The organism is Accumulibacter sp. (genome assembly GCF_023806635.1).
Classification (GTDB): domain Bacteria; phylum Pseudomonadota; class Gammaproteobacteria; order Burkholderiales; family Rhodocyclaceae; genus Accumulibacter.
On sequence record NZ_JAMTDQ010000078.1, the window covers coordinates 1 to 57,211 of the forward strand.

Sequence of the window (57,211 nt, forward strand, 5' to 3'; positions counted from 1 at the left end):
CCGACAGGTCGCGCAGCGACTCGGGCGTGCCGCCCAGCCGCTCGACGAGCTGGCGACTGAGCGCCAGGCTTTCGCGGTACACCGCCTCGGCCTGCGTCCAGTCGCCCTGCGCCTGTGCGACGCGGCCGAGATTGTTGAGCGACACCGACAGGTCGCGCAGCGACTCCGGCGTGCCGCCCAGCCGCTCGACGAGCTGGCGACTGAGCGCCAGGCTTTCGCGGTACACCGCCTCGGCCTGCGTCCAGTCGCCCTGCGCCTGTGCGACGCGGCCGAGATTGTTGAGCGACACCGACAGGTCGCGCAGCGACTCCGGCGTGCCGCCCAATCGCTCGACGAGCTGGCGACTGAGCGCCAGGCTTTCGCGGTACACCGCCTCGGCCTGCGTCCAGTCGCCCTGCGCCTGTGCGACGCGGCCGAGGTTGTCGAGCGACACCGACAGGTCGCGCAGCGACTCCGGCGTGCCGCCCAGCCGCTCGACGAGCTGGCGTCTGAGCGCCAGGCTTTCGCGGTACACCGCCTCGGCCTGCGTCCAGTCGCCCTGCGCCTCTGCGACGCGGCCGAGGTTGTCGAGCGACACCGACAGGTCGCGCAGCGACTCGGGCGTGCCGCCCAGCCGCTCGACGAGCTGGCGACTGAGCGCCAGGCTTTCGCGGTACACCGCCTCGGCCTGCGTCCAGTCGCCCTGCGCCTGTGCGACGCGGCCGAGGTTGTCGAGCGACACCGACAGGTCGCGCAGCGACTCGGGCGTGCCGCCCAGCCGCTCGACGAGCTGGCGACTGAGCGCCAGGCTTTCGCGGTACACCGCCTCGGCCTGCGTCCAGTCGCCCTGCGCCTCTGCGACGCGACCGAGGTTGTTGAGCGACACCGACAGGTCGCGCAGCGACTCCGGCGCGCCGCCCAGCCGCTCGACGAGCTGGCGACTGAGCGCCAGGCTTTCGCGGTACACCGCCTCGGCCTGCGTCCAGTCGCCCTGCGCCTCTGCGACGCGACCGAGGTTGTCGAGCGACACCGACAGGTCGCGGTCGCTCGAACCATCGGGTTTCGCCTGGGCACGGCGCCTGGCCAGCGCCAGTGCGCCGCGGGCAACATGCTCGGCGTCGCCGGGCCGTCCGGCGGCGAGCAGTTCCTGGCTGGCTGTCCAGGCAGTCGGCAGGAAGGCCTGCTCGGCTGCCGATGCGGTCGCCATCCGTTGCCATTCGGCAAATGCCGGCAGCGAAACGTCCGCTGCCAGCGGCGTTGCCAACGGCTCCACGCCAACCGCTACGGGCGTCGGCACGGCGTCGGGCAGCCAGCGCAGCTCCTCGCTGAGGTCCCGCTTGTGCCAGATGTCCGGGGCCATGGCGCGCGTCTCGGCACGGAAACGCGCCGGCAGGACCAGCACCAGCGGCCGCTTCAGGTCGCGCTCGAGGAGGAAGCGGCGTTCGTTGAGGCGCGCGAGGAACAGCGTGCGGGCGCGGTTCCACTGCGCGTCACCGGGATGGCGCTGCATCGCGTACCACACACCGCCCGGCTGCGCCGACAGTTCGGCAAGATGGCCGACCAGCACGTCGACCGCCGCCTCCGGGTCCCGCACGAAGCTGTCTTTCGCTTCCTGCCGATGCAGCGCCCGGCCCTGCATCGCCAGCCGCTGATCCAGCCAGTCGGCGAGTTGCAGCGAGGGGCCGACGTCGGCGAACACGAAGACCAGCGAGAAGCCATCGTGCTGCCACTCCAGGTGACGCAGCAGACTGACGGCAACGCGTTCGGTCGGCGCGTCAAGCGCCAGTGCGGGCGACATGGGCGTCGACCAGCTCGCGCAACAGCGGATGCACGTCGTACCAGTCACTGCCATTGCGGTAGTTGAGCACCAGGCGGTTGTCGAGGAAGTGCGCCAGTGTCGGCAACTCGCTGTCCTTCTCGAGACAGGTGTCGTGGGTCCTGGCGATGCGCTGCAACCAGAGCAGGTGCTCGCCCGGGATCGGCAGCATCTCGCTGCGCGCCGCATTCTCGGCCGCCTTGACGGCACTGGGCGACAGCGGCAGTTGCGACTCGTCGCGGACCGCCGGTAGACAGAGCCGGATCAGGCGGAAGAATTCGCGCAGGTCACCGCCGGAGCTGATCGCCAACTGGTCGAGAGCCGTCTGCTGGAACAGCCGTGACCAGTCGGGATGGCGCTTTGCGACGACGGTGCGCAGCACGGCCAGCCCGTCGGGATCGGGTTCGCGGCTGCGGTCCCTGAAGACGTGCGTGCTGACCAGCCGGCGCGGCACCGCACCGCCCATCAGAGCGCCGGCGCCGGGGCCGAGTACCGACAGGTATGGTGGAATCGTATAGACGATGTGCAGCAAGGGCACGCGCAAGAGTTCGGCGTGGCCGAAGAAGAGATTGCGGACGCTCTCGTAGACGGCCATGGCCTCGCTGCCGACACCGCGAATCCGCTCGACCGAATCGATCAGCAGGACCACCTTGCGCGCCGGGTCAGACTCTCTCTCGCGAACGAAAAGCACCGCCTCGGCAAGGAAATCGTGCGCCTCGCGCGCCAGTTGCGCCACATGACCGCGAGCTGCTTCCTGCACGCGCTGCTTGAAATCCGGATCGCTCTTCAGGGCTGCCTTGATGTCCACCCCCGGCAATCGGGCGGCGAATTCCCTGATCTCGACTTTGCTCTGCATGAACTGACGGAAGCGGTCCCAGTAGCTGCGATTCCCCGGCGACGCACCGTACACCGCCTGCACCCTCTCCGACATCGCGCCTGCCACCGAAACCAGGAAATCGCTGATCTCGACCTCCTTGGTGAGCAACAGGAACTCCGACAGGTCGGCGTAGAAGACCACCGTGCCGCCATCCTCGAGGCGCTTCTTGAGGCGCTTGAGCTCGGTGCTCTTGCCGGTACCGCGCTGGCCGGTAAACAGGCACACGCCACCGCCATCCTGCCATTCGATCTCGGTGGCGATCTCCTCGACCGCATCGCTGAAGCCCTGGCAGTTGACCTGCGCCACATAGACCGGATCACCGGGCTCGAGCACACGATCGGCCAGTGCGTTGTACAGCGTCTTGAGTTGTTCGCGGGCTTCGGCGCTAAGGGCCATCGATCAGTCTCCGTGCAGCCCTGCAGCCTGAGCCATCGACCGAGGAGTGCCCTGGGCAAACGCAAGGCACGGGAATTTCGGCAAGGATAGGAAATTCAACCGCCATGGCGCGAGTATCTTCGCTCCACCCGCCGCTCGTCAATCCTGGATTTCCGCCTTGTTCCCCGGCGCCCGCGGAATCTCGCCATCCTCCCCGTGCCTGAGGGCGTTCAGAGGCGTCATTCCCGGACACCGCCATCGACACGATGCCCGCTCACGCACGATGGCCGGCGCGATTCTCCCGCAACGACGGCGCGCCCGCGTCCCGCGACGCGGGCGCGCGACGCCGCTCAGCCGTAGCGCCCCTCGATGTAGTCGGCCGTCTCCGGATGCACCGGGGTGACGAACATCTCCTCGGTGCGCCCGTGCTCGACGACCCGGCCCATCAGCATGAAGACGCACTCCTCGCTGGCGCGCCGCGCCTGCGCCATGTTGTGGGTGACGATCAGGATGGTGTACTGTCCGCGCAGTTCCCAGAGCAGTTCCTCGACCGCTTCGGTTCCCTTGGGGTCGAGCGCCGAGCAGGGTTCGTCCATCAGCAGGACCTTCGGCTTGACCGGCAGCAGGCGGGCGATGCACAGCTTCTGCTGCTCCTCGAGCGACAGTTCGGTCGCCTTGCGCTTCAGGCGGTCCTTCACCTGATCCCAGAGGAGAACCTGCCGCAACGATTGCTCGACGATCTCGTCCGGCGTTCCCTGCGCCACCTCGCCACCGCCCTTGGCGTGCAGCCGGTGGCTGAAGAGGATGTTGTCACGGATCGAGATCGGCAATGGGTTCGGACGCTGGAAGACCATCCCGACCTGCTTGCGTACCTGCACCAGTTCGACCTGCGGATCGTAGATGTTCTCGTTCATGACGTGAATGCTGCCCTCGATGCGCACGTAACCGAGGCGCTCGTTGATGCGGTTGACACTGCGCAGGAACGTGCTCTTGCCGCAGCCCGAAGGGCCGATCATCGAGGTGATCAGTCCTTCCCGGATGCGCAGATCGACGTCGTAGAGCGCCTGGAAGGTACCGTACCAGAGATTGAGCTTCTCGCTGGCGATGGCATGGCGGGGAATCGGCTGCATCAGTGCAGCGGTCTGTTCGTTGTTCATCTTGCGTGGGTTCCGTGTCCTTGGTGGGCTGGCGCCGGCGTCGCGGCGGCGTGCCGGCGCCAGCTGGCTAGCCGAAGCGGCCTTCGACGTAATCGCGCGTTCGCTGGTCCTTCACCTCGCCGGTGAACAGGTCTTCGGTGACGCCGATCTCGACGCACTCGCCGCCGAGAAAGAAGGCCGTGCGGTCGGCGAGACGCCGCGCCTGCTGTACGAGGTTCGTGACGAGGATGATCGTCACTTCCTGGCGCAGTTCCTTCAGCACGTCCTCGATGCGCATCGTCGTCACCGGGTCGACAGCGATCGAGAACTCGTCGAGCATCAGCAGATCAGGCTCCTGCGACAGCGCGCGGGCGATCGTCAGGCGCTGCTGCTGGCCGCCGGAGAGCAGGCTGCCGAGCGCGTTCAGACGGTCCTTGACTTCGTCCCAGAGCGCGGCGCGGGTCAGGCAGCGCTGGACGATGACGTCGAGTTCGGCCTTTTCGTTGATCCCGCGCAGGCGTGGCGACAACGCGACGTTGTCGTACACCGTCATCGGCAGGCCGACCGGCAGCGGGAAGACGACGCCGATGCGGCTGCGCAGCGCATAGACGTTGTTTAGGTGGCGAGTGTCGCGGCCGGCGAAATGGATCTCGCCCTCCACCCGCATGCCGCTGGTGAACACATCCATGCGGTTGATCGCCTTGAGGAACGAGGTCTTGCCGGCGTTCGCCGGGCCGATGATGCCGAAGATCTCGTGCTCGCGAATCGACAGGCTGACGTCGCGCAGCGCCACATCGCTACCGTAGCGGATCGTCAGGTTGCGCACCTCGAGCTTGTTCGGGACGGCGGCGACCGCCTGCTGGCTGGCGTCTGTGGTCGCCGCCCGGGTTGCGAGCTCTACCATTTCTTCTTCCCCCTGAGCCACATGCGGAAGGCGATCGAGACGCTGTTCATGGTCAGCACGAGACCGATCAGAACCAGCGCGACGCCGAAGGGAACGTGCTCCTCGATGCCCGGTACCTGCGTCGCGGTGACGAAGAGGTGCAGCGACAGGGCCATCGTCTGGTCGAAGACGCTCTGCGGCAGGAACGGCGTGAAGAAGACGGCGCCGGTGAACATGATCGGCGCCGTCTCGCCGGCGGTGCGCGAGACTTCGAGAATGACGCCGGTGAGGATGCCGGTCAGAGAGTTCGGCAGGACGACGCGACGGATCGTCTGCCAGCGTGTCGCGCCCATGTTCCAGCACGCCTCGCGGAACGCCTGCGGCACCGCCTGCAGCGACTCGCGCGTGGCGACGATGACCACCGGCATGGTCATCACCGCCAGCGTCAGGCTGGCGGCGAGGATGCTGGTGCCGAACTTGAAGAAGATGACGAAGGCGCCGAGCCCGAACAGTGCATGGACGATCGACGGCACGCCGGCGAGATTGATGATCGCCAGGTTGATGATGCGGGTGAACCAGTTGTCGCCGGCGTACTCGCTGAGATAGATCGCCGCGAAGATGCCGATCGGCACCGACAGCAGCAGGGCGACGGTCACCAGCCAGACGGTGCCGAGCAGCGCCGGAAAGATTCCGCCAGTGCGCATGCCGTCGGTCGGCGCCGAGAACAGGAACTCCCAGGAAATCGCTCCGCCGCCCTTCGCCACCAGCGTGCCGAGGATCAGCAGCACCGGCGTGATCAGGAGCAGGGTCATGAGCCCGAAGAGCAGTCGATAGCGTCGCTGCACGCTCTCGTTGTGCCGGTTCAGGTCGCTCGCCTGAAACAGCGCGGGGTTGGCCGTGTTCATTGTGCTTAACCTTTGCGGATGCCGCGCACGATCAGATCGGCGCTGAGGTTGATGATGAAGGTGATGAGGAAGAGAAAGATGCCGATGGTGAACAGCACCTGGTAGTGCTCGCCGCCGACGACCGCTTCACCGAGTTCGGCGGCGATCGTCGCGGTGAGTGCGCGCACAGAATCGAAGATGCTGCTGGGTATGTTGACCGCATGGCCGGTGGCCATCAGCACCGCCATCGTCTCGCCGAAGCCGCGGCCGACACCGAGCAGGACACCGCCGAGCAGGCCGTTCTTCGCCGCCGGCAGCACCACCTTGTAGATCACCTGCCAGCGCGTCGCGCCCATCGCCTCGGCGGCTTCGCGATAGCGGTCGGGAACGGCCTTCAGGGCGTCCTCGGCGATCGAGGTCATGATCGGTGCCGCCATCAGGCCGAGGATGACGCCGGCGTTGAGCACGGAAAGGCCGACCGGCACGTCGAACCACTTGATGAGCAGCGGATTCATGATCACCAGGCCGATGAATCCCCAGACCACCGACGGGATCGCCGCCAGCAGCTCGACCAGCACCTTCAGCGCCTCGCGCGTCTTGCCAGTGGCAAACTCGGCGATGTAGATCGCGGCGCCAAGCGAGAATGGCACCGCGACCAGCATCGCCAGCCCGGTGACGCTCGCCGTTCCGGCGATCAGTGCCAGGATGCCGTGTTCCGGATCCTCGGCATCGCTCGGCGACCAGTAGGGCGTCAGGAAGAACTCGCGGAAATCCATCTTCTCGAAGACGAAGCCGATTCCCTCCCTGGTGACGAAGAAGAAGATGCCGAGAACGAAGAGGATGGCCGAAATGCCGCAGACGAAGACGAGGCCGGCGATCAGCTTGTCGACGTACCAGTCCGCGTTGCGGCGGTCGAAATTCCCGGCGACTGCTGCAGTGGTGGCGCGATTGCTCAGCGCCTGCGTACCGGTGTTCATCTCAGCTGCCCTCCTCGCCACGCAGGACGCCCATCAGGTTGCTGACGCGCAGGGCGATCTCCCGGCCGAGCGCCCGCAGGTCGGGCGGCGCGCCAGCGGACCGGCCGACGTCCCAGTCGAGCGCCACCGTGTGGAAGGGAATCTGCTCGACGTAGGACTTGACCGCTCCCTGCAGGCTGACGATGATCTGGTAGGTGGCGAGTTCCTGGTGGTGTGCCGGCATCGCCTGCGGCTGGTGGCCGCCGAGATCGATCCCCAGCTCCTGCAGCAAGGCGATCGCCTGCGGATCGGCGACACCGGCAGTCCGGCCGCGGCTGTGGTACTCGCCAACTTCGGGGAAGTTCTTGCGCGCGATCGCCGCGGCAATCGGCCCGAACAGGCTGTTGTCCTCGTCGAGGAAGAGGATGCGGAAGAACTTCGGTCCCTTGGCCTGGCCGGTGACCGCGAAGACCGTGTCCTCACAGATGTTCTTCGCCTGGTCGGAAACCCGCTCGAGCGAGTTGAACACCGTCAGGTAGGCGAACAGGTCCTGGATGTTGAAGTGATCGCCCTCGCCGAGCAGGTCGCTGAACGCCATGTCAAAGGTCCGCTCGACCTGGTCGGCGATGACCATCGTCGCCTTCGCCTTCTCGGCGTTGCCTTCGAGGAAGGCATCGACGGCCTGCTTCAGCATCTGCCGCGACTCGTTCGCCATCAGTTCGATCTCGCGCGCCATCAGCCCCTGCGGGCGACCGAGACGCACCGCCTCGCGGCAGATGGTGACGGCGTAGTCGCCGATCCGCTCGAGCGCGACGTTGGTGTGGACGACGGCCCCCATCAGGCGCAGGTGGCTGCCGGTCGGCAGGTGCACGCCGATGAACGCCATGCGCATGCGATCCAGCTCGTTGCTGACGGCATTGATCCGGTTGTCGGCCAGGATCGTGGCGTAGGCCAGCGGGTCGTCGTCGGCGAGCAGCGCGTGTACGGCGTCGGCGAGTGCCTTCTCGACGAGGCCGGCGAGCAGGGCCAGCTGTTTCTTGATCTGGGACAGGTCTCTTTCGAGACGTTCTTCGTAGTGACTCATCGCGGTCTTCTTCCTCAGGCGCGGGAACACGGGCGCCGGCGGTGCGCCGACAGCGTCGGCGCACCGCCGCCAACGGGACTTACTTGCACTTCACCTTCTTGATCGGCGCGTAGCCTTCCTTCTCGATGATGCACTGGCCGGCGTCGCTCTTGATCCAGTCCATGTACTTCTTCACCTCGCCGGTCGGCGCGCCGTTGGTGTACATGAACAGCGGCCGGGCGATCGGATAGGTGCCGTCGAAGGCCGTCTGCTCGGTCGGCTTGACGCACGGCTTGCCGGCCTCCGGTGCGACGCAGAGCGCCTTCATGTGGTCGGTGACGTAGGCGAGACCGCTGTAGCCGATCGCGCAGGGCGTCTTCTCGACGAGGTCGGCGACGTCCTTGGAACCATGCAGGTCGAGCGTCCCCTGGCGGAACTTGCCCTTCTCGCCGAGCACCGCCTCCTTGAAGTAGGCGTAGGTGCCGGAGTTGTTCTGCCGGCTGACGACGACGATCTCGCCCTTGCAGCCGGGAATGGTGATGCCGAGGTCGGCCCACTTGGTGGCGCCGCCGTCACGACCGTAGATCTTCGCCAGGTCGGTGACGGTGATCGAATCCTTCGGGAAGTTCTTGTGCGCATAGATCGCCAGCGCGTCGTAACCGATGATGTGCTCGACCGGCTGCCGGCCCTTCGCCTGCGCAGCCTGGAGCTCCTTCGCCGACATCTTGCGGCTCGAGTTGGCGATGTCGACGGTACCGTTGATCATCGCCGCGATGCCGGTGCCCGAACCGCCACCGGAGACCGCCACCGCCACGTTCGGATTGATCTTGCCGTACTGTTCGGCGAGCGACTGCGCGGCGTTGACCAGCGTGTCGGAGCCCTTGTTCTGGATTTCGGTCCGGGCGGATGCGCCGGCGGCGGCCGTCACGCCAAGGGTCAGGACGGCAAGCTTGCACCACATCGAGCGAGAGTTCATCTGTCTTTCTCCGGGTATCGTTGGATTGCTGGAATCGTCGCCTGCCGATGACAGGACGGCCCATCATTGCAGGCTTTCGCGCGGCTGAAAATTCGGGCAACGACGTAAGCGATGCTGCCAGCGTCGGCCGCCAGGCGGCGCGCGCAGACCGCCGGCGCAGCGGGCATTCCGGACGCCCGTAAGGGCAACCCGTACGTAGTCTTCCCTATTCCCAAAGTGCCGCGGCGGCGGCAGAATGGGCGCTCGATCAACCCGCGACGGCCCATCATGCCGAAATCGGCGACCCGACGACCCGGTTGGCGTGACGCACTGCTGCTCGTCGGCGGCTACGTTGCCCTCGACTGGGCGAGTCACATCCACCGCCTGCACGGACTCGATGTCACGCCCTGGAGTCCGGCACCGGCGCTTGGCCTGCTCTTCCTCGCCCGTTTCCGCGGCCGCGTCGCGCCGCTGCTGGCGCTCGCGATATTCGTCAGCGACGCCTGGGTGCGCGCACCGCAGCTTCCCTGGCTGCTCGCCTGCGGCCAGGCCTTGCAGCTCACCGCCGGCTACTGGCTGATCGCCGAAGTCCTGCGACGCCGGATCGGCAGCAAGGGAGTCTTCGCCAACCGGCCGGGGCTGATCACCTGGGTGACGATCATCGTCGTCGGCAGCCTGCTCAACAGCGTGCTGCTGATCGGCGGGCTGACCCTCACCGGCCATCTGCCGCAGGCAGCCGTGGGCGAGACGCTGCTGGCGCACTGGCTGGCGGACGTCACCGGCATCCTGATCTCGATGCCGCTGCTCGCGATGCTGCTCGACGAGCGCAGCCGTGGCCGCCTGCGCCAGCTGCTGCTCGGTCGCGAATCGCTGAGCCTGCTGACCACCGGCGGCGTTCTCGTCCTCACCTTCTTCGCCGGCGAAATGAGCGAGCTGCGCTACTTCCCGGCCCTCTTCCTGCCGATCGCCTGGGCAGCCGCCCGCCAGGGGCTCGCCGGCGCCGTGCTGACGATCGGTCTGACGCAGGTCGGCGTCGTCGTCGGCACCTACCTGCTCGGTCTCTCGCCGCTGGCGCTGATCGAACTCGAGGTGCTGATCCTGGTGCTCGCACTGTCTGGCTTCTTCATCGGCGTCGTCGTCGATGAGAAGCAACGGGTGAGTGCCGAGTTGCAACAGACGCTGCGGCTGGCAGCGGCGGGCGAGATGGCCGGGGCGCTGTCACACGAGCTGCATCAGCCGCTGACGGCGCTGCTCGCCTACACGCGCGCCTGCCAGCAACTGCTCGCACAGGGCGAAGCGGGCGACCGGCTGCGCGACGTCATCGATCGCGTCGTCGCCGAATCGCAGCGCGCCGCCGACGTCGTCAGCCGCCTGCGCGATTTCTTCCGCACCGGCACGACGCGGCTCGAGCGCATCTGGCTGCGCGAGCTGCTGTCCTCGGCAGCTGCCCGCTTTGCCACCCAGGCGCGGCAACAGGGCATCGAGCTGTCGCTGCTGCCGGCGCCGCCCTGCGCCCTGTTCGCCGACCGGCTGCAGCTCGAGGTGGTGCTGCGCAACCTGCTCGCCAATGCCTTCGAGGCAGCTGCCGAGAGACCGCCGGCAGAGAGACTGGTGCGCCTGTCGGCAGAGCCGGAAGGCACCGCGCGTGTCTGCATCACCGTCGAGGACAGCGGTCCGGGGATCAACGAGCAGATGGCGGAGCACCTGTTCGAGGCATTCCAGTCGTCGAAGGCCAGCGGCCTCGGACTGGGCCTGGCGATCAGCCGGGCAATCGTCGAGGCGCACGGCGGCGCCCTGTGGGCCGAGGTCGCCGACCGCGGCCTGTTCCGCCTGACGCTGCCGATCGAGGAGGCAACGGGCGATGCCGCATAGAAGCAATACCGTCTTCATCGTCGAGGACGACCCGTCGGTGCGCGACGCGCTGGCGCTCCTGCTCGGCCTGAACGGTCTCTCGGTGGTGCTCTTTGCCGACGCCGAGAGCTTCCTGGCGGCGCGCCGTCCCGACTGGTACGGCTGCCTGCTGGTCGACATCCGCATGCCGGGAATGGACGGTCTGACGCTGCAGAAGCGCCTGCGCGAGAGCGGCTCGTGGCTGCCGGTGATCGTCATGACCGGCCACGGCGACGTCGAATCGGCGCGCCAGGCCTTCCGCAGCGAGGCCGTCGACTTCCTCGAGAAGCCGATCGATCACAGCCGGCTGCTGTCGGCGATCGAGGACGCCTTCGCGCGACAGCATCTGCGGCAGGACGATGCCGAACGCGACGCCGCCGTCGCCAACCTGCTGCAGACGCTGACCCCGCGCGAGCGGGAGGTCATGGCGCAGGTGGTCGCCGGCCGGCACAATCGCGAGATCGCCCGCCAGCTGGCCATCAGTCCGCGCACCGTCGAGGTGCACAAGGCGCGACTGCTGGCCAAGCTGCAGGTCGGCAGCATCGCCGACCTCGTCCGCCTCAGCCTGCGTGCCGAGAATGATCGCCGCTGAATTCCGGCAGCCGCGGCCGTCGCCGCTGCGCAGTCTTCGCCGCGCGCGACTAGTCGTCGATCGCATGCATCCGCTGCACCACCGCCGCGAGGACGGCCGTCGACCAGCCGAACATCAGCATGCCGGTCATCGCCTCGAAGCCACCGAAACCGGCCCAGCCGTCGGGCAGCTTGCGCACGCCGACGCCGAGCGTCGTGTAGTACTCCATCGAGTAGTACATGGCGATCTCGGTCGTCGGCACCAGATCGAGCAGCCGGAAAGCGACGGCCCAGACGACGATGCCGGAGAAATGGGTCAGCACCATGACGCCGACGACGCCGACGGTGAACAGCGTGCGCGCACCACGGTCCCTCTCCCGCTTCAGCAGCGGCTTGCCGAAACGCTCGAAGCTGTTGCGCACCAGGCCCATGCCGACCCCGTGCAGGGCGACGGTCAGCGCCATCGGCCCGAGCGCTGCCAGGATCTGCGTCAGATACTCGAGATCGACCATCCCCGTCCGCGGCCTCCGCTGCAATGCGTGACTGGCGACACCGATGGTGCCCGCCGGCAGCACGCAGTTGCCGGCGGGCCACCGGTCATGGTTCCTCGCGCCCGGCTCAGGTGGCGGACGTTTCCTTGTCCTTCGCTTCCTTCACTGGCTTCGCCGGGCAATAGGTGTCGTACAGGGTCTGCATCCGGCGCAGCTTGAGCACGCCGTGGAAGACCGTCACCAGCATGGCGATCACCAGCAGCGAGACGAAGCTCTTCTCGAGGTCGTATGCCCCCTGCCGATTGGCGACCGTCGCGGCGACGATCAGCGCGACGATGCCGAGGTTGATCGCCCAGTTGAGCGGCCGCGAAACGACGAAGTGCAGGGTGCCGATGCCGGCAAGCTGATAGAGCATGAACGGCAGGATGGCGATGGCCGGGATCAGCTCGGAGGCGCCCAGCGACACATTGACGGCTCCCGGCGCCATGGCGTGCAGCAAGCGGCTGTTCGCCAGCTCGTGGAACAGCGAGGGGATCGCGCAAAGGATCGGCACGACCGAGAGCAGCTCGAGAATCAGCGCGCCGCTCCAGGTGCCGATGCGCGACGAGTGGTCCGACCCCTCCTCGTTCGACTGGGCGCCGATGAACAGCCCGCCGACGATCGCCGCGATGCTCGACAGCATCAGCAGCTCGACCGAAATCCCGAAACCGGCCGGTTCGCCGGTCTTGATCAGCAGCAGGGCAAGGAAGCCGGGGGTGTAGAACATCACGCGCACCAGCCGCGCCCAGACGCGCGCATCGCGCTCCGGCGGCAGGACAGGCAACGCGACGCCGTTGGTGCCGATCGTCGCTCTTTCCTTGGACATGTCGAAGCCTCCTGGCAGAGAACAAGAGAAGGGCGGCAGGATAGCACGAAACCCTGGCCATTTCAGGCCCCGGCATGGCCTTCGAGCCCTCGACGACGAAGCGTGCGACGATGCCGTTACGGCGCGCCGGCCAGTCCCGCAGCACCGCATTGCCGGCGCCGAAAACGCTGCGCCGGAAGGCCAGCGCGAGATCGTCGCGGCCGCAGCTCCGGCCCCGCGAAGAGATGCCAGAGCAGTGCGCATGGGCGTTCGACAAGCCTCCGTCGCTGCGGATATACTGCCGCTCGACGAACCCTTGCCGGCGGCACGGCGGTCACCGCCGGCCAGAGACGGCGTCCTCGCCGACCGTCTCCGACAGCGGCGCAGGGGCCGCAGCGATACCCTTCCTTTTCGCCAGGAGCGCCAGGTGGACAAGCTATCGAGCAGATTGCGGATCGGCGAGAAGATCGGTCTCGGCTTTGCACTCGTCGGCCTGCTGCTCGTCGGTGTCATCTGGCACTACCACCAGACGCTGCGCTCGGTGATCGACGACTACCAGCAGTTGCAGCGGGTCTTCGAGGTCCGCAAGTCGCTCGCCGTCGGCATCGAGATCGAGATGGCGGCCGCGCGTGACGCCGAAAAGAGCTTCCTGCTGCTGCATCAGGAGCGCTTCGCCGCGGACTTCGATCAACACCTGCAGGCGATGCGCGAGAAGGTGAGCGCGTTGGGTACCGTCGATGAGCAATCGCAGCGCACCGCCGGGCAACTGCAGGCGCTGATGGACGTCTACCAGCAGCGTTTCACCGCCGTCGCCGAAGCGTGGCGAGCGATGGGCCTGGACGAGAACTCGGGCATCCAGGGCGCCTTCCGGCAGAAAATCCATCGCCTGCACGAACTGTCGGCGCAGTACAACGTCGACCGCCTGCTCACCACCCTGCTGCAGATTCGCCGCAACGAGAAGGATCTGGCACTGCGCCAGGACGCCGCTTACCGCGACAGTGTGCGCCGGCTGCTGCTCGAGTTCCGCCAGCTGGTGGACACTTCGGAACTGCCCGCGGCGACGCGGCAGAAGCTGCTGGCCGAGTTGGCGGCCTACTCGAAGAGCTTCGACAGCTACGCCGTGAGCGCCCTCAAGCCGGGCTACGACGGCGCCGGCAGGGGGCCGTTCCGGGACGCCGCGCAACGCATCGAGGCGATTCTCCGCGAGCACTATGTACCCAATCTGGAGACCAACATCCTCAAGCTGCGGCGCCGCGAGAAGGACTTCCTGCTGCGCGGCGATGAGTCTTACCCGCCGATGGTGGTGGAAATCGCGCGCGCGATCCGCGCGCAGATCGGCGAGTCCGCCCTCGCCGAAAACGACAAGGCGCAATTGCTGGCCCTGCTGCGCGATTACCAGCGCAGCTTCCTCGTCCTCGTATCGCAACGAGCCAGCATCGCCGCCCTGACCGCCGAGATGAACGCCGCCGCCGACCAGGTGGCGCCACTGATCGAGGCCAACGTCGCGCAGGCCAACGAGACCATGGTCAGACGCGCGCGCGAGATCGACGACGATGCGCAGGCCAGCGTCCGGCTGGGCCTGATCGTCGCCGCGTCGACGCTGCTCCTCGCCGCCCTGCTGGCGCTCGGCATCACCAGCCGCATCGTCCGCCCGGTGCGCCGGATGGCCGGGCTCCTCGACGACCTGGCGTACGGCACGCCGACCGAGCGCGTCCCGACCGTAGCCGGAGGACGCAACGAGATCAATGCCATGGGTGAGTCGCTGAACGCGCTGCTCGATCATCGCGCCACCTTCCTCGGCTGGTGGAAGGCGTCGATGGACGAGCTGATCGCACGTCGCGCGCTGCTCGCCAGCACCGGCGACGAGGAACGCGACGAAACGCTCACCGAGCTGCGCGCCGCCAGCATCGTCAAGGTGCAGAAGCTGAATGCGATCCGCAGCCGCCTGCTGCAGCACGCACACGGCATGGTCGAGGTCGGCCGCCGCCTGTGCGCTGCCGGCAGCCTGCCGACAGGCGACGCCAGGAAGCTCGAACATTCGGCGCAGGCGATGGCGTCGCTGCTCGACGTGCTGGCGGTCGAGGAGGCGACGCCGGGTGCTGCCGCGAACAGCATCGCCGGCAGCACCGACGACCGCAGCCGCGGCGCGTAGAACGCCGGTCAGCCGCCCGGCTGCACCGGCAGATCGCGCCAGCGACCGTCGACGAGCCCTTCGATCGGCCGGAAACCCGCCTTGTAGGCCATCTTGCGGCTGTCGCGAATCCAGTAACCCAGATACAGGTAGGGCAGCTCGTTGGCCGCGCACTGGGCGATCTGCCAGACGATGTTGTAGGTGCCCAGACTCGCCGCCGGCAGCGTCGGGTCGAAGAAGGTGTAAACAGACGACAAGCCGTCGCTGAGCACATCGACGATGCTCACCATGCGCAGAACCCCGGCATCGCTGAATTCGATCAGGCGCGTATCGACCCGGCTCTGCAACAGGAAGTGGGTGTATTGCTCGTGGCTGTCCTGGTCCATGCCGCCACCGGCATGGCGCGCCGACTGATAGCGCAGGTAGAGCTGGTAGTGCTCGTCGCGAAAGGCGAGCGGCAACTCGCGCGCCTGCAGGCCGCCGTGCAATCTGAGGCTGCGGCGCTGGCTGCGCGATGGCGCGAAGCGATCAACCGGCACCCGCACCGGAATGCACGCCTGGCAGTGGTCGCACTTCGGCCGGTAGGTGAAGACGCCACTGCGGCGGAAGCCACCGCGCACGAGTTCCCCATAGACCTCGCTGCTGATCAGGTGGCTCGGCGTCGCCACCTGCGAGCGCGCCGATTTCCCCGGCAGATAGCTGCAGGCATACGGTGCCGTCGAGTAGAACTGCAGCAGAGAGAAAGGCAGATTGGAATCGTTGAGTCGCGACATTCGTCTAGGTCCACGGTTGGCCGGCGGCATCGACCGGCCAGTGGCCGGGCTCCCACGCCTGGCTGACGAGGCTTCGCAGGCGCTCGAGGAAGATCGTCCGCGGCATCTCGCGAGCGCCGAGCGAAGCCAGGTGCGGGGTGCTCATCTGGCAATCTATCATGCCGAATCGCTCCTCTTCAAGGAAGCGGGCGAGGTGGGCGGCGGCCACCTTCGAGGCATCGGCAGCAAGCGAGAACATCGACTCACCGTAGAACATGCGACCGATCGCCAGTCCGTAGAGACCGCCGACCAGCTGGCCGTCGCGCCAGGTCTCGACCGAGTGGGCGATGCCGAGCTGGAACAGCTTCCAGTACGCATCCTGCATCGCCGGCGTGATCCACGTACCGCCCTGACCGGCGCGCGGCACCTCGGCACAGGCGCGGATGACGGCCACGAAATCGCTGTCCAGCCGCACCTGGAAACGCCCCGAGCGGAGGCAGCGGCGCAGCGAGCGCGAGATGCGGAACTCCGTCGGCAGCAGCACCATGCGCGGGTCCGGGCTCCACCAGAGGATGGGCTCGCCGGGTGAGAACCAGGGAAAGATGCCGCGCTGGTAAGCAGTCAGCAGCCGCGTCGGCGACAGGTCGCCGCCGGCACAGAGCAACCCGTTCGGCTCGCGCAATGCCCGTTCCAGCGGCGGAAAGGCCGCGCCCCGCTCGAGCCACGGGATCATCGAGCGAAACGGATCGGCTGCCGGACGTCGGCCACTTGCCGGGCCGGCGTCTTGAAGGCGACGACGTGATCGACGTCGAGGCGGATGCCGATCCGCTCGCCGATCGCGTGGTCGTGATGCGAGGGCACCAGCGACAACACCTCGACGCCGCTGGCAAGACGCAGCGAGTACAGGATCTCGGCACCGCGGAAGGCCTTGTGGCGGACTTCCGCGCGCAGCGCTGCCTGATCGTCGTGAACCACGTCGTCCGGACGCAGCAGGACCTCGACGCCACAACCCTTGCCGCAGGCGGCACATCCCTGGCTGCATTCGAGCGGCAGGCGCGATTCGAGCACTCCGAGTTCGACCCGCACCCGGTTCTGGTCAACGACGACACCCGGCAGAAAGACGCCCTGGCCGACGAAGTCGGCGACGAAGCGGCTGCATGGCTGGTGATAGACGCGATAGGGGGTGTCCCACTGCTCGACCCGGCCTTCGGCCATGACGCCGACCTCATCCGCCATGGCAAAGGCCTCGTGCTGGTCATGCGTCACGAGGACGGCGGTCGTCGCCTCGCGCCTGAGGATCCCACGCACTTCCAGCGACAGGTGCTCGCGCAGATCGACGTCGAGGTTGGAAAACGGCTCGTCGAGCAGGATCAATCGTGGCCGTGGCGCCAGCGCCCGTGCCAGCGCCACGCGCTGCTGCTGACCGCCGGAAAGTTCGTGCGGGTAGCGCCTGCCATGGCCGCTCAGGCCGACCAGATCGAGCAGTTCATCGACCCGCTGCTGCCGCTCCCTGCCGGCAGCAGCAGCGAGACCGAAGCCGACGTTGGCGGCGACCGTCAGATGCGGAAACAGCGCGTACTCCTGGAACACCATGCCGATCCGCCGCCGCTCCGGCGGCAGCCGGTACCCGGCGCGGCTGAGCACCTCACCGTCGACGCGGATCTCGCCGGCAACGATGTCCTCGAAACCGGCAATGCAGCGCAAGAGGGTCGTCTTGCCGCAGCCGGAGGGGCCGAGCAGGCAGGCGATGCTCCCCGACTCGACACGGAAACCGACCGCATCGACCACGGTATGCGATCCGTAGCGCTGGACGACGCCCTGCAGTTCAAGCTGTGCCATCAGAACCCGCTCATCAGTTGACCAACCCTGCGCCGCGCCGGCCGCGCGCCGCCGACGGCGGCAGGGAGCCCGAAACCAGCGGCCCGTCAATTATAATTCTCATTCACCCGCCGAGCCATGACCAGCCGCCACCTCAACCCCCTGCTCCTTGTCGCCGTCGCCATTGCCGCGCTCGTCGGCATGCCCGTCGTCAGCGTCCTGAGCAACGTCCTCAGCGGCGGTACCGGCGACACCTGGTCCCATCTGGCGGCGACGGTGCTGCCGGATTACGTTGCCAACACGCTGCTCCTGTGTGTCACCGTCGGCATCGGCGTCATCGTCGTCGGCGTCAGCAGCGCGTGGCTGACGGCAATGCATGAGTTTCCCGGCCGGCGGGTCTTCGCCTGGGCGCTGGTGCTGCCGATGGCGATGCCGGCGTATGTCCTGGCCTATGTCTACACCGATTTCCTGCAGTTCGTCGGTCCGCTGCAGACCTGGCTGCGCGACACCTTCGCCTGGAACAAGGGAGACTACTGGTTTCCCGAGATTCGCAGTCTCGGGGGAGCGGCGGCGATGTTCGTCTGCGTCCTCTATCCATACGTCTACCTGCTGTCCCGAACGGCATTCATCGAACGCAGCGGCGGCATGCTCGAAGCCGCCCGCACGCTCGGTCTCGGGCCCTGGCAGAGCTTCTTCCGCATCTCGCTGCCGCTCGCACGACCGGCGGTCGCCGCCGGTGCGACGCTGGCCCTGATGGAGACGCTCGCCGACTATGGCACGGTCTCCTATTTCGGCGTCCAGACCTTCACCACCGGCATCTACCGCGCGTGGTTCTCGCTCGGCGATCGCGTCGCGGCGGCACAGCTGTCTGCCGCACTGCTCGCCTTCGTCGTCGTGCTGCTGCTCGTCGAATGGCGCTCGCGCGGCCGTTCGCGCTTCCACAACACGACCGGCCGCCGGCGTCAGCTCGCCGAGCGACGGCTGTCGGGCTGGCGCGCGGGGCTGGCCACTGCCGCCTGCGCGCTACCGCTGGGCATCGGCTTCGTCCTGCCGGCTTGCCTGCTGCTGCGGCTGACGCTGGCCGACAGCGAGATGCCGGTCGGCGCACAGTTCGTCACCCTGGCGCGCAACAGCTTCCTGCTCGCCGGACTGACGGCCTGCGTCGCGCTGGCGCTGGCGGTCCTTCTCGCCTACGGCGCCCGCCTGGCGAAGGGGATCGTGGCGCCGACGCTCAACCGCCTGGTTGGCCTCGGCTACGCCGTCCCCGGATCAGTCATCGCCGTCGGCGTGCTGATTCCGGTCACCAGGCTCGACCACTGGCTGGCGGCAACCTGGCAGAACTGGTCGGGAGAGAATCCCGGGCTGCTGCTCACCGGCGGCATCGCGGCGCTGGTCTACGCCTACCTCGTCCGCTTCCTCGCGGTGGCACTGCAGTCCGTCGGCAGCAGCCTGGGCAAGATCACCCACAGCATGGACGATGCGGCGCGCAGCCTCGGACTGGGACAGACGGCGACACTGCGCCGGGTGCACCTGCCGATCCTGCGCAGCAGCCTGTTCACCGCCGCCCTGCTGGTCTTCGTCGACGTCATGAAGGAACTGCCGGCGACGCTGGTGATGCGCCCCTTCGACTTCGACACCCTGGCGACGCAGGCCTACACGCTGGCGGCCGACGAGAGACTGGCGGAAGCGGCGCCGGTCTCGCTGGCCATCGTCCTCGTTGGCCTGCTGCCGCTGATCGTCCTCTCGCAACAGATCTCGCGTCGCCGCGGCTGACACGGACGGCGCGCCGGCGCCGCCACTGGCTGCCGTCAGCGATGACCCACGCGATCGAAAATCAGTTGTGCCTTGGCGCGGTAGGTTGCCAGCGAACCGACCGGCAACCTGTCGGCCTTGAAGGCGCCGAGCTTCTCGAGTGCCGGATTGCCGACCTTGACCCCGGGCACCACCGGCCATTCGTTGTTGCCATCGGCAAAGTAGCGCTGTGCTTCGTCACTGGCGAGGTACTCGAGGAACTTGACTGCCGCTTCCCGGTGTGGCGCCGTCTTCAGCATGCCACCGCCGGAGACATTGACATGCGTCCCGCTGCCGTTCTGGTCGGGCCAGACGACACCGATCCGCTCGCTGGTCCTGCGGTCCTCCGCCTTGTCGGAGCGCATCAGGCGCGCCAGGTAGTAGGTGTTGGCGAGCGCGACGCCGCATTCACCGGCAGCCACCGCGCGAATCTGGTCGGTGTCGCCGCCCTTGGGTGCGCGCGCGAAATTGGCAACCACCCCGCGCGCCCACTCCTCGGCCTTCGCCTCGCCCTGGTGCGCGATGATCGACGCCAGCAGCGACAGGTTGTAGGGATGCGAGCCGGAGCGTGAACAGAGCTTGCCCCGCAGCCCCGGGTTGGCCAGGTCGGCGTAGTTCTGGACCGTCTGCGGATCGACGACGCCTTTCGCGTAGACGATGACGCGCGCGCGCAGCGAGAAGGCGAACCAGTCGTCGGTGCGCAGGTGCGCCGGGATGCGCGTTTCGAGCAGCTTCGAGCGCACCGGCGCCAGCAGGCCCATCTCGTGCGCCACCGCCAGACGGGCGGCATCGACCGTCAGCAGGACGTCGGCCGGACTGTTCGCGCCCTCGTTGCGAATCCGCTCGAGCAACTCGTCCTCCTTGCCCTCGATGCGTTTGACGGTGATGCCCGTCTGCCGCGTGAAGTTGCTGTACAACGCCTCATCGGTCTGGTAGTGGCGGGCCGAGTAGAGGTTGAGGACTTTCTCCTGCGCCTGTGCGCCAGCCAGCGAGACGGTGGCCAGGGCGACGGCGAGGAAGGAACGCAAGAGCGGGAAGTGCATGGTGCTGCCTCCGGAGTGGGCGATGAGAACATGTTTCCAGGCGCCGATGATAGCAGCGGCCGGCACGCGTGTAAATGCGAATCGTTCTTGTTGGTTCCGAAAAAAAAGCGACGGCCACCGTCGCTTTCGCAACTTCCGGCGCGAGCCGGATCAGCGCGTGAGGAGCCGGCGGGCGCCGTTGTAACGCTGCACCCAGTAACTCTGCCGCATGTCGTCGACGCGGATTGCGGCACCGGTGCGCGGCGCGTGCAGGAAGCGGTTGTCACCGAGATAGATGCCGACATGCGAGAAGGCATGCCGCATGGTATTGAAGAAGACGAGGTCGCCGGCCTTCAGTTCGTCGCGGTCGATCACCGAACCGACTTCGCTCTGCTCGCGCGCGCTGCGCGGCAGCAGGATGCCCATGGCTTCCTTGAAGACGATCTGGACGAAGCCACTGCAGTCGAGCCCGGTATCCGGATTCGTACCGCCGAAGCGGTAGTTGATGCCGATCAGCTCGAAGCCCTTGAGGATCAGATCCTGCGCGCTGTTGCTGTAGCGCTCGAGCAGCGACGGTTCCTCGAGTGCCACCTGCGCTTCGCTGGCGTGGACGGAGCCGAACCCGGCGGTACTCAGCAGGGCGGCGCTCAAGACGGTGCGGAGGAGATGTTTTCTGAGCATGGGACCGGAATTTATGTGAAAAAAGTCACACTGTAAACCCCCTTTGGTCAAATGTCGCTCTCCGGAAGCGCCCCACCGCCGCCACTCAGGAGCACCAATCGAAGGAGAAAAGCAGCCGGCCGCCTGCTCCACGGGAGCATCGTGCGGCATCCGCGCTGGCCGCTTCACTGTCGCTGGCATCGGTCCACGCCACTGTTCTGCCCGCAGGCGGGCAGCCGGCGCCGGCACGAGGCACGCTCAGGCACGCTCGGAAGAGGACCGTACCTACCATGGTTTGTGTTTATAATCGCCGCTCTGCCAGCCCATTGCCGGGATGTCGCAGGCGCAACCGTCGCAACCGATCCACTTCATGGAGTGCGCATGAACCCCTTCAAGGCTTTTCTGATCGAGGACCGCGACGGTCGCACGCACGCTTCTCTGATCCGGATGGATGCGGCGCAGTTCGATGCCGGCGAAGTGACGATCCGCGTCGCCTACTCGAGCGTCAATTACAAGGACGCTCTGGCCGCGACCGGTGCTGGCCGGATCATCCGTCGTTATCCCTGCGTCGGCGGCATCGATCTTTCCGGAACCGTCACCGACAGCAGCGACCCGCGCTTCCGGCCGGGCGACGAGGTGATCGCCACCAGCTTCGACATCGGTGTCGCCCACCACGGTGGTTACGCCGAGTATGCCCGCATCCCTGCCCGCTGGGTCGTGCCGCTGCCGGCCGGGCTGTCCCTGCACGACGCCATGGCCCTCGGCACGGCGGGCTTCACCGCCGCACTCGGCGTGGTACGGATGGAAGAGAATGGCCTGCGGCCCGACAAGGGCCCGGTCGTCGTCAGCGGCGCGAGCGGCGGCGTCGGCAGCCTGGCGATCGACATGCTGGCCGCGCGCGGCTATCAGGTGACCGCACTCACCGGCAAGGAGACCGAGCGCGACTATCTGCTGCGGCTCGGCGCCAGCGAGGTGATGCTGCGCGCGCAACTCGACACGACGCGCATCCGGCCGCTCGACCGGACACTCTGGGCGGGCGCCGTGGACAACCTGGGCGGCGACGTGCTGGCCTGGATGGCAAGCACGATGCGTCAGGGCGGAACGATCGCCAGCATCGGTCTCGCCGCCAGCCACGAACTGAAGACGACCGTGATGCCCTTCATCCTGCGCGGCGCCTGTCTGCTCGGCATCGATTCCGGCTACATCGGCGAGCCGTACCGCAGCGGCGTCTGGCAGCGCCTGGCGAGCGACCTGCGGCCGCAGCACCTGCAGCAGATGACGCGCACCATTGCCTTCGACGACCTGCCACAGGTCTTCGATGACTTCATCCGGGGCCATGCGCATGGCCGCGTCGTTGTCGCCATTGCTGGCAGCTGAGGCGATCAGCAGCGATCGGGACACGTCAGGCGCGATGGAAGATCCAGCCCAGAGCCCGCGCATCCTGATCGTCGACGAATCGCGCATGGCCCGCGCGGCCCTGATCAAGCGTGTCCGCGAACGCTACGGCTTTCGCGAGGAGGTCAATGGCGAGGCTGCCTGGCAGGCCCTCGTGCTCGACCACTCGATCCAGCTGGTGATCTGCTCGCTGACGCTGCAGCTGCTCGAAGGTGACGGGCTGCTGGTCAGGGTACGCGCCTCGCGACTGGCGCGACTGCGGCAGATGCCGGTCCTGGTGATCGCCGGTGACAACCAGGAGGCCAACCAGAGGGCGCGCGAGCTCGGGGCGTCGGATCTCGTCAGCCGCAGTATCGACGGCAACGAGCTGCTGTCGCGCATCGCCACGCTGATCGATCTTGCGCAGGTGGAAAGCGAGCTTGCCCGGCAGGCGACGAACCCGGCGCAGCACCCGCTGACCGGGCTGCCGACGCGGCAGCACATCGAGCTGCAGGCGGCGAGCGCCCTCACCCATGCCCTTCGGCACGACGCTCCGGCGAGTATCCTGGTCATGGGCTTCGACCGCTTCGACGCCCTGCGCATCGAACACGGCGACGACCTGGCCGGCAAGCTGCAGCAGAGGCTGGCCAGCATACTGGCGCAGAAGGTACGCAAGGAAGACACCCTCGGCCACTATTCGGACGGCGAGCTGGCGGTCGTTTCGCCGGGCACTCCGTATCCGGCGTGCGAGGCTTTCGCCAATCGCCTGCGCGAGGCCTTCGCCGTCGCCCACATCGCGGTGCACGGCCAGCGACTGACCCTGTCCGTCAGCGTCGGGGTCGCCAACACGCCGGTCGATCGGGCAGTATCGGCCACGTCGTTGCTCGCGCTGGCGGGCGAGCGACTGAAGACGGCCCGCCAGGCGGGCGGCAACCGGGTCCTGGCCTGCGTCGACCAGGCGCAGACGCGGGCGCCGGTGCCCCGGCTCGGGCACGCGATCGACCTCATCCGCGCCGGGCACGCCGATGCAGTGGTCCCGCATCTGGCGCAGCTCGGCAGGGAAATACTGCCCTTTCTCGAGTTGCTGGAAAGGGAGTGGAAGTTGGGCCTGCCTCTGGCAGGCATTCGTGAACGCATGCTGGAACGGGAGCGCGATTCCGAAGACACCCGGCAGGCATGAAAACCATTGGTGCAGGTGGTACATCTTTTTGGAGAGGGAGTCACATGACGACAGTCAAGGAATTTCACAAGCACTCGATCGACAATCCGGAGGAGTTCTGGGGCGAACAGGCGAAGCTGGTTTCGTGGCACAAGCCGTTCACCAAGGTGCTCGATTTTTCCCGGCCGCCGTTTGCCAAGTGGTTCGTCGGCGGCGAAACCAACCTCTGCTACAACGCCGTCGACCGGCACGCCGAGAAGCGCCCGAACGACCGCGCACTGGTCTTCATCTCGACCGAGACCGACCAGGAAGTCGTCTACAGCTTCGCCGAACTGAAGAAGGAAGTCATGCGCACGGCGGCGATCATGCAGAGCCTCGGCGTCGGCAAGGGCGACCGCGTCCTGATCTACATGCCGATGATCGCCGAAGCGCTGTTCGCCATGCTTGCCTGCACACGCATCGGCGCCATCCACTCGGTCGTCTTCGGTGGTTTTGCCTCCGGCTCGCTGGCGACGCGCATCGACGATGCCGCACCGAAACTGGTGGTCTCATCCGACGCCGGCATGCGCGGCGGCAAGGCGGTACCGTACAAGGACCTGCTCGACGAAGCGATCACGCTCGCCCAGCACAAGCCGGCCAAGGTGCTGATGATCGATCGCGGGCTCGACAAGGACTTCAACAGGGTCGAAGGTCGCGACGTCGACTACGCAACGCTGCGCGCGCAGTTCATGGATGCCGAGGTGCCGGTCACCTGGCTCGAATCCTCCGAGCCGTCGTACATCCTCTACACTTCGGGCACCACAGGAAAACCGAAGGGCGTGCAGCGCGACACCGGTGGTTACGCCGTCGCCCTCGCCTCGTCGATCAAGAACATCTACTGCGGCAACGAAGGCGAGACCTACTTCGCGACCTCCGACATCGGCTGGGTCGTCGGCCACTCGTACATCGTCTACGGCCCGCTGATCGCCGGCATGGCGACGATCATGTACGAGGGAACGCCGCTGCGCCCCGACCCCGGCATCTGGTGGCAGATCGTCGAGAAGTACAAGGTCAGCGTCATGTTCTCGGCGCCGACCGCGGCCCGTGTCCTGAAGAAGCACGACCCGGCGTACATGCACAAGTACGACCTGTCGAGCCTGCGCCACCTGTTCCTCGCCGGCGAGCCGCTCGACCAGCCGACGCACGAATGGATCATGGGCGAACTCGGCCGACCGGTGATCGACAACTACTGGCAGACCGAGACCGGCTGGCCGATCCTGTCGGCGATGCCCGGCGTCGAGAAGACCGAGATCCGCTTCGGCACGCCGAGCTTCCCGGTCTATGGCTACAACCTGAAGATCTTCCGCGAGGACGGCACGGTCTGTGATCCCGACGAGAAAGGCATCGTCGGCATCCTGCCGCCGCTGCCGCCGGGCTGCCTGTCGACGGTCTGGGGTGATGACGCGCGCTTCGTCTCGACCTACTTCACGCTCTTCCGCGAGCCGCAGGTCTACTCCTCGTTCGACTGGGGCATCAAGGACAAGGATGGCTACCACTACATCCTCGGCCGCACCGACGACGTCATCAACGTCGCCGGCCACCGCCTCGGCACGCGCGAGATCGAGGAGGCCATCCAGGGCCACTCCGCGATCGCCGAAGTCGCCGTCGTCGGCGTTGCCGACCAGCTCAAGGGGCAGATGCCGATGGCTTTCGCCGTCGTCAAGAGCGCCGACAGCATCGCCACGCCCGAGTTGGCGGCAGCGCTCGAGAAAGCCGTCATGAAGCAGGTCGACGACAGCCTCGGCGCCATCGCCCGTCCGAGCCGCGTGCACTTCCTGACCGTGCTGCCGAAGACCCGCTCCGGCAAGCTGCTGCGGCGCTCGATCCAGGCGCTCGCCGAAGGCCGCGATCCGGGCGACCTGACGACGATCGAGGACCCGACCGCCCTCGAGCAACTGCAGCGCGCGCTCGGCACGAAGGCCTGAGCCAGCGCAGCGGCGCTGCCGGCGAGTCGCCGGCAAGGCCTGCCCCCGCCAGGGGCAGGCCTTTTTTTGTCGGGCCCGCCAGCGCGTACTCGCCCGACGAGGGCAAGGGCCAGCCGAACGGCAGGCCAGCCATTGGCAGCGGGCGAAGGACCCGATCAGCGTCGCGACGCCTGCCTGGCCGACGTCCGAACGGCAGTGATGGGAAGACTTCCCGGCAAGCCTGTGGAGTTGTAAAATGACGGTCGAAAAGTGCCGATTGATGATCATTTCACAGTTTACCGGCACTTCTTGACCTCTTATAGAAATCCATGACGGCGCACAGTTTCTCAACCCCGAACGAACTCCAGGAACTCCTGGGCGAGCGCCTGAAGCGCTTGCGGCTGAATCGCAATCTGGATCAGCGCAGCACGGCCGAGAAAGCCGGCGTTTCGGAAAAAGCCCTGCGCAACCTGGAGTCGGGCCGGGGCTCGACGGTCGAGACCCTGCTGCGCGTCTTGAAAGCGCTCGACCACCTGCAGGGACTCGACATGCTCGCCCCCGAAATCAGCGTCAACCCGCTCGACCTGCTCCGCAAGCCGAAGGCGCGAATCCGTGCGACGCCGCGCGCCCGGTGGGTCAGCAAGCCGCTCAACGAAGGCTGATCGATGGATACCCCGGTCATCGAAGTCCGCCTCTGGGGCCAACGTGTCGGCGCAGTGGCGCCCGATCCGCGGCTCGGCTGTTACGTTTTCGCCTTCGATCCCGCTTGGCGGAAGACCGGCATCGAACTGGCGCCATTGACCATGCCGCTGCAGGACACCCGCCAGAGCTTTGCCTTTCCGGAGCTTGCCGAACCCAGCTACAGACGCTTGCCGGGGCTCCTTGCCGATGCCCTGCCCGATGCCTTCGGCAATGCCTTGATCGACGCCTGGATGAGTGCCCGGGGTGTCGACAGATCGGCCGTCACCACGCTCGACCGCCTGGCTTACATGGGCAGGCGCGGCATGGGCGCGCTCGAGTTCAGGCCGGCGCGCGGTGCGCATCGCGAGAGCGCCGAGCCGCTGCAGATGAAGAACCTCGTCGAGGCAGCCCGCCGGGTGGTGCACGGCGACCTCACTGGCGATGTGCAGGCGCAGGCTGCCCTGGCCAACATCATCCGGGTTGGCACCTCCGCCGGTGGCGCGCGCGCCAAGTCCGTCGTTGCCTGGAACCCGAAGACGCAGCAGATTCGCAGCGGCCAGTTCGACGCCGCACCCGGTTTCGAGCACTGGCTGCTCAAGTTCGATGGCGTCGGCAACGACCTGGAGCTTGGCGCACCGGCTGGCGGGGCCGCCTACGGCCGCATCGAATATGCCTATCACCTGATGGCGCAAGCCGCCGGCATCCACATGTCCCCCTGCCGCTTGCTGCTCGAAAGCGGCCGTGCCCACTTCATGACCCGCCGCTTCGACCGCGACGTGGTCGACGGCCAGAGCATCAAGCACCACGTCCAGACGCTCTGCGCCATGAGTCACCTCGACTACAAGCAGCGGGCCACGCACGCCTATGCCCAGCTCTTCATCACCATCGCCCGGCTCGACCTGGGCGACGACGCCATCGGCCAGGCTTTCCGTCGCATGGCCTTCAACGTCATGGCGAAGAACTGTGACGACCACAGCAAGAACTTCGCCTTCCGCCTGCAGCAGGGCGGCGCCTGGGAGCTGGCCCCGGCCTACGACGTGACCCACGCCCACAACCCCAGGGGCGAATGGACGTATCAGCACCTGTTGAGCGTCAACGGCCGGTTCGCGGGCATCACGCGTGCCGATCTGCTGGCCGAGGCCGACCGCTTCGGCGTCCGGAGGCCGCAAGACGCGCTCAAGGAGGTTCGCACCGCCCTCGACCACTGGCCGGACTTCGCCAGACAGGCCGGCCTTGGCGAGAAGGCGATCGCCGCAATCCACGGCGACTTCGAGCCAGCATGAACATCGTGGCCTCCCCGGACCACCGCAAGATTCTCGAAACCGGGCGACGAACGCGCGGAATCAGTCCTGTCGAACCAGCGATGGGGATAGCTTCTCCTCGATCCACTCCCACCGCTTGTCCTTGACCATGACGAAGCGACAGCGCCCCTCGGACAGGTTCGCCCACAGGCCGCCGATCAACCGGTCGTCCTCCGCGCCGGCCCAGCGATCCGCGCCCTTGTACTCGACGGCCAGGATCGGGCCGGGCTGGTCTGCGCTACCCGGAAGCTGACACAGGAAGTCCGGGTAGAAGCGCCCGTCGGCCTTCTGCAGGAAGAACGAAGTGCCTGCGCGCCGAACGAGGTTGCGCAGCCAGAAACAGATGCGCCCCTGCTGCGCCTGAACGTCCAGCCAGCAGGCACACTCGAACTCCTCCTTGCTGTCGAAGTCGCCGAGGCGTCCATAGAAGTGCTTGCGGAAGGCGAAGTGCCCGAAACGGCCGTCGTAGTCACGGCTGGGCGCGTAGCCTTGGCGCGGGAACTCGAAGGCGCATTGATCCGTCACCGCGACGCGCGACGCTGCGGCATCACCGAACAGCGCCTGCTGGAACGCCTTGCCCACCGCCTGCCGGCGCAGATCGCGGATGCGCGCTTCCAACAGGTTGCGCAGCAGGAACTTCTGCAGATTGGCACGGGCGAGCGTGAAGCCCTCGCGGCGCAGCAGTTCGCTCAGCCACTTGGCCACGAAGGCTTGCTTGCTGGCGTGGGTGAGTGAAGGCTCCGGCAGGTTCCGGCACAGCCACGTTGCGAGACGCACCTCATCCCAGTGCTGAGGCGGATAGACGAGGCCCAGATCGCGCTGCAGGTCGGGCAGGAAGCGCGAGATGACCTGGCCGCTGGCGTCATCGACATCGATCTCGCCGCCCTCGGAGACCTTGAGGCCCGCGCCCAATGCCGTGATCTCGGCGCCATTCGGCGCGGCGTCGTACGTTGACAAGTCCCACGGATAGTCCAATAGCTCCGGGTCGTCGAACAGTTGCAGCTCACCCTGCACGCGCAAGGCCAGTTGTGGCGCGCGGAAGCGCTCCCCCAGTTCGGCCGCTGTCTGGAAGAAATCAGTGGCCGTGGTACGGCTGATCGCGGCTGCCTCGACAATGGCCGCGGCCGCCGAATCGCTGCTGACCGAGGCCTTGAGCACATCAGCCTCGTCCTCGGTCAGCGGCGTCGTGATGGTCAGCGTGTTGAGCCTTCCATCCCAAGTGACCTTGTCGCGCACCGGCTTGGGCACGCTCTTGAGATCGGGTTTCTCGGTCAATGTGATCGCCAACGGCCGAACGACGACGCGCCCGGCGTGACCATCCAGGTCCAGCCGGCCCTGCCCTGACTTGGCGGCGGCGACGAACTCGGCCACCTCGCGTCGCTCGAACCCTGCGCCTGCCACCAGTCGGTCTCGCAGCGCGCCTGCCGTGTCGGCGAAGTTGTGCGACACCACGAAGGCATAGGATTGATTCAACGCCGTGGCCTGCCGATGACTGGCGCCGGGTTGGCGCAACACGCGCCCGAGCAACTGCTCCACCGCCGTGGCCGACGAGAGCGAGGCCACGCTCACCAGGATGTAGGCGAAGGGGCAGTCCCAGCCCTCGGCCAGCGCCTTCTGGGTGATGACGAAGTTCACCGGGCAGGCCGGGTCGGCAACGCCCAGCTTGTAGTCGGCGTCGATCTGCTGCAGCCCCTTTTCCTCGCCGGTGGCGACGACGATCTCTCTGGCCGGGATGCCGTGGTTGGTCATCAGCTCGTTCTTCACGCGCAGGGTGTGCAGTGTCTCCACCCCCGAGCGTCGTGGCTCCGCCTGAATCAGGACCAGCGGTCGCAGGTAGGAGCTGCCCGCGCGGCGTTCCTCATCGGCCAGCTCGTGCAGGGCGTTGCGCCGGCCAACGGCGTCGGCCAGACACTGCTGCCAGTTCGGCTCGGTCGCCAGCACGACGGGCAGCTTGATCATTTCCTCCGCCTTCAACTCGGCGGCGGAAACGCTGTGCAGGACGTTGCTCGGCGTACGTTCGAGGTCGGGCGTGGCGGTCAGCTCCATGACGCCGCCGGGGCCGAAGCGCGCCAGCATGTCGAAGGCCAGTTCCGTGCGGCTGTTGTGCGCCTCGTCCACCACCACGAAGGGCCGGCGCAGGCGCAGTACGTTGGCCAGCGAGCAGGGAGTCGTGCGCTCGGCGCCCTCACCTTCGCTCAACAGGCCGTCGCGCTGCGTGCGCGACAGGTTGTCGAAGTGGTGCATCAGCGCGCCGCTGCTCTGGTAGACCTTGCGCGACTCCTCGTCCTCCACCTGAAATGCCTGCCGCGTGGCGACGACGATTGCGGTCGAGGTGTCCAGCGTCGCGCGGGTCACGCTCCTGGCCTCGTCGAGGTCCATCACCGTGATGGGCCCGGCTTCGCGCAGCGCCGTGTGATACGGGTGCAGGCGGTCGCGCAAGGAGCGCAGGGTCTGCTCGCGGATGGCTTTGCTCGGCACCAGCCACAGGATCACGCTGTGCTCGCAGCGCAGCAGGTGCATGTTGACGAGCGCCACGCTCCTGGCGGCCAGCCAGGTCTTGCCGCCGCCGGTGGGCACACGCAGGCAGAAGTACGGCATGTCGGGCGGAAAGCCCGACAGCGGGTTGTATGCGCTGCCACGACCCCACAGGCGCTCCGTGGTGGCGGTGAAGGCGATCGCCGGCGACGGCAGCTCGTGGCAGGCCTTGAAATAGGCCTCGACGCTGTCGAGCACCTGCTGCTGGTAGGTCTTGGGGGCGAACGTCGTCATGGCTTGCCCTGATAGGGGGCGGGGAGCTCCTGCACGGCCTCGGCGGGCTGCCATCCCGGCGCCTGCGGCGTGAGTGTCTGCACCACACCCCGGTGGCTGATGACGATGGCGGTGCCGGTCTGCAGCGCAAACGCGCGCGCGCTCTGCGCGGCGCGCTGCAGCGCACTCCCCGACAGGCGCAGGTCGGCATCGCGGGCGGTTTCAATGGGTCGCGGGTTCAAGGCTTCTCGCTCCAGTCGAGCAGCACGGGCTGAGCGCCCGCGTTGTCATACAGCGCCCAGGCGTCGACCAGCGGCGCGTACAGGCGTTCGAAGTGTTCCAGGCCGGCGGCAAAACGTCTTCGGATCGCGATCTCCGGAACGTGGTGTCCGCCCTGCCGCACCCGCTGCGCGACGCGCGCGATGGCCGCCTCGGGGGTGTCGAGTTGCAGGAAGATCAGCTTCACGCGGTAGCCCGCCGCCTGCCAGGCGCGGATGTGGCGCAGGTAGCCGCGCCCGGCGAGCGTGGTCTCGAAGGCAAAACTCTCGTGGGCCGCGAAATGCCGGGCCAACTCCTGCAGCATCAGACGGCCGGCCTGCAGGGCAGCCGTCTCGGGTGCGAACGGCGCCAGTCCAGCCGCGATCAGGTCGGCGTTCACGAACACCGGGCAGCCCGCCTCATTGGGCAGGAATTCGCGGGCGAAGGTGGTCTTTCCCGCGCCATTGGGGCCGGCGATGATGATGACCTTGAGCCCAACGGGCATCGCTACAAGTCCAGCGCGTAAGGGGTTTGCTTGAAGGTGATGCCCTCGCGGGCCGCGCGGCCACCCATGCGGTTGGCAGCGGCGTAGATCACTTTGGGGCCGGCGAACTTCGGCAGCACATCGAACACGGGGCCGGCGAGCACGTTGCCGCCGGCAACCGAACGGTCCATGAGGATGCCGTTGTAGAGCAGGTAGACGGCGCGGCCCTCGTGCACCCCGAGCAGTGGCGAATCGGCGGCGCCCGCGTAGCCGGTGCCGGTCTCGGCAAACCAGACGAACTCTGCCAGTTGAGCGAAGCACACGTCGCGGCGGATCTGGCCGTCGGCGTCGAACAGAGGCTCCGCCGAGAGGCGGCAGAACTGGAAATCGCCGCCGAGACCATCAATCGCCTCACCCTTTGGGCCTTGGAAGCCTTGAGCAACCCGCTTCACTCGTTCCGCAGTAACAGGTGCCGCTATATCGCTGCTCATTTCCACGAGGATGAACCTCCGACAGCCCCCGTCGGCGCTGTTGAGGCGCAGGGATGCGTGACCGGTGGTGCCGGACCCAGCGAAGCTGTCCAATATGAGCGAATCCTCATCCGTGGAGATTTGCAGCAGACGCTGGATGAGCCGAGAAGGCTTGGGCGTGGTGTCGAAGTTGCTGACGCCTCCCAAGATGCCCATGAGTTCCTTGGTTGCCTCGTCTGTATGCCCCACTTCTTCGTGTGTCCACCACGTCCAAGGCACTACCCCTTCGACCTCGCTCAGGTAGCGGATGACGTTTGGTTGTGAGTTTCCGTTCTTCCCGAAGTAGATGCGCCCCTCGGCTCTGAGCCTGTTGAATGTCGCTTCCGCCAGGCCCCAGCAGCGACCGGGACTCGGCTTGAATTTCTTCCCACTCGGGGCTGTGATGACATAAAACTGGTCCTCGGTCGCGTGTCCGGCTTGCGCAGTCATGGGAATGGGTCGCCAACGACCCTTGGGGTCGTTATTCGGGTTGCGGTAGACCTTGGCCTGCTTCTCATCGATGGGAACCTTGTTGCGCGTGTCCTTGAACTTCAAAGGGTTCATCGCGTAAACGAGCAGGTACTCATGCACATCGCCAATGGCTTCTCGGTTCTCACGGGAATAGCGCTTCTGCCAGACGTTGCACGCGATGAACTTTGACGCTCCAAAAACCTCATCCATCAACGCGCGAAGCAGGTGTACCGCTGCATCGTCAATTGACACCCAGATGACACCGTCGTCGCGCAGGAACTGCTTCAGCAACACCAGTCGCGGATACATCATGCAGAGCCAGCGGTCGTGCCGGTCCAGCGTCTCGCCTTCCTTGCCGACCACCACGCCCAGCCACTTGCGGATCTCCGGGCTGTTGACGTTGTCGTTGTAGACCCAGCCCTCGTTGCCGGTGTTGTAGGGCGGGTCGATGTAGATGCACTTCACCTGGCCGGCATAGCGCGGCAGCAGTGCCTTGAGCGCGTGCAGGTTGTCGCCCTGCACGATGAGGTTGCCGCTTCCGCTTTCGCCGCAGGAGAGGTCGGGCACCGGCTCCAGCAGGCGGAAGGGCACTTCCTTGTGATGCCTGACGACGGCTTCCTTGCCGATCCAGTTCAATGTGGGCATGGCGCCTCGCGAGCTTCAGTGCTTGCGGGCGGCGCCGCCGCCCGTGCCTTGTCCAGCATCCGCGCCCCGGCGCGCACCGTGTCGTCCACCTCGGACAGCTTGAACTTCCTCTGCCGCCCGACGCGATGCGCCGGCAACTCCCGGTGCTTGCGCCAGCGGTAGACGGTGTCCTCGGTCACATCGAGATGCCGGGCGACCAGCTCGACGAAAATCCATGGTTCTGTGGTCATGACGTCCGCGCTGCCCAATCGGATGCGTCTCAAGTCGATCAAAAATGGATGCGAGTCTATCAGGTGGAATCGCGTTTCCCAACATGACTCGCGGCAGATCCCGATCCGCCAGGATCGTGCGACATCGAGCCAGGCTGCGCCATCGCCGTCAGGACTCGACGAGCGATCCGACCGGTCTCGTGGTTCGCTCGCGCCTGGTCGCTCGGGATGGCCGAGAAGGCGTTTTCCCAACCTGCAACGGGTTGACCGCGACGCGGCTGGGGTCGAACGGGGCGATGACCCGCCGCCCCGACGGCGAGTCGATCAGGGCATCGCCGGCAGGCCGCCGGCAACAGCCGCCGCCTCCTGCCAGAAAGCCCGGTGCTGCGCGACGCTGCGCCGGCGATCGATCGGCACCTCCAGCAGCGTCGGCCCGCCGCGCTGCAGCGCGCGCCGCAGCGCGCAGGCGAACCCGCCGAGCGATGCACAGCGCTCGCCGGCAACGCCGAAGGCAGCCGCGGCGGCGACGAAATCGAGCTTCTGCGGCGTCAGCCAGGCGCGCTCGAACTCCGGCAGGGTCGCCATCGGCAGGTACTCGAAGATGCCGCCACCGCCATTGTTGATGACGACGACGACGATGTCGCGACCGCCGGCGGCGGCCAGGGCAGCCAGGTCGTGCTGCAGCGTCAGATCGCCGAGCAGCGCGACGCACGGGCCCGTGCTGGCGACGCCGAGGGCGGTCGACAGGTTGCCGTCGATGCCGCTGACGCCGCGATTGCCGAAGAACTGCAGCACTTTCTCGCCGCCGCCCGAGAACGCATCGAGATCGCGGATCGGCAGCGAGTTGCCGCAGAAGACGCGATGACCGGCGGGCAACTCGTCGAGCAACGCCGGAATCAGCGCGCCCTCGAAGTCGTCCCGCGAACGCCAGGCGGCAGCGAGCGCGGCCACCTGCCGCTCGGCGTGCAGGAATGCTCCGCGCCAATCGGGCGCCGCCGCCCGCAGCGGCATCGCCTGCCAGTCGTCAAGGACCGCCAGCGGATCGCCCTGGATCAGCACGGCGGCACAGTGCAGCGGGTCGCGCCAACGGCCGTCGGCGGCGAGGACGATCTGCCGCGCGTCGCGGTTCGCGCGCAGCCATTCCTGCAGCGTCCGCGTGACGGGAAAGCTGCCGCAGCGCAGCAGCCATTCGGGTCGCCTGGCGGCAAGCGGCGATGGCGGGCGCAGGAAGGCGTCGTAATGGACGCAGATACGGCTGCGATCGTGGCCGCCGAAACGCAGGTTGGACAGCGGTTCGGCGAGCAGCGGACAGTCGAGCTGCCGCGCCAGCGCGCAGACCGCTGCGGCGAAAGCAGGCGGGTTGTCGTCACCGCCGCAGACGATGACTCCTGGCCGGCCGCTGATCGCCGCCCCGCTGTCCGCCACCAGTTGCCGGTCGGGCAGCAGGCGTGGCCGGCCCACCGCCAGGACCGCCGGCCCACCCGTGACGTCGCCGGTGGCCAGCGCGCCGGCCGGCAGCAGCGGCTCGCGAAAGGCGAGATTGAGCTGCACCGGGCCGGGCAGCGGCGAGCAGCATTCGCCCAGCACGCGCCTTGCCAGACTGCGCAGGTAGTCGACCGCGAAGTCGGGCGCCGGTGGCCCGGGCGCATGACAGGCGCGCAGGTGGGCGCCGAACAGCCGCTGCTGGTCGATCGTCTGGCTGGCGCCCCAACCGACCAGCTCCGGCGGCCGGTCGGCAGACAGCAGCAGCAGGGGGACCGCGGCGAGGTCGGCCTCGACGACCGCCGGCAACCAGTTCGCCACTGCCGAACCCGATGTCGCAAGCAGCGCCACCGGCCGCCGGGCTGCCTTGGCGATGCCGAGTGCAAGGAAGGCGGCGCTGCGTTCGTCGACCAGGACATGGCTGCTGATCGCTGGCTGGCGCAGGAAAGCCAGCGCCAGTGGGCTCGAGCGCGAGCCGGGCGAGAGGACGAGGTCGCGCAGGCCGGCCGCGCGCAGGCCATCGACCAGAGCCTGCGCGTAACGCAGGTTGAGCAGGCCGTGCGCTTGCGGCTGCGTCACGCGCTGGCCGCCCGTTCGGCAAGCGGCCGGCGGCAGCGTGCGTGCCGCAACGCGTCGGCGATCACCGCCAGCTTGACCTCGGTCTCGGCCAGCTCCTGCGCCGGATCGGAACCGGCAACGATGCCAGCGCCGGCAAAGAGTTCGGCCTGCCGGCCTTTGATCCGCGCGCAGCGCAGCGCGACGACGCTGTCGCCATCCCCGCTGCGATCCAGCCAGCCGATGCCGCCGCTGTACCAGGCGCCGCGCCGTTCGCCGTGCGCCCGCAGCCAGCGGCCGGCGGCGGCCACCGGCCAGCCACCGACGGCCGGCGTCGGATGCAGGGCGGCGAGCAGTTCGAAGAAGGCCACACCCGGCTGCAGGCAACCGCGAACCGTCGTCCGCAGGTGCTGCAGGCCGCCGGAATGCAGCACTTCGGCCGGCTGCGGTGCCGACAGGGCGCTGCACGCGGGCGACAGCGCGGCGCACACGGCGTCGACCACCACCTGCTGCTCGCACCGGTTCTTGGCGTCGAGCAACGATGGCGATGCTGCCCTGCCGCTGCCGCCAGCATGCCAGGCGGTGCCGGCCAGCGCGTCCACCTGCACCGCACCCCGCCGCAGGACCAGCAGGCGCTCGGGAGTGGCGCCGACGAAGCTCTCGCCCGCGTGGGCGATGCCATAGATCGTGCACCCGGGATGCCGGTCACGCAGCGTCGCGAGCAATGGCGCCAGGTCGATCGCGTAGCCGGTGGTCCAGCGCCGGCTGCGCGCCAGAACGACCTTGTCCAGGCGACCCTCGCCGATCGCCCGCAGCGCGGCGGCGACACGGGCCATGAAAGCCTGCTCGGCAAGTGGCCCGAGCGTCTCCGGCAGCAGCAGCGGTGGCGACCGCGACGGCCGCAGCGAACGCAACGGCAGAGCGTCGAGCCACCCCGCGACTGCCGTCTCGCCAGCGGCAGCGACGCAACTGAAGGTCGCCGTACGCCGCCCGCCAGCACTCTGCAGGAGGATCGCCGGCACCACCAGTCGAGCGTTCGGCCAGCCGTCGGCGCCCTCACCGGCGAAGGCGAAACCGAAGTGCGCCAACGGGCTGCTTCCGGTCGACTGCGGGTCGTCGTGCCGCCAGACCGCCTGCAGCCCGGCGAAAGCAGCCTGCAGGGCGGAAAAGCGCGCCTCGCCGGTGCTCCGGAAGTCGATCACCCGACCGATCGCCAGGCGGTACTCGCGGCCGCCGGCGGTGGCCGGCGCAGCCCACCAGTGGCAGGCAGTGCGCGCCAGGTCGACGCCGGGCCAGGCGCCGTCGTCGACACCGAGCCAGTCCTCGTCGCCGCCACCCAGGTCGAGGCTGATGCTCAGTAGGTCGTTGCTGCGCGCACCGACGAGCAAGGCGCGCAGCCGGTGGCCGAGCAAGGCGATCTGCGCCGCGTCGAGCAGCCGGCGTGGCATCAGCCATCCTCCGCAGCCAGGCGACGCAGTGCCGCCCGTTCGAGCTTGCCCATGGCGTTGCGCGGCAGGCGGTCGACGCAGCGGAATCGCCGCGGCCGCCTGGCGGTCGGCAGATGTTGCCGCGACCAGTCGCGCAGCAGTTGCAGGTCGGGCTGTCCGACCACCAGCGCCAGCAGCGAATCGCCCCATTCCGGGTCGCTGGTCGCCGTCACCGCCACGTCACGGACCCCCGGACACGCGGCGAGGCAGTCCTCGACCTCGGCGGGATGGACATTGACACCGCCACTGACCAGCAGCTCGTCGGCGCGGCCGCGGATGCTGAGGCGACCAGCGGCATCGATGTCGCCGAGATCGCCGGTGATCAGCCAGCCGTCGGCCAGGCCGAGGCCCGGGCGCCGCTGCGGATTGAGGTAACCGGCCATCACCTGCGCACCGCGCAGGCAGATGCGCCCGTCGGCAGCGATGCGCACGGCGAGTCCGGGCAGCAACTCGCCAACCAGCCCGGGCCGCCAGCCCAGCCCGGGCTGCAGCAGCGTCGCCGCCTGCGCCGCGCTCTCGCTGAGACCCCAGCTCGGGCGGATCGGCCAGCCAGTCGCCAGCGCCCGCTCGCAGAGTGGCCGGGACAGGGCGCCGCCGCCGATGAGCGCATGTCGCAGGCTCGCCGGCGGCGGTCGGCCGCCGGCAACGTCGAGCAGGCGCGCCAGCATCACCGGCACCAGCGAGATGTGGCTGACCGCCTGTTCGTCGATGTCCCGCCAGACTTCCGGCGCCGAGAAGCGGCTGTGCAGCAGCAGCGTGGCGCCGGCACGCAGGCAGCGGTAGAGCAGCGCGATGCCGCCGACGTGGTGCAGCGGCAGGCAGCCGAGCCAGGTGTCGCCGGCGGTCAGCGGCAGGCGCCGCTGCGACGCGGCGACCGCGGCGGCGAGGTTGCCGGCGGTCAGCATCACCGCCTTCGGCTCGCCTTCGCTGCCGCTGCTGGCGATGACCAGTGCCAGCCCGTCGGCGTCGACGGCGGGTGCCGGCGGTGCCCGATCCGGCGGCCAGTCGCCGGAGGGTGTGCGCAGGCAGTGCAATCGCCCGCCTGCCAGCTCCTGCAGGCGTGGCCAGGCGGCAGCGGCGGTCAGTGGGTCGAGCGGCAGCAGCGCCGCCCCCGCCGCCGAGCAGGCCACGGCAGCCAGCGCCAGATCCGGTGCAGCGGCGGCACAGCCGACGATCCCGCCAGCAGCGATGCCGCTGCGCCGCAGGCAGGCTGCGCCCCGTCCGGCCAGTGCCAGAAGCTCTCCGTACGCCCATTCGCCAGCCGCCGTGCGCAGGGCGCAGGCGTGCGGATGTTCGCCCGCAGCCTCGGCCAGCCAGGAGGCGAGCAGGCTCATTGGCGACCGGAGCTGCGCTCGTTCATGCCGCGCATGTTACGCAACACCCGCGGCCCGCAGCTTTGCTGCCGATCAAGAATCGGCCGCGCCCGCGATTCCCGTCTAGCCGCCGACCCGGATATCGATGGCCGTCGCCGGACCGTCTCCCGGCGGCGTCCTCGGCACCGGCTGGCCCTCGAAATAGAGCCCGATCTGACGCTCGCGACGCAGCTTCAGGCCGCGATGCTCCTTGCCCATGACCAGGGTCCAGCGCCGCAGTTCGGCCGGGACGCGGTCATGCTCGCCAGCATTGATCAGCTTCAGCAGGGTCGAGTTCTGCAGCTTGGTCGCACCGACGTTGTAGGTGAAGTCGCAGAGCGCGGCGTACTGGCCGTCGCTGAGCTGGGTCTTCACCAGGCTCATCACCGCCCGCTGCGCGCGCCGCAGGTTTTCGGCCAACATCGCCTCCGCCTGCGCCTCGCTGATGCCGCGGCGCAGCGCCGCTGGCTCGGCGCCGGAGCAGGCTTCCTGCCGCACCACGTGCCCGTAGCCGATGCTGCAATGGTTGTCGGCGTTGGTGTAGAGGCGGGGCACGAAACCTTCCGACAGCCGCGTCAGGCGCTGGCCCTTCTCCGGGATGCGGCGCAGCCAGGCCCCCTTGGGCAGCGCCAGGTCGATCTCGCCTTCGAGCAGCAGACCCGGCGTCAGCCGCTCGGCGGGCGGCGGCGAACCGGTCGCCGGCGCCAGGCTCGCCACGTCGCAGGTGCCAGCGGGCGCGCACACCAGCAAATAGGAGACCCCGCCCTGCAACGGAGCCGTCCGTGGCAGGCCGGTGAAGCTCCGCGCCGCCAGCTTCTCGATCTGCGTACGGGCTGCCGGCAGCAGGCGCGCGAACGCGTCGTCCGCTGCCGACGCTCCGTCGGGTCCGCTGCCACTCGGCTGCAGGTCGAGTGGCTCCTGACTGAGAAAGGCGGCCAGCAGCGTCACCCCGGCAGGCTTCGCCAACAGCTCCGGCGACTGCGGTGGCTCGCCCGGAATGCGGAATGTTCCTGCAGCCACTCGGTTGTCGGTCTGCTGCCGATTCGGAAAGATCAGCGTCGCGACATCGTCCGGGCCGACACTGACGAGGTTCAGATGACCGGCGCGCGGCACGTCGATGCTCAGCGTCACCGGCTCGCCTTCGCGATAGGTCGCCCTGCCCAACCTCACGGCCAGCCCACCGGCAAGGTTGGCAGCATCCTCGATGCTGCGACGGAAAGGCTGCCGCGGGAGCGGCGCTGCTGCAGCGGCCGCGGTCTCAGCCGCCGCCACCGCCGCAACCGGCGGCGGTTCCTGCGCCCGAGCGGCATCCGCCGACAGCAGCAGAAAGGCGCCGATGGCGCCGGTTAGTGCCTCCCGGCCGACTACTGATCTCATTCTTGACCCCTCCTTGCAGGCATGCAGTTCGCGCGCACCGGCGCAAGTATAGCTACACATGGCGCCATGTGCGGACGTTATGCCCTCGCGACGCCGCACTCGAGCCGGCGACCGTCGCCGTCGTGGCAGCGAGCGCACACGACAGCCGGGACAGTAGCCCCCGTTCCGGCGGTACGTCCGGTTTTGTAGCATAATCGCGCGCACACCCCGGACCTGAGGCCTGCTTGATCCACTTCGTCCCCCCACAGCGCTATGACTCGATGAAGGCAACGGGCAAGTTGCCTTCACCCAAGGGTGTCGCCTTCTCGATCATCAAGCTGCTGCAGCGTGACGATTTTCGCGTCCCCGATCTGGTGCAACTGGTGCAGTCCGACCCGGCGATCGCCGGCCGCCTGCTGAAGTTCGCCAACGCCGCCGCCTTCGGCCGCACGCGACCGATCGTCTCCCTGCAGCGGGCGATCGTTGCCCTCGGCGCGTTCCGCGTGCGCGAGCTGGTGATCAGCCTGTCGGTGATGCATACGCACAGCAGCGGGCAGTGTTCTGCCTTCGACTACGGTGCCTTCTGGGGACACTCGCTGGCAACTGCCATCGCCTGCCAGGAACTCGCCCAGTTTGCCCAGATCTCGAGCGAGGAGCTATTCACCATCGGCTTGCTGGCGCGCGTCGGCGAGCTGGCGATGGCCTCGCTCTACCCGGAAGAATACTCCGTCATCCTGCTCAAGGCGAAAGAAGGCGGCGCCAGTCTCGCCAGCCTCGAACGCGATTGCCTGGAGATGGACCACCAGCAGCTGGGCGCGACGATGCTCGCCGAATGGGGTCTGCCGGACTTGCTGATCCAGGCCGCCTACCATCACGAACAGCCGGACCTCGCAGGCTTTCGCGACGGCTCGCGGGTGCAGACGCTGACCCACTCGCTGCACTTCGCGCGCGCGCTGGCGGAAGTCTGCATGGCCGAAGAGGATGCGCGCTGGAGCCTGCTGCCCGGCCTCCTGACTCGTGCTGCGCGACTCGGCATCAGCGGTGACGCACTGAACGACATGGCTGACCGGACGGTCCGTCGCTGGCGCGAGTGGGGCGCCATGCTGCAGGTGCGCACGCACGAGATGCCCCCTTTCGCCGAGATCCTGGCGGCCAGCCCGCCCAGCCGGCGGGTCAGCCCGGCCACCCAGGAACCGGACGGCAGCCTCGGCGCGCCGCGCCTGCACGTGCAACTGGTCGGCATCCCGGTGGCGGAACTGCCGACGCTGATGCAGCAGATCGAAAGCCTCGGCCACCAGCCTGTGCTGGTCGACAGCCACATCGACGACCTCAAGCAGGTCCTCCGCGAGCCAGCCCAGATCGTCATTGCCGACATGGCCATGCCCGGACTGAAACCGGCGGTCTTCTGCCGCATCCTGCGCCAGACGCCGGCGGGCAAGGAGAGCTACGCACTGCTGCTCGCCTCGCCGGGCAGTGAAGCACACGTCCTCGAAGCCATCGACGCCGGTGCCGACGACGTCCTCGTCAAACCGGTGGGCATCCATACGCTGCGCGTCCGCCTCAACACGGCGACGCGCATGCTGCTGCTGCGCGAAGAAATCCAGCGTGAGCGACGCGGCATCATGCGCTCGACCGACGAATTCGCCGTCACCCACCGCCGCCTGCTGCGGGACGCGCTGACCGACGCCCTGACGCAGCTGCCGAACCGTCGCCACGGCCTCGACTATCTCGCCTCGGAGTGGGCATTCGCCCAGTCCAACGGGCTGCCGATGGCCTGCCTGCTGCTCGACATCGACCACTTCAAGCGCATCAACGATGGCTACGGACATGCCGCCGGCGATGCCGTCCTGCGCCAGCTCGCCGACCTGCTGAAGCGCGCCTCGCGCGTCGAGGACCTGGTCTTCCGCTACGGGGGTGAAGAGTTCGCTGCTGTCCTGCCGAATGCAAGCATCCGCGCTGCGGCGCAGATCGCCGAGCGCATCCGCACCGTGGTCGAGAAGTACGCCTTCATCTGGGAGCAGCAGGCGATTCCCGTCACCCTCAGCATCGGCGTCGCCAACCTGTCGAGCGGCTCCAGGGACAGCCAGGAGCTGATCGAGGCGGCGGATGCCGCACTCTACGAAGCCAAGCGCGGCGGACGCAACCGCGTCGTCGTCGCCGCCTGAGCGCTCGTGAGGAAATCGTCGCGGGCAGGCCGGGATGGCAGGCGCGAGCGAGCGAAGGTCGAGACCCATCAGATGGATCGGCGAGGAGTGAGCGCGTTTCCGTGCTGGCCCGAGACCTTCCCGTCGACCCGTTGCCTTGCGGGCACGCAGGCGGGACCGGCGTGGTCGGTCGACCAGCAGTTCCTCGGTTTCGCGCCGCAACTGCAGCCCGACCAGATGTCCCGGCGAGTCCGCCGGAAGCGCACGCGCGGCGCGACGGGTGACGCCCTGATCGCCCTCGAGGCGACGGACGAGCTGCCGCCGGGCGACCGCCTGCTCGGCGAACTGCAGCTACCGACCGCGACGCGTCTCTGCCATTGCGCCGCCGCCAGCGCGCCGCAGCTTGCCGAGCTGCCGTCGCGCATGGCGAGCTGGGTCAACCGCTCGCAGACGCACGCCGCTGGTGGGCCACGGCAACTGGCGAGCGAGTGTCCGCTCGGCTACCTCGAGCTGATCCGTGCGCTGGCGGCGCGCGACATCGCGCTCGCCAATCGGCCGCTCGGAGTGGCCCGCTACCAGTGGCTCGCCGACCCGAGCGGCGGCACCACCGACCAGGCGCGCAGCGATCTACATGGCGCGGCGACGCAGGCCCTGGCGGCGCTGCCGCCCACCGGCGTCGCGCTCCCGGCGACGACGGGCTGAGCCGGTCGTGAAGTGCCGGCGAACGGCTGGACGGCGATGACGGCTGCCCTCTTCGACCGCAGCGAGCCCGATGCAGCCAACGGCTTCCAGCAGGCAAGCGCACGCCTCATCGTCGCCAGCCATGCACGCCTGTTGCACCGCGAGCTCCTGCCGGGCCGCACGGCGGACGATCTCGGGCGGCGGCTCTACGGCGCGCCCTTCATCGTCCTGGCGCATGATGCAGCGCCCGATCCGCTCTTCTTCTACGCCAACCTCGCCGCGCAGGAACTGTTCGCGATGTCGTGGCGGGAGATCGTCCGCCTGCCGTCGCGACTTTCCGCCGAACCGCTGGCGCGCGAGGAACGGCAGCGGCTGCTCGATCGCGTTGCCCGCGACGGCTTCATCGCCGATTACGGCGGCGAGCGGCGAGCGCTTCCGCATCTCCGGCGCGACGGTCTGGAATCTCGTCACCGACGCGGCGACGTGCGTCGGGCAGGCGGCGACCTTTGCCAGCTGGGAGACCCTGCGCTGATCGCCGGCTGCCGCCTTGGGCGGCTCAGAGGTTGTGAATAAATCTACTGCGCGACCGATCTGCTGCGTTGCCCAGTCGCTCACTCCTCGCCTATCCACTTGATATGTCTCGTCGTTCGCTCCATCGCGCCTTGCATCTCGGCCTGCTCGCGACGATTTCTTCACAACCTCTCAGAACAGGATCACCGAACGGATGCTCTGGCCGGCGGCCATCAGCTCGAAGGCCCGGTTGATGTCCGCCAGACCCATCGTGTGGGTGATGAAGGTGTCGAGAGGAATCTCGCCCCGCTGCGCGCGCTCGACGTAGCCCGGCAACTCGGAGCGGCCGCGCACACCACCGAAGGCCGAGCCCCGCCAGACGCGTCCGGTCACCAGATGGAAGGGCCGCGTCGAGATCTCCTCGCCGGCGCCCGCGACACCGATGATCACCGACTCGCCCCACCCCTTGTGACAGCATTCGAGGGCGGCACGCATGACCGAGACGTTGCCGATGCATTCGAACGAGTAATCGACACCGCCGTCGCTCAGTTCGACGATCACTTCCTGGATCGGCCGTGCGTGTTCGGCCGGATCGATGCAGTCGGTGGCACCGAGCTGTCGGGCGATGGGAAACTTGGCCGGGTTGGTGTCGATGGCGATGATGCGCGCGGCACCGGCCATGACGGCGCCGATGACGACCGACAGGCCGATGCCACCGAGGCCGAAGACGGCCACTGTCGCTCCCGGCTCGACCTTGGCGGTGTTGCGCACGGCGCCGATGCCGGTGGTGACGCCGCAGCCGAGCAGGCAGACCTTCTCCAGCGGGGCATCGCGGGCGATCTTCGCCAGCGAGATCTCCGGCAACACGGTGTACTCGGAGAAGGTCGACGTCCCCATGTAGTGGAAGATCGTCTGGCCGTGCCGCGAAAAGCGGCTGCTGCCATCCGGCATCAGTCCCCTGCCCTGCGTCGCGCGGATCGCCTGACAGAGGTTCGTCTTGCCCGAACGGCAGAACTTGCACTTTCCGCATTCGGGGGTATACAGGGGAATGACATGGTCGCCGACGGCAACCGAGCTGACGCCCGTGCCGATCGCCTCGACGATGCCGCCGCCCTCGTGTCCGAGGATGCTCGGGAAGACGCCTTCCGGGTCGGCCCCGGAGAGCGTGAAGGCATCGGTATGGCAGACGCCCGAGGCGACGATGCGCACCAGCACCTCGCCCTGACGTGGCTCGGCGACATCGACCTCAGTGATTTCCAGGGGCTGCCCGGCAGCCCAGGCAACCGCAGCACGCGACTTGATCATCAGTGACCCTCCCACCAGTTGGCGCCGCCGGCAGGCGGCAATCGGTCCCCGCTGCCGGGCAAGCTCGTGCCGTGCCGCCGGCTGTCCACAGCAGCCGCGGCGCGGCCGTCAGTGCAGATCACCCGCCTTCACCCGCTGCAGACGGAACACCTCGATTCCCTCGTCGAGCAGTTCCTCATATTCCTCGGCAGTGGCGACGCCACGAATCGAACGCTCGGGCGCCTCGACGTAATGAATCCGCCGCGCTTCCGCGGCGAACTCGTCGCCGACATCCTCGCACTGGGCAAGCAGCATCTCCGTCAGATGGCGAAGGGCCGGCAGCGACCCGGCACCGCCACCGACTGCCGGCGCAGCGACCGGCGGTGGACGGCGAGGCGAATCCGCCTGCGTGCCGGAACGTCCGAGATGCACCGTCGACGGCACGCGCCGAATCTCGACCGAGCCACAATGCGGGCAACTGACGAGACCGGCTGCCAGCTGGCTGTCGAAATCCTCGCGTGACTGGAACCAGCCCTCGAACTGATGGTCGTGCCGGCATGCAAGGTCAAAGATGATCATCGGGACCCGGAGCGCGAAGCGCGCAACAAGAGACGTGGACGTGGTACCCGGAGCCGGGGTCGAACCGGCAAGGCCGCAAGGCCGAGGGATTTTAAGTCCCTTGTGTCTACCAATTCCACCACCCGGGCGCCGCAGGCCATTATACCTGCCCCGAAATGGAAGAAGGGAAAGCGCCTGCGGCACTTTCCCTTCGCAATCTGGAGCGGGAAAAGAGTCTCGAACTCTCGACCTATACCTTGGCAAGGTATCGCTCTACCAACTGAGCTATTCCCGCGTACAACGCCTGCCTGCGCCCGGAAAAGGCGCCTCGCCGATGGCCGCACCGCCACCGCCGGACAGGAGCGGCACGGATTATCCACAGGCGGGACAGCGCTGTCAACCCCTCGACACCCCGCGACGGCCCGCCCGCCCTCCCAGTTGGACCGCCGCCGATGCGCGTCTTGCCCTGGCCCGCGATGGCCGCAGCGGCACGCGGCTGGCGTAGCGAAGACGGAGCACGTGCACCAGCCCGATGCGGGCCCCACCACCGGCCGCGGCAACGGGCAGGCGCCCGATCCCGCGGCCGCGGCGTGCAGATGCAAGACGGCGGGTGTTTGGGCATAATGCCGTTCCGGGGGGAAGTTGGCAGCCGTCAGCAGCCCTTGACGTCACCATCAGCGAATCGAAAGGAGAAGTACCGATGCCCTTGCCCAGTCCGCAGCGTTCTGCACGGGTCGCACTTGCCACCACCGCCGGCCTGCTGCTCGCCGGCTGCGCCCAGATGCAGATGGGCTCGCCCGACGCGAAGACGACCGCCACCGGTTCCGCCGCTGGCTCGACCACCGAGAACGCCAGCAGCCAGCTCGAGAAATGTGCCAGTTCGCTCGGCACGGTGGCCGTCTACGAGGACACGAACGCTCCCTGGTACGGCATCCTGACCGGGCAGATGAAACTGGGATCGACAAGCCCGGTGCTCAAGCTGCTGATCCAGCAGTCGAACTGCTTCGTCGTCGTCGACCGCGGCCGGGCGATGAACAACATGATGCAGGAGCGCGCCCTCGAGCAGAGCGGCGAGCTGCGCCGGGGCTCGAAGTTCGGCAAGGGGCAGATGGTCTCGGCCGATTACACGATGAGCCCGACGATCACCTTCAGCAACAACAACGCCGGCGGCATGGGCGGTGGCCTGGGCGGCCTGAGCCGTGGCGCCGGGGTACTCGGCGCGGTCGCCGGCGCGGTGAATGTCAAGGAGGCGAGCACGCTGCTGACCCTGGTCGACAACCGCTCGGGCGTGCAACTGGCGGCAGCCGAGGGCAGCGCGCGCAACATGGATTTCGGCGCCATGGGGGCGCTTTTCGGCGGCGGCTTCGGTGCCGGCGGCGGTGGTTATACGAACACTGCCGAAGGCAAGGTGATCGTTGCCGCCTTCACCGATTCCTACAACAACCTGGTGCGCGCGGTGCGCAACTACAAGGCACAGGAAGTCAAGGGCGGTCTCGGTACCGGCGGCAACCTGGGCGTCCAGGGTGCCCAGGAAGCGCAGGGCGGCAAGGGCAAGAAAACGAAGTAGGCGCGGGCACGGCGACGGCGCTCCAGCCTCCGCGTATCGCGACAGCTGCCTCAAAGACCGGCAGGCCAGTCATGCCAGACGATGCGGCGGGCGGCAGGACCGCATCCCGGCCGCAGCGGCCGGCCGCCCCTGCGGCCGCCGCCGAACACGCGGCCGCAGGGTGCCGGCTGTTCCTTGCCGTCTGGCCGGCGGTCGCCGAAAGGGACGCACTCCTGCACCGGCAACAGCAGTGGTCGTGGCCACCCGGGGCGGCAGCGATCGCCGGCGAGCGCCTGCACCTGACGCTGCACTTCCTCGGTTCGCTGCCACGGCAGCGACTGGCGGAGCTGGGCAACGGCCTGCAGGTCGCCTTCGAGCCATTCGAACTCGTCCTCGACCGCGCCGAGATCTGGCCGAACGGCCTCGTCGTGCTGCGTTCGGGGTCGCCGGCGGCTGCGCTGCAGGCCTTGCACGGCCGCCTCGGCGACGCACTGCGGTCGCTCGGCCTGATCCCCGAGAGGCGCCGCTTCCGGCCGCACGTGACGCTGGCCCGCCGCGCCGCCGGCAGCATCCCGCCTGTCGCCGCCGCCGAAGTGCGCTGGCAGGTGAACAGCTACGCGCTGGTCGAATCGCTGGCCAGCGGCGCCGGCGGCTACCTCGTCCACCGGCGCTACGGCTGCGGCCACCGCGCCGCGCCGGGGGGCGACGATGCCTTCTTGACGAACGGGGAAACACGGCCCAATGCCGAGCTTTCACCACCGCTGCGCGACGCCAGCGGCTGAAGGAGTGCCGATGTCGCACGCTCGTGCGGTCAGCCTGATGATCCTGGTCACCCTGCTCTGGAGCATCGCCGGGGTCGTCGCGCGCCACCTCGACAGCGTCCACAGCTTCGAGGTCACCTTCTGGCGCAGCCTGTTCAACGCCCTCGCCCTCGGCTGCGCGCTGAGCCTGCTGCGCGGCCGGCGATTGTGGCGCAGCCTGGTCGACGGCGGCTGGCCGCTCTGGTGCTCGGGTGTCTGCTGGGCAGTGATGTTCACTGCCTTCATGCTGGCGATCACGCTGACCAGCGTCGCCAATGTCCTCGTGGCGATGGCCATCGGGCCCCTGATCACCGCCCTCTTCGCCCGCCTGTTCCTGCAGCACCGGCTGCCGGCCCGCACCTGGCTGGCGATTGCCGCGGCCGGCGCCGGCATCGCCTGGATGTTCGGCCAGGAAGCCGGCACCGGCCTGTCGCTGACCGGCAGCATCGTCGCGCTGGCGGTGCCCGTTGCGGCGGCGCTCAACTTCACCACCCTGCAGCATGTCGGACATCGCCGCCGCAGCGAAGACGCGGCGGTGCCGCAGGACATGCTGCCGGCGGTCTTCATCGGCGCCGTGCTCTCGGCCGCGTGCACCCTGCCGCTCGCCCATCCGCTGCAGGCAACGCCGCATGATCTGGCGTTGCTGGCGCTGCTTGGCGTCGTCCAGTTGGCGATTCCCTGCCTGCTGGTGGTGCGCCTGTCGCGCGAACTGGCGGCTCCCGAGATTGCCTTGCTCGGACTGCTCGAAGTCGTCTTCGGCGTCACCTGGGCCTGGCTCGGTGCCGGCGAGCAACCGAGCGGCAGCACGCTGACCGGTGGCGCGCTGGTTCTCGCGGCGCTGGTCGGCAACGAAGTGCTGGCGCTGCGCGGCCTTGCCGGCAACGCGCCGCCGCGTTTCGCCGGCGGCTCGCCGGCCGCCCGGCGCGACGGGACCGGAATTCGCTTCCCTGCTGCCGGCGATCGCCACCTGTAAGGCGGCCCGGCTCAGGCAGCCATGTATCGCCCCGGTCGATGGTTGATCGCCAGCGTCAGGTTCAGCGTCGCCGCGCCAAGCAACGAGACGAGGATTCGCTCGAGCGGCAGCATGGCCAATGAAGCAGCGATGATCGCCAGATCGATCGCCAGCTGGAGGTAGCCCGCACGCCAGCCGAAACGCTCCTGCAACCAGTGCACGACGATGTTCAGCCCACCGAGGCTGGCCTGGTGACGGAAAAGGATGATCATCGCCATGCCGGCCAGCAGTCCGCCCATGACCGCGGCGTAGAGCGGGTCGACGCCGGCGAAGCTGACGCAGCGCGGCAGCAGGTCGGTGGCCAGCGACAGCAGGGTGATCGCGCACAGCGTCTTGACGGCAAAGGCGTGGCCGACCCGGAACCAGGCGAGCGCCATGAACGGCAGGTTGATCGCCAGGAACAGGGTGCCCAGACTGATGCCGCTGGCGTAGTGGGCGAGAAAGGCGAGTCCGACCGTGCCGCCGGTGATCAGCCCGGCCTGCTTGAGCAGGCCGAGGCCGAGCGACCCGACGAGGGCTGCCGCCGCCAGCGCCTGGACGTCCTCGAGCAGGCTGTGGCGCGGCGCAGTTTTCATCGGCGGCAGCGGCGCCGGCGGCTGGCGGCTCAACGAGGACGTCGCCGCGACAGGTCGAGCCCGATGCCGCCGGCATCGCTGGCGGGGTAGCTGGCAGCGTAGCGGTAGCGGCGCTGCAGGGCGCTCGACGACCACATCTCGTTGAACTCGCTGCGGTAGTTGAAGTGCAGGCGGACGTCGCCGCCGCCGTCACGCAGCACGCGTGCGATCGCCTCGCCATCGGGATGGCGGAACTGCTTGCCGTTGCTCGACACCAGCCAGTCGCGACAGTGCAGGGCGCGCACCAGTTCGCTGCTGGTGTTGCCACGGCTGCCATGATGCGACAGCTTGCAGGCGTCGACGGCCAGGCGGCCACCGCCGTTGCCGGGCAGCCGCGCCAGCGAAGCGAGCAGCACTTCGGCGAAGGCATCGCCGGTGAGCAGTGCGCGGCGCCCGGCGTACTCGGCCAGCAGGGCGATGCTCGAGCCGTTCGGACGTGCGCGATCGGCCCTGTAGGGCCGCGCCGCGAGTTCCTCCGGATCCGGGTCGCCGAGCAGATCGTCCGCCTCCGGCGTGGCATCGTCCTCATCGAGACGACCGGCGTCGTCGGCAGTGGCGACGCCGGGGACGATTCCCGCCTTGCGACACGCCGCCTCCCAGGCCGGCCGGAGCGCGTCGAGCTGCTCCTGGTACGGCGACAGCAGGGTCAGCCGCATGCCGCCCGGCAGGGTCAGCTGCGGCAGCGGTCCGCTTTTCGGCACCAGCAGCGCGCCACCATGCACGACGGCATTCCAGCGCTGGCGACCGTGGGCGACGATCAGGTCGCTCAACTCCTCGCCCTGCAGCGGCCCGAGCGTGTCGTCTGCGGCAGCCGGGACGACGCCGCCCGGGCTGAGGTGCATGTAGCCGTTGAACCAGATCTCGCCGAAGCTGACGCCGAGGCGGGCACTCTCGCGCAGGAGGGCGAGCGTGCCGCCGATGTGGTCGTTGTCGACGTGCGTCACCAGCAGCAGCTCGAAGTGGCGCTGGCCCTCCGGCAGCGCCAGGATGCGCTCGCGGATGCGCGGGTAGACCGCCGCCGTGCCACAGTCGATCAACAGGCGATTGATCCGCCGCCCTTGACCGTACTCGAGCCAGATCGCGTCGCCGTACTCGGCCGGCAACAGTTCGATGCGATACATGTCGTCACTCCTCGTCGGCGCTCGTGGCGCCGCTTCACAACCGCCAGCCGACGTCGCCATAGGCGGTCAGGCTCAGGGCGAAGCCGTCACCACCGGCAAGCAGGCGCCGCCGCGTGGCGAGAAAGACCTCGCCGAAACTCTCATCGCCGCCAGCCGCCGCCTGCAGCGCCGCCAGCAATTCGGCGACGAAGGTGACGGCGCGCCGGCCGCGGATCGTCGCCAGCGTGCCGATCACCAGGGCGGCGCGCTCGCGCTTGAACGCCTCGACGAAGTTGAGGAAAGGCACCTCGCTGAGTTGCGTGCTGCAGCCGAGCAACAGCACCACCGGCGCCGCCGCGGCCGGCCCGGCAACGTACGAGCTCTCGAGTTCGGGACGGGTCAGCAGCACACCGCCGATCTCCAGCCCGCTGATCCCGGGATGCGCCGGGTCCTCCTGCGAATGCGGCAGCAGCAGGAGCAGCGACGGCGAATCCGCGGCGATCGCCCGCTCCCATTCGGCCCAGTCGCGCACCGTCCGCGCGCTCTTCGCGGACTGGCGGACGGCGTCGAGGAGGCCGCCGGGGTCGCCGAGATCCTGCGCCCGCACCCGCTTGCTGGCGCCGACGAGCACCGAACGCAGGACATCGAGGCGATCGCCACCAGGCCGCGGCAGGCTGATCGTGTAGTCCGCTGCGCTCGTCGCCGCCATTTCCGGCTGCCGCTCGATGACGCAGCTAAGCCCCCAGAAACGCAACGGACAGTGGACGCTGCGATCGTCGCGGTGCGCACACTGCTCATGGCTGCCCTCGCCGAGCAGCGCCGCGCGTGCGTTCGGACAGAGGGTCGCGCCGGCCTGTGGCAGCGGTGCGGCGTAGAGAATCTCGACCGGCAGCCAGGCACCGGCACGCGCCTCGACGATCTGGATGCGCGCCCCCTCGGGCACCCGGCCCTGCAATGGCGCCGGCATCGCCTTCAGGAGCGAACGCCCGTAACGCGCGAGTGCGTCGAAGAGCTGCAGCAAAGCCGGATCGTCGAGCGAGCCGCGCGCGGCCGTGAAGCTCGCCTCGGCGGAAAGCAGCGCCTTGACCTCGTCGACCAGCCGGTCGATGCCGAGCGGCTCGCGGAAGCTGACCTCGCTGCCGACGACGGTGGTGAAGCCCGCCTGGCCACTCGCCGCGTGATTGACGACGATGGCGGCATCGAATGGCGGCGCCGCCGGTGACGGGTCGAAGGACGCCGCCACCCGGTTCTCGACGGTCAACGCCAGTCGTCCGTCGGTTCCGGCGAGCGGCGAGGAAAGGATCAGCGTCTGCAGGATCCGTGTCTCATGGACGATCAGGATGCGAGCCCGGTACTCGTCACGCACCCCATGCGTGCGGAAGCTCAGGCGACAGGCCTGGCTGTCGCCCTCCGCCGGCAGGAACAGGCGCCCCTGCTGCGGCGTGTGCAGGCGGCCGCTGGCGCCGCGTACCAGCGGAACGAAGAAGAGGTCGAGCCAGTGACCGGCGTCCGATGGTGGCAGACGGCCACTCGGAAAGACCTCCGGGGCGCTGAGCACCTGCGCCCGCGGCAGCCCGATGTCGAGATCGATGACGTAGGCCCGGTCAACCGCCAGGCGATCCTCGACGCGCAGCGGCCGGGCCGCGTCGCTGACGTCGATGACACAGCCGTTGAGCCGCCGCTGCTCGCCGACCCCGCTCGCGGCATCGCCGGCGCCGTCGCGGGCCGCCGCCTGCGCCGTCAGTTGTTCCCCGCGCGATCCGCCGAGTCGACCCGCGAGCGCACTGCGCAGGCGAGCCAGTTCGCTGGCTTCACCGGCATCGTCCGCCCACGAGGTGCGTGCCGTACTGGCGGCCAGCGACCGTGCCAGCGCCGCCACCTCGTCGCCGAGCGGCCCGCCGCTGCCGTCCGCCGGCGACCGTGCGCTGGCTCCGCCGACCGGTGACCGGGCTGACGACAGCAGCCGATCGACCTGCTGCGCCAGCCGCTGCGCCACCGCCGACAGGCGAGCTTCGCTTGCCAGCCGGCGCGAGGCGATGAGCAGCGCCGGTTCGCCGCCGGCCTCATCCTGCGCCGCCGGCAGCGCCCGCTGCAGCGCAACGTCGAACGGCAGATCGCGGGCGAGGTGCGCCAGCAGCGATTCGATGGACTCGCCCTGCCGCTCGCGCTCGACCGCGGCAACGCCGACGCCACCCGCCGACACCTCGGCGCACAGGGCAGCGGCGAGCGGCAGGATGCGCTCGCCAACGGTGCCGGCGCCACCGAGCACCAGCACGCTGGCGGCGCGCAATCGTCGCGTCGACTGTAGCACCCGCGCCAGGCCGCGCCGCAGATCCTCCGGCAGCAACAGCAACTGGCAATCCTCGCCGGGCGCGACGATGCGCAGCAGCTCGGGCCAACGGCTGGCCGCCAGCGCGGCCGCCAGATCCGCGGCGCGCGTGTCGCCGACGATGGCGATGCGCAGCGGCCAGTCCCAGCAGATCGCTCGCTGCGGCCCGTCGAGACGCAGGTAGGCCGAACTCGCGAGATCGCCGCCATTGCCGAGGAGCAGTCCGAACAGCCACGGCAGCTCCGGCATCATCGACCAGCGGTCGGCGCCGGATGGCGGCTCGATCTCGAGCCGCAGCAGCGGGCGCCCGCCATTGCCTGCTGCCGGCCGGGACTCGCTGAAGCCCTGCCAGGCAGCGACGAATTCCTCTGCCGGCGGCAGAGCGAGGCCACCGTCGGCGATCGCCGACAACACGGCAGCGAGACGCTCGAGCCGCAACACGGCGATTTCGCCAGCGGCGGCGCCCAGGCTGCGCGCGGCGGCGAGCGGGGGCGCATGCTCGCGCCCGACACCGAGCAGGGCCGCGGCGGCGACGGCACGGGCGAACGACTCCTGCGGCAGAGCGGCACCCCAGGCCCCGAACAGCGATCGGCTCATCGTTCCCTCCCTGCCAGACCTTCGTCATCGCCATGCGGCCGCCAGGGCACCGGCAGCCGCGCTCCCGCCTGCCGCCGGCCCTGGACTGCGCTGTCACCCGGCGGCGGCACGCGGCAGGCCAGATTATGCGGCAAATCGACGATCGTGCGCGCCGGCCACCACCGCCGGCAGCCAGATGTGGCAACGCCAGAAACGAGAAATAGTCCCTGTCGGAGCGGACGCGCTCCCCTATACTCGCCGCGCTCCTCGAAGACCCGGAGCGGCTGTTCTGTTCCTCGCCGGGCTCCTCGCGCTGCCCCGCTGCCTGCGCTGGATCGACCGCCGTTGGACAGTGCCGACGACGGCCGATCGATCGCTGCCGGCCGCGCTCCTCGCCCGCCTGCAGGCGGTCATCGGCGTGCTGCGCGGCATCGGCGAGACCGACCTGCTGCTGGCGCTGCTCCTGTCGATCGCCTTCCAGTTGATCGACATCGTCGTCGTCCAGACCATCGGCCGCGGGCTCGCCATCGACCTCGGCCTGCCGACCCTGCTGGTGACGATGCCGCTGGTCTACCTGGCGACGGTGCTGCCCCTGTCACCGGGCGGTCTCGGTGTACGCGAGGGAACGATGGCGCTCGTCCTCGCCCAGTCCGGCGTCAGCTCCTCGGCCGCCGCCCTGGTGGCACTGACGGTCTTCCTCAATCGCGTCCTCGTCGGCGCCGTCGGCGGCCTCGCCCATCTCGCCGGCGGCAGCAGGCTGGCGGACGCCAGCGGCGGCGGCCAGCGCAATCCGCCTGCCGGCGGACGGCCGGGCGACTGAAGCGACGGCGGCTGCCGGCAACGGCAGCGAGCCATGCGGCGGCGCCGCGTCGTCGTGGGCAAGCGACCGGCGCCAGGCTCCTGCGCCCGCCTGCATCCCGGTCGTCGCAACCGCCCGGAGGACGCGGTCGCGCCATGCCGCTCGCGGCCGCCAGCCGCCAACGGCAACAAATGTTGCAGTGCAGCTTGCCAGACCCGAAATCCGCCTGTATGGTCACGCCTCGCCGTTTATATCGTATACGATATTCGGAGTTTAGCCCCTTGCCGACGCCTTCAGCCCTCGAGTTGGTCGCTGCGCAGAAAGTGCCTCGCCTGAGCGCGTCGGATCATGTCGCTCAGACGCTGAAAAAGGCGATCGTCGATGGCCTGCTGCCGGCCGGAGAACTGCTGCGGCAGGACGAGATCGCCGCCCACTTCCACGTCAGCAAGATTCCCGTTCGCGAAGCGCTGAAACACCTCGAGGCCAAGGGCCTCGTCACCTTCCTGCGCAACCGCGGCGTCGTCGTCGCCTCGCTCTCGGCGGCGGAGATCAACGAATACATGGAGATCCGCGCGCTGCTCGAGGCCCGCGCGGCACGCCTGGCGGCACCGCTGATCAGCCAGCCGACGATCGACGAGGCGCGCCAGCACCTGGAGGAATTCTCCCGCGCCGGTGACGGCCGCCGCTGGGGCGAGCTGAACTGGCTGTTCCACTCGACGCTCTATGCGGCAGCCGCGCGCCCGATCCTGCTCGGCGAGATCCGCTCGCTGTACAACCGGGTCGAGCGCTACGTGCGCGCCCTCCTTTCGGTCACCACCGAAATGCCGAAAACCAGGCAGGAACACGCCGAGATCCTCGACGCGTTCGCCCGCCGGGACCCCGACGCGGCGGCAGAACTCACTCGGGCGCACGTGCTCGATGCGGGTGCGTCACTCGTCACCTATCTCAACGACCACCGTAACCAAGGAGGAAACACATGAAGAAGCACATCCTGGCAGCCAGTCTCGGGCTGCTCTCACTCGCCGCCACCAGCGTCTACGCCGACATCGTGGTCGCCATTGCCGGCCCGATGACCGGCCAGTATGCCTCGGCCGGCGACCAGATCCGCAAGGGCGCGGAAATGGCGATCGCCGACATCAACGCCAAGGGCGGCGTCCTCGGCCAGAAGCTGAAACTCGAGGTCGGCGACGATGCCTGCGACCCGAAGCAGGCGGTCTCGGTGGCCAACACGATGGTCAACAAGAAGATCAGCTTCATGCATGGCCACTGGTGTTCGAGCTCGACGATCCCCGCTTCCGACGTCTACAACGAGGCGCAGATCCCGATGGCGACGGTCTCGACCAACCCGCAGGTGACCGAGCGCGGACTGAAGAACATCTTCCGCATCATGGGCCGCGATGACCAGCAGGGACTGGTCGCCGGCACCTTCCTCGCCGAGAACTTCAAGGGCCAGAAGATCGCCGTTGTCGACGACAAGAGCGCCTACGGCAAGGGCCTCGCCGACGAGATCGCCAAGGCGATGGAAGCCAAGGGCGTCAAGCCGGCACTGCGCGAGTCGATCACCGCCGGCGAGAAGGACTACTCGGGCCTGGTCAGCAAGCTCAAGGCGGCCGGCGTCAGCGTCATGGCGTTCGGTGGCTACCATACCGAAGTCGCCCTGATCCTGCGTCAGGCGCAGCAGGCGGGACTGAAGCTGACGGTCATGGGCGGCGACACGATGACCAATTCGGAACTCGTCACCGCTGCCGGCCCGGCTGCCGACAACGTCATCTTCACCTTCGCGCCCGACCCGCGCAAGAACCAGGCGGCTGCCGGCGTGGTGAAGAAGTTCCGTGACGCCAAGGTCGAGCCCGAGGGCTACGTGATGTATGCCTACGCCGCCATGCAGCTGTTCGCCGAAGCGGCCACCAAGGCCAAGAGCACCAGGTATGCCGACATGGAGAAGGCGCTGCGTGAAGGCAGTTTCGACACCGTCATCGGCAAGCTCAGCTTCGACGGCAAGGGCGACAACAAGCTGCCGGGCTTCATGGTCTACCAGTGGAAGGGCGGCCAGTACGACTACGTCAAGAAGTAAGACCTTGGACCGCCGCCGTGTCGCGCCCGGCCGGGCATCGCACGGCGGCGCCCGCATCGCCCCGCCGCTGCGCCGGCCGCGTCGCAAACAGACCGGCGGCGCGGGCCGCCGGTCAGCAGGCAACGGCGACCACCGGCGGCCGGCGGCACCATGGCCGATCCCGCGCGACGCCCGCTGGCGTCGGCAACCCGACTGGACAGCAGCATGAGCGAAGCCCACACCCCAGCCCGTACCCGACTCCTGCGCCAGCGGCTGCGCGAGTACCACCGCATCGATGAAGCGCGGGTCGTCGATGAACTCGTCGCGCTCGCCCGCTGCAGCAGCTCCGAGCAGCAGGGAATCCACGCCCGGGCGGCACCCTTGGTGCAGACGGTGCGCGACAGCCGTCTCAAGACCGGCGGCATCGACGCCTTCCTCGCCACCTACGACCTCTCTTCACGTGAGGGCGTCGTCCTCATGTGTCTCGCCGAGGCGTTGCTGCGCATCCCCGACGCGGCAACCGTCGATCGCCTGATCCGCGACAAGATCGGCAACACCGAGTGGGAAAAGCGACTCGGCGCCTCGCACAGTACTTTCGTCAACGCCGGCACCTGGGCGCTGATGCTTACCGGCCGCATCGTCAATCTCGACAACCAGGACCGCAATCTCGGCGGCACGCTGAAGCGGCTGGTCGCGCGCGCCGGCGAACCGGTGATCCGGCAGGCGGTGATCACCGCCATGCGCATCCTCGGCCGCCAGTTCGTCATGGGGCGCAACATCCACGAAGCGATCGAACGGGCGCGCGCTGCCGAGAAGGCCGGCTACCGCCATTCCTACGACATGCTTGGCGAGGCGGCGCGCAGCAGCGCCGACGCGCTGCGCTACTTCGAATCCTACAGCGACGCGATCGCCGCCATCGGCGACGCCGCCGCCGGCCGGCCGGCCTTCGAGGCGCCGTCGATCTCGATCAAGCTGTCGGCACTGCACCCGCGCTACGAGGTCGCCAACGAGCGGCGCGTACGCCACGAGTTGCTGCCGGCGGTCAAGGAACTCGCCGTGCGCGCCAGGGCACGCAACATCGGCTTCACGATCGACGCCGAGGAAGCCGATCGCCTCGAGATCTCGCTCGACCTCATCGAGGCGCTGGCGCTGGACTCCGAACTCGCCGGCTGGAACGGCCTCGGGCTCGCCGTCCAGGCGTACCAGAAACGCGCCCTGCCGCTGCTCGACTGGCTGGCCGACCTCGCCCATCGCGGCAGCCGGCGGCTGATGGTGCGCCTGTGCAAGGGCGCCTACTGGGACGCCGAGATCAAGCTGGCGCAGGAGCGCGGGCTCGTCGACTATCCCGTGTTCACCCGCAAGGTGTCGAGCGACCTCTCCTACCTCGCCTGTGCGCGCCGCCTGTTTGCCGATCCGCAGGCCTTCTACCCGGCTTTCGCGACGCACAACGCGCACACGCTGGCGGCCGTCGCCGAACTGGCGATCAGCGCCGGCGGCAGCGACGAATGGGAGTATCAGCGGCTGCACGGCATGGGCGAGGAACTGTACGACCAGATCGTCGGTGAGGACCGATGGGGGCGCGCCTGCCGCGTCTACGCGCCGGTCGGCAGCCATGAGGACCTGCTCGCCTACCTGGTTCGCCGCCTGCTCGAGAACGGCGCCAACTCATCGTTCGTCAATCGCATCGCCGACGCCGATCTGCCGATCGACACGCTGCTCGCCGACCCGGTCGACAAGGCCGCCGCACTGACGGACAAGCGGCAGACACGGATTCCCCTGCCGCGCCACCTCTTCGGTGCCGAGCGCGCCAACAGCGAAGGACTGGACATGAACGACAAGACGACCCTCGAGGACCTGCGGCACGCGATCGAACACAGCACGCGCGTCAGCTACGTCGCCGCGCCGCTGATCGACGGCCGGGCGCGTGCCGGCGCCAGCCGAGCCGTGCGCTCGCCGAGCGACCAGCGCGACATCGTCGGCCTGGTGATCGAGGCCGGCGAGGACGACGCCCGCCAGGCGCTGACGACGGCGCAGCAGGCCTTTCCGGAGTGGGAAGCGAAGCCGGCCGGCGAACGCGCAGCGGCACTGATGCGCGCCGCCGACCTGATGCAGGGACGCCTGCCGGAACTCGTCGCGCTGATTGTCCGCGAAGGCGGCCGGACGCAGGCCGACGCCGTCTCCGAGGTGCGCGAGGCGATCGACTTCTGCCGCTACTACGCCGCGCAGGCGAAGGAAAGGTTCTCCGCGCCGATCCTGCTGCCGGGCCCGACCGGCGAACGCAACAGCCTCTCGCTGCAC

47 protein-coding genes, 2 tRNA genes and 1 pseudogene (1 of these 50 cut by a window edge) are annotated in these 57,211 nt (G+C 68.4%); 19 read left to right on the plus strand and 31 right to left on the minus strand.

The window, feature by feature from the left end:
* The 8 genes from NFW30_RS13500 to NFW30_RS13535 form a co-directional block, all read right to left on the minus strand.
* Positions 1 to 1,777 (minus strand): tetratricopeptide repeat protein (locus tag NFW30_RS13500; RefSeq protein WP_295372283.1); only part of this gene is annotated, 1,777 nt, incomplete at its 3' end.
* Positions 1,755 to 3,068 (minus strand): hypothetical protein, encoded by a 1,314-nt coding sequence (locus NFW30_RS13505; protein WP_295356196.1) that lies wholly within the window; start codon positions 3,066 to 3,068, stop codon positions 1,755 to 1,757. The genes NFW30_RS13505 and NFW30_RS13500, both read right to left, overlap by 23 nt.
* 329 nt (positions 3,069 to 3,397) lie before the next feature.
* Positions 3,398 to 4,204: a phosphate ABC transporter ATP-binding protein gene (locus tag NFW30_RS13510; RefSeq protein ID WP_295356198.1), complete on the minus strand. Its 807-nt coding sequence runs from the start codon at positions 4,202 to 4,204 to the stop codon at positions 3,398 to 3,400.
* Between the two features lie 67 nt (positions 4,205 to 4,271).
* Complete coding sequence (locus NFW30_RS13515; protein ID WP_295356200.1) at positions 4,272 to 5,087, minus strand: phosphate ABC transporter ATP-binding protein; 816 nt, start codon at positions 5,085 to 5,087, stop codon at positions 4,272 to 4,274.
* Positions 5,081 to 5,971, minus strand: a complete 891-nt coding sequence (pstA, locus tag NFW30_RS13520; protein WP_295356203.1) for a phosphate ABC transporter permease PstA — start codon at positions 5,969 to 5,971, stop codon at positions 5,081 to 5,083. The genes NFW30_RS13515 and pstA overlap by 7 nt, the downstream gene beginning before the upstream one ends.
* 5 nt (positions 5,972 to 5,976) lie before the next feature.
* Positions 5,977 to 6,927, minus strand: coding sequence for a phosphate ABC transporter permease subunit PstC (gene pstC, locus NFW30_RS13525; RefSeq protein WP_295356205.1), 951 nt, complete (start codon positions 6,925 to 6,927; stop codon positions 5,977 to 5,979).
* 1 nt (position 6,928) lies between these two features.
* Positions 6,929 to 7,990, minus strand: a complete 1,062-nt coding sequence (locus NFW30_RS13530) for a PhoU domain-containing protein (protein WP_295356207.1) — start codon at positions 7,988 to 7,990, stop codon at positions 6,929 to 6,931.
* Positions 7,991 to 8,069: 79 nt separating this feature from the next.
* On the minus strand, positions 8,070 to 8,945 hold the full coding sequence (locus tag NFW30_RS13535) for a phosphate ABC transporter substrate-binding protein (protein WP_295356209.1): 876 nt from the start codon (positions 8,943 to 8,945) through the stop codon (positions 8,070 to 8,072).
* Positions 8,946 to 9,212: 267 nt separating this feature from the next.
* Between NFW30_RS13535 and NFW30_RS13540 the strand changes: the two genes are divergently transcribed.
* Positions 9,213 to 10,796, plus strand: coding sequence for an ATP-binding protein (locus NFW30_RS13540; RefSeq protein ID WP_295356212.1), 1,584 nt, complete (start codon positions 9,213 to 9,215; stop codon positions 10,794 to 10,796).
* A complete protein-coding gene (locus NFW30_RS13545) occupies positions 10,786 to 11,406 on the plus strand; it encodes a sigma-70 family RNA polymerase sigma factor (RefSeq protein WP_295356214.1) in 621 nt (206 codons plus the stop codon). Before NFW30_RS13540 ends, NFW30_RS13545 begins: the two co-directional genes overlap by 11 nt.
* Positions 11,407 to 11,455: 49 nt before the next feature.
* Here NFW30_RS13545 and NFW30_RS13550 read toward each other — a convergent pair whose 3' ends face one another.
* Positions 11,456 to 11,896 carry a hypothetical protein gene (locus NFW30_RS13550; RefSeq protein WP_295356216.1) on the minus strand — a complete coding sequence of 147 codons (441 nt, stop codon included), beginning with the start codon at positions 11,894 to 11,896 and terminating at the stop codon, positions 11,456 to 11,458.
* Between the two features lie 106 nt (positions 11,897 to 12,002).
* Positions 12,003 to 12,740, minus strand: a complete 738-nt coding sequence (locus NFW30_RS13555) for a hypothetical protein (protein ID WP_295356217.1) — start codon at positions 12,738 to 12,740, stop codon at positions 12,003 to 12,005.
* A gap of 406 nt (positions 12,741 to 13,146) precedes the next feature.
* Between NFW30_RS13555 and NFW30_RS13560 the strand changes: the two genes are divergently transcribed.
* Positions 13,147 to 14,871, plus strand: a complete 1,725-nt coding sequence (locus NFW30_RS13560; protein ID WP_295356218.1) for a hypothetical protein — start codon at positions 13,147 to 13,149, stop codon at positions 14,869 to 14,871.
* A gap of 8 nt (positions 14,872 to 14,879) precedes the next feature.
* Here NFW30_RS13560 and NFW30_RS13565 read toward each other — a convergent pair whose 3' ends face one another.
* From NFW30_RS13565 to NFW30_RS13575, 3 genes are read right to left on the minus strand one after another with little or no spacing between them, the layout of a single operon-like run.
* Positions 14,880 to 15,623 (minus strand): arginyltransferase, encoded by a 744-nt coding sequence (locus NFW30_RS13565; protein ID WP_295356220.1) that lies wholly within the window; start codon positions 15,621 to 15,623, stop codon positions 14,880 to 14,882.
* 4 nt (positions 15,624 to 15,627) lie between these two features.
* On the minus strand, positions 15,628 to 16,335 hold the full coding sequence (aat, locus tag NFW30_RS13570; protein ID WP_295356222.1) for a leucyl/phenylalanyl-tRNA--protein transferase: 708 nt from the start codon (positions 16,333 to 16,335) through the stop codon (positions 15,628 to 15,630).
* Entirely contained in the window at positions 16,332 to 17,441 is a 1,110-nt protein-coding gene (locus NFW30_RS13575) for an ABC transporter ATP-binding protein (RefSeq protein WP_295356224.1), read from the minus strand. Before NFW30_RS13575 ends, aat begins: the two co-directional genes overlap by 4 nt.
* A 117-nt stretch (positions 17,442 to 17,558) precedes the next feature.
* On the opposite strand from NFW30_RS13575, the gene NFW30_RS13580 reads away from it, so the two are divergent.
* Positions 17,559 to 19,193, plus strand: a complete 1,635-nt coding sequence (locus NFW30_RS13580; protein ID WP_295356225.1) for an iron ABC transporter permease — start codon at positions 17,559 to 17,561, stop codon at positions 19,191 to 19,193.
* 35 nt (positions 19,194 to 19,228) lie between these two features.
* On the opposite strand, the gene NFW30_RS13585 is transcribed toward NFW30_RS13580, so the two are convergent.
* Together NFW30_RS13585 and NFW30_RS13590 are read right to left on the minus strand one after the other, a co-directional pair.
* Positions 19,229 to 20,254 (minus strand): Fe(3+) ABC transporter substrate-binding protein, encoded by a 1,026-nt coding sequence (locus NFW30_RS13585; protein WP_295356227.1) that lies wholly within the window; start codon positions 20,252 to 20,254, stop codon positions 19,229 to 19,231.
* 150 nt (positions 20,255 to 20,404) lie between these two features.
* Positions 20,405 to 20,914: a C40 family peptidase gene (locus tag NFW30_RS13590; RefSeq protein ID WP_295356228.1), complete on the minus strand. Its 510-nt coding sequence runs from the start codon at positions 20,912 to 20,914 to the stop codon at positions 20,405 to 20,407.
* Positions 20,915 to 21,274: 360 nt separating this feature from the next.
* Between NFW30_RS13590 and NFW30_RS13595 the strand changes: the two genes are divergently transcribed.
* From NFW30_RS13595 to NFW30_RS13615, 5 genes are all read left to right on the plus strand, one after another.
* Entirely contained in the window at positions 21,275 to 22,270 is a 996-nt protein-coding gene (locus NFW30_RS13595; protein ID WP_295356229.1) for an oxidoreductase, read from the plus strand.
* Positions 22,271 to 22,304: 34 nt separating this feature from the next.
* Entirely contained in the window at positions 22,305 to 23,447 is a 1,143-nt protein-coding gene (locus NFW30_RS13600; protein WP_295356231.1) for a diguanylate cyclase, read from the plus strand.
* Between the two features lie 44 nt (positions 23,448 to 23,491).
* Positions 23,492 to 25,390, plus strand: coding sequence for a propionate--CoA ligase (locus NFW30_RS13605; protein ID WP_295356233.1), 1,899 nt, complete (start codon positions 23,492 to 23,494; stop codon positions 25,388 to 25,390).
* A gap of 308 nt (positions 25,391 to 25,698) precedes the next feature.
* Positions 25,699 to 26,031 (plus strand): helix-turn-helix transcriptional regulator, encoded by a 333-nt coding sequence (locus NFW30_RS13610; RefSeq protein ID WP_295356234.1) that lies wholly within the window; start codon positions 25,699 to 25,701, stop codon positions 26,029 to 26,031.
* A gap of 3 nt (positions 26,032 to 26,034) precedes the next feature.
* The gene (locus NFW30_RS13615; RefSeq protein ID WP_295356235.1) at positions 26,035 to 27,333 is read left to right on the plus strand and encodes a type II toxin-antitoxin system HipA family toxin; all 1,299 of its coding nucleotides are present in this window, start codon (positions 26,035 to 26,037) and stop codon (positions 27,331 to 27,333) included.
* 60 nt (positions 27,334 to 27,393) lie between these two features.
* Here the strand turns inward: NFW30_RS13615 and NFW30_RS13620 are convergent, their stop codons facing one another.
* The 9 genes from NFW30_RS13620 to NFW30_RS13660 form a co-directional block, all read right to left on the minus strand.
* Positions 27,394 to 30,120, minus strand: coding sequence for a DEAD/DEAH box helicase family protein (locus NFW30_RS13620; RefSeq protein ID WP_295356236.1), 2,727 nt, complete (start codon positions 30,118 to 30,120; stop codon positions 27,394 to 27,396).
* Entirely contained in the window at positions 30,117 to 30,341 is a 225-nt protein-coding gene (locus NFW30_RS13625; RefSeq protein ID WP_295356248.1) for a hypothetical protein, read from the minus strand. Before NFW30_RS13625 ends, NFW30_RS13620 begins: the two co-directional genes overlap by 4 nt.
* Entirely contained in the window at positions 30,338 to 30,862 is a 525-nt protein-coding gene (locus NFW30_RS13630) for an AAA family ATPase (protein ID WP_295356250.1), read from the minus strand. The genes NFW30_RS13625 and NFW30_RS13630 overlap by 4 nt, the downstream gene beginning before the upstream one ends.
* A gap of 2 nt (positions 30,863 to 30,864) precedes the next feature.
* The gene (locus tag NFW30_RS13635) at positions 30,865 to 32,466 is read right to left on the minus strand and encodes a site-specific DNA-methyltransferase (protein WP_295356252.1); all 1,602 of its coding nucleotides are present in this window, start codon (positions 32,464 to 32,466) and stop codon (positions 30,865 to 30,867) included.
* A complete protein-coding gene (locus tag NFW30_RS13640) occupies positions 32,454 to 32,696 on the minus strand; it encodes a helix-turn-helix domain-containing protein (RefSeq protein WP_295356254.1) in 243 nt (80 codons plus the stop codon). The genes NFW30_RS13635 and NFW30_RS13640 overlap by 13 nt, the downstream gene beginning before the upstream one ends.
* A 303-nt stretch (positions 32,697 to 32,999) precedes the next feature.
* A complete protein-coding gene (gene menD, locus NFW30_RS13645; protein ID WP_295356256.1) occupies positions 33,000 to 34,736 on the minus strand; it encodes a 2-succinyl-5-enolpyruvyl-6-hydroxy-3-cyclohexene-1-carboxylic-acid synthase in 1,737 nt (578 codons plus the stop codon).
* Positions 34,733 to 36,160: an isochorismate synthase gene (locus NFW30_RS13650; protein WP_295356258.1), complete on the minus strand. Its 1,428-nt coding sequence runs from the start codon at positions 36,158 to 36,160 to the stop codon at positions 34,733 to 34,735. The genes menD and NFW30_RS13650 overlap by 4 nt, the downstream gene beginning before the upstream one ends.
* A complete protein-coding gene (locus NFW30_RS13655) occupies positions 36,160 to 37,533 on the minus strand; it encodes a fatty acid--CoA ligase family protein (RefSeq protein ID WP_295356260.1) in 1,374 nt (457 codons plus the stop codon). The genes NFW30_RS13650 and NFW30_RS13655 overlap by 1 nt, the downstream gene beginning before the upstream one ends.
* A 102-nt stretch (positions 37,534 to 37,635) precedes the next feature.
* The gene (locus tag NFW30_RS13660) at positions 37,636 to 38,928 is read right to left on the minus strand and encodes a DUF4384 domain-containing protein (protein WP_295356262.1); all 1,293 of its coding nucleotides are present in this window, start codon (positions 38,926 to 38,928) and stop codon (positions 37,636 to 37,638) included.
* 224 nt (positions 38,929 to 39,152) lie between these two features.
* Here NFW30_RS13660 and NFW30_RS13665 point away from each other — a divergent pair, with 224 nt between their 5' ends.
* The 3 genes and pseudogenes from NFW30_RS13665 to NFW30_RS13675 all read left to right on the plus strand — a co-directional run bounded on the left by NFW30_RS13665 (position 39,153) and on the right by NFW30_RS13675 (position 42,264).
* Entirely contained in the window at positions 39,153 to 41,072 is a 1,920-nt protein-coding gene (locus NFW30_RS13665) for an HDOD domain-containing protein (protein ID WP_295356264.1), read from the plus strand.
* A gap of 87 nt (positions 41,073 to 41,159) precedes the next feature.
* Positions 41,160 to 41,753 carry a hypothetical protein gene (locus NFW30_RS13670; protein WP_295356266.1) on the plus strand — a complete coding sequence of 198 codons (594 nt, stop codon included), beginning with the start codon at positions 41,160 to 41,162 and terminating at the stop codon, positions 41,751 to 41,753.
* Between the two features lie 36 nt (positions 41,754 to 41,789).
* Positions 41,790 to 42,264: pseudogene (locus NFW30_RS13675) on the plus strand (MEKHLA domain-containing protein).
* Positions 42,265 to 42,434: 170 nt separating this feature from the next.
* Here NFW30_RS13675 and NFW30_RS13680 read toward each other — a convergent pair.
* The 4 genes from NFW30_RS13680 to NFW30_RS13695 all read right to left on the minus strand — a co-directional run bounded on the left by NFW30_RS13680 (position 42,435) and on the right by NFW30_RS13695 (position 44,379).
* The gene (locus NFW30_RS13680) at positions 42,435 to 43,547 is read right to left on the minus strand and encodes an S-(hydroxymethyl)glutathione dehydrogenase/class III alcohol dehydrogenase (protein ID WP_295372287.1); all 1,113 of its coding nucleotides are present in this window, start codon (positions 43,545 to 43,547) and stop codon (positions 42,435 to 42,437) included.
* Between the two features lie 108 nt (positions 43,548 to 43,655).
* The gene (locus NFW30_RS13685; protein ID WP_295356270.1) at positions 43,656 to 44,105 is read right to left on the minus strand and encodes a DUF1178 family protein; all 450 of its coding nucleotides are present in this window, start codon (positions 44,103 to 44,105) and stop codon (positions 43,656 to 43,658) included.
* A gap of 41 nt (positions 44,106 to 44,146) precedes the next feature.
* Positions 44,147 to 44,233 (minus strand) — tRNA-Leu (locus NFW30_RS13690).
* A gap of 70 nt (positions 44,234 to 44,303) precedes the next feature.
* Positions 44,304 to 44,379: transfer RNA gene (locus NFW30_RS13695), tRNA-Gly, on the minus strand.
* A gap of 405 nt (positions 44,380 to 44,784) precedes the next feature.
* On the opposite strand from NFW30_RS13695, the gene NFW30_RS13700 reads away from it, so the two are divergent.
* The 3 genes from NFW30_RS13700 (at position 44,785) to NFW30_RS13710 (ending at position 47,403) form a co-directional block, all read left to right on the plus strand.
* The gene (locus NFW30_RS13700) at positions 44,785 to 45,651 is read left to right on the plus strand and encodes a CsgG/HfaB family protein (protein ID WP_295356272.1); all 867 of its coding nucleotides are present in this window, start codon (positions 44,785 to 44,787) and stop codon (positions 45,649 to 45,651) included.
* A 71-nt stretch (positions 45,652 to 45,722) separates the two neighbouring features.
* Positions 45,723 to 46,412, plus strand: coding sequence for an RNA 2',3'-cyclic phosphodiesterase (gene thpR, locus NFW30_RS13705; RefSeq protein WP_295356274.1), 690 nt, complete (start codon positions 45,723 to 45,725; stop codon positions 46,410 to 46,412).
* A 10-nt stretch (positions 46,413 to 46,422) separates the two neighbouring features.
* Positions 46,423 to 47,403, plus strand: coding sequence for a DMT family transporter (locus NFW30_RS13710; RefSeq protein ID WP_295356276.1), 981 nt, complete (start codon positions 46,423 to 46,425; stop codon positions 47,401 to 47,403).
* Positions 47,404 to 47,414: 11 nt separating this feature from the next.
* Here the strand turns inward: NFW30_RS13710 and NFW30_RS13715 are convergent, their stop codons facing one another.
* The 3 genes from NFW30_RS13715 to NFW30_RS13725 are packed head-to-tail and all read right to left on the minus strand — an operon-like array spanning position 47,415 to position 52,082.
* On the minus strand, positions 47,415 to 48,017 hold the full coding sequence (locus tag NFW30_RS13715; protein WP_295356278.1) for a YitT family protein: 603 nt from the start codon (positions 48,015 to 48,017) through the stop codon (positions 47,415 to 47,417).
* Between the two features lie 29 nt (positions 48,018 to 48,046).
* Positions 48,047 to 49,177, minus strand: a complete 1,131-nt coding sequence (locus tag NFW30_RS13720; RefSeq protein WP_295356280.1) for an MBL fold metallo-hydrolase — start codon at positions 49,175 to 49,177, stop codon at positions 48,047 to 48,049.
* Between the two features lie 34 nt (positions 49,178 to 49,211).
* Entirely contained in the window at positions 49,212 to 52,082 is a 2,871-nt protein-coding gene (locus NFW30_RS13725; protein WP_295356281.1) for a hypothetical protein, read from the minus strand.
* A 175-nt stretch (positions 52,083 to 52,257) separates the two neighbouring features.
* Here NFW30_RS13725 and NFW30_RS13730 point away from each other — a divergent pair, with 175 nt between their 5' ends.
* From NFW30_RS13730 to putA, 4 genes are all read left to right on the plus strand, one after another.
* Positions 52,258 to 52,881, plus strand: coding sequence for a lysylphosphatidylglycerol synthase transmembrane domain-containing protein (locus tag NFW30_RS13730; RefSeq protein ID WP_295356283.1), 624 nt, complete (start codon positions 52,258 to 52,260; stop codon positions 52,879 to 52,881).
* A gap of 260 nt (positions 52,882 to 53,141) precedes the next feature.
* Positions 53,142 to 53,840, plus strand: a complete 699-nt coding sequence (locus tag NFW30_RS13735; RefSeq protein WP_295356284.1) for a GntR family transcriptional regulator — start codon at positions 53,142 to 53,144, stop codon at positions 53,838 to 53,840.
* Positions 53,837 to 54,934, plus strand: coding sequence for a branched-chain amino acid ABC transporter substrate-binding protein (locus NFW30_RS13740; RefSeq protein WP_295356287.1), 1,098 nt, complete (start codon positions 53,837 to 53,839; stop codon positions 54,932 to 54,934). Before NFW30_RS13735 ends, NFW30_RS13740 begins: the two co-directional genes overlap by 4 nt.
* Positions 54,935 to 55,138: 204 nt before the next feature.
* Positions 55,139 to 57,211, plus strand: the 5' portion of a protein-coding gene (gene putA, locus NFW30_RS13745; protein ID WP_295356289.1) for a bifunctional proline dehydrogenase/L-glutamate gamma-semialdehyde dehydrogenase PutA. It continues 1,083 nt past the right edge of the window; the window shows 2,073 of its 3,156 coding nt (coding positions 1–2,073); it begins with the start codon at positions 55,139 to 55,141; its stop codon lies off the right edge, out of view.

Bases quoted from the DNA above. Each gene is read 5' to 3' on its own strand.
- NFW30_RS13545 (WP_295356214.1), top strand. From the start codon at position 10,786: ATGCCGCATAGAAGCAATACCGTCTTCATCGTCGAGGACGACCCGTCG.
- pstC (WP_295356205.1), bottom strand. From the start codon at position 6,927: ATGAACACCGGTACGCAGGCGCTGAGCAATCGCGCCACCACTGCAGCA.
- NFW30_RS13655 (WP_295356260.1), bottom strand. From the start codon at position 37,533: ATGAGCCTGCTCGCCTCCTGGCTGGCCGAGGCTGCGGGCGAACATCCG.
- NFW30_RS13600 (WP_295356231.1), top strand. From the start codon at position 22,305: ATGGAAGATCCAGCCCAGAGCCCGCGCATCCTGATCGTCGACGAATCG.
- NFW30_RS13580 (WP_295356225.1), top strand. From the start codon at position 17,559: ATGACCAGCCGCCACCTCAACCCCCTGCTCCTTGTCGCCGTCGCCATT.
- thpR (WP_295356274.1), top strand. From the start codon at position 45,723: ATGCCAGACGATGCGGCGGGCGGCAGGACCGCATCCCGGCCGCAGCGG.
- NFW30_RS13535 (WP_295356209.1), bottom strand. From the start codon at position 8,945: ATGAACTCTCGCTCGATGTGGTGCAAGCTTGCCGTCCTGACCCTTGGC.
- NFW30_RS13630 (WP_295356250.1), bottom strand. From the start codon at position 30,862: ATGCCCGTTGGGCTCAAGGTCATCATCATCGCCGGCCCCAATGGCGCG.
- NFW30_RS13680 (WP_295372287.1), bottom strand. From the start codon at position 43,547: ATGATCAAGTCGCGTGCTGCGGTTGCCTGGGCTGCCGGGCAGCCCCTG.
- NFW30_RS13730 (WP_295356283.1), top strand. From the start codon at position 52,258: ATGTGGCAACGCCAGAAACGAGAAATAGTCCCTGTCGGAGCGGACGCG.
- NFW30_RS13715 (WP_295356278.1), bottom strand. From the start codon at position 48,017: ATGAAAACTGCGCCGCGCCACAGCCTGCTCGAGGACGTCCAGGCGCTG.
- NFW30_RS13515 (WP_295356200.1), bottom strand. From the start codon at position 5,087: ATGGTAGAGCTCGCAACCCGGGCGGCGACCACAGACGCCAGCCAGCAG.
- pstA (WP_295356203.1), bottom strand. From the start codon at position 5,971: ATGAACACGGCCAACCCCGCGCTGTTTCAGGCGAGCGACCTGAACCGG.
- NFW30_RS13565 (WP_295356220.1), bottom strand. From the start codon at position 15,623: ATGTCGCGACTCAACGATTCCAATCTGCCTTTCTCTCTGCTGCAGTTC.
- NFW30_RS13555 (WP_295356217.1), bottom strand. From the start codon at position 12,740: ATGTCCAAGGAAAGAGCGACGATCGGCACCAACGGCGTCGCGTTGCCT.
- NFW30_RS13740 (WP_295356287.1), top strand. From the start codon at position 53,837: ATGAAGAAGCACATCCTGGCAGCCAGTCTCGGGCTGCTCTCACTCGCC.
- NFW30_RS13530 (WP_295356207.1), bottom strand. From the start codon at position 7,990: ATGAGTCACTACGAAGAACGTCTCGAAAGAGACCTGTCCCAGATCAAG.
- NFW30_RS13635 (WP_295356252.1), bottom strand. From the start codon at position 32,466: ATGCCCACATTGAACTGGATCGGCAAGGAAGCCGTCGTCAGGCATCAC.
- NFW30_RS13550 (WP_295356216.1), bottom strand. From the start codon at position 11,896: ATGGTCGATCTCGAGTATCTGACGCAGATCCTGGCAGCGCTCGGGCCG.
- NFW30_RS13615 (WP_295356235.1), top strand. From the start codon at position 26,035: ATGGATACCCCGGTCATCGAAGTCCGCCTCTGGGGCCAACGTGTCGGC.
- NFW30_RS13510 (WP_295356198.1), bottom strand. From the start codon at position 4,204: ATGAACAACGAACAGACCGCTGCACTGATGCAGCCGATTCCCCGCCAT.
- NFW30_RS13660 (WP_295356262.1), bottom strand. From the start codon at position 38,928: ATGAGATCAGTAGTCGGCCGGGAGGCACTAACCGGCGCCATCGGCGCC.
- NFW30_RS13605 (WP_295356233.1), top strand. From the start codon at position 23,492: ATGACGACAGTCAAGGAATTTCACAAGCACTCGATCGACAATCCGGAG.
- NFW30_RS13590 (WP_295356228.1), bottom strand. From the start codon at position 20,914: ATGCTCAGAAAACATCTCCTCCGCACCGTCTTGAGCGCCGCCCTGCTG.
- NFW30_RS13685 (WP_295356270.1), bottom strand. From the start codon at position 44,105: ATGATCATCTTTGACCTTGCATGCCGGCACGACCATCAGTTCGAGGGC.
- NFW30_RS13710 (WP_295356276.1), top strand. From the start codon at position 46,423: ATGTCGCACGCTCGTGCGGTCAGCCTGATGATCCTGGTCACCCTGCTC.
- aat (WP_295356222.1), bottom strand. From the start codon at position 16,335: ATGATCCCGTGGCTCGAGCGGGGCGCGGCCTTTCCGCCGCTGGAACGG.
- NFW30_RS13700 (WP_295356272.1), top strand. From the start codon at position 44,785: ATGCCCTTGCCCAGTCCGCAGCGTTCTGCACGGGTCGCACTTGCCACC.
- NFW30_RS13540 (WP_295356212.1), top strand. From the start codon at position 9,213: ATGCCGAAATCGGCGACCCGACGACCCGGTTGGCGTGACGCACTGCTG.
- NFW30_RS13620 (WP_295356236.1), bottom strand. From the start codon at position 30,120: ATGACGACGTTCGCCCCCAAGACCTACCAGCAGCAGGTGCTCGACAGC.
- NFW30_RS13585 (WP_295356227.1), bottom strand. From the start codon at position 20,254: ATGCACTTCCCGCTCTTGCGTTCCTTCCTCGCCGTCGCCCTGGCCACC.
- NFW30_RS13575 (WP_295356224.1), bottom strand. From the start codon at position 17,441: ATGGCACAGCTTGAACTGCAGGGCGTCGTCCAGCGCTACGGATCGCAT.
- NFW30_RS13720 (WP_295356280.1), bottom strand. From the start codon at position 49,177: ATGTATCGCATCGAACTGTTGCCGGCCGAGTACGGCGACGCGATCTGG.
- NFW30_RS13650 (WP_295356258.1), bottom strand. From the start codon at position 36,160: ATGCCACGCCGGCTGCTCGACGCGGCGCAGATCGCCTTGCTCGGCCAC.
- NFW30_RS13505 (WP_295356196.1), bottom strand. From the start codon at position 3,068: ATGGCCCTTAGCGCCGAAGCCCGCGAACAACTCAAGACGCTGTACAAC.
- NFW30_RS13725 (WP_295356281.1), bottom strand. From the start codon at position 52,082: ATGAGCCGATCGCTGTTCGGGGCCTGGGGTGCCGCTCTGCCGCAGGAG.
- NFW30_RS13640 (WP_295356254.1), bottom strand. From the start codon at position 32,696: ATGACCACAGAACCATGGATTTTCGTCGAGCTGGTCGCCCGGCATCTC.
- NFW30_RS13595 (WP_295356229.1), top strand. From the start codon at position 21,275: ATGAACCCCTTCAAGGCTTTTCTGATCGAGGACCGCGACGGTCGCACG.
- NFW30_RS13610 (WP_295356234.1), top strand. From the start codon at position 25,699: ATGACGGCGCACAGTTTCTCAACCCCGAACGAACTCCAGGAACTCCTG.